The 55,015-nt window shown below is 64.2% G+C and carries 53 protein-coding genes, 4 tRNA genes and 1 pseudogene (2 of these 58 cut by a window edge); 40 read left to right on the forward strand and 18 right to left on the reverse strand.

Features of this window, described 5'->3' with window-relative positions:
- The 4 genes in view from L3V85_RS10985 to L3V85_RS11000 are tightly spaced (at most 53 nt apart) and all read left to right on the forward strand, a layout consistent with a single transcriptional unit that may run on beyond the window.
- Positions 1-532: the 3' portion of an SDR family NAD(P)-dependent oxidoreductase gene (locus L3V85_RS10985; RefSeq protein WP_237679325.1), read on the forward strand. It extends 215 nt beyond the left edge of the window; only the last 532 of its 747 coding nucleotides appear in the window; its start codon lies beyond the left edge, outside the window; its stop codon occupies positions 530-532.
- Positions 533-585: 53 nt separating this feature from the next.
- Positions 586-1,362 (forward strand): SDR family NAD(P)-dependent oxidoreductase, encoded by a 777-nt coding sequence (locus L3V85_RS10990; protein WP_237679326.1) that lies wholly within the window; start codon positions 586-588, stop codon positions 1,360-1,362.
- Complete coding sequence (locus L3V85_RS10995) at positions 1,359-1,889, forward strand: MarR family winged helix-turn-helix transcriptional regulator (protein WP_237679327.1); 531 nt, start codon at positions 1,359-1,361, stop codon at positions 1,887-1,889. Before L3V85_RS10990 ends, L3V85_RS10995 begins: the two co-directional genes overlap by 4 nt.
- A gap of 2 nt (positions 1,890-1,891) precedes the next feature.
- A complete protein-coding gene (locus L3V85_RS11000) occupies positions 1,892-2,326 on the forward strand; it encodes an acyl-CoA thioesterase (protein ID WP_237679328.1) in 435 nt (144 codons plus the stop codon).
- A gap of 6 nt (positions 2,327-2,332) precedes the next feature.
- Here the strand turns inward: L3V85_RS11000 and L3V85_RS11005 are convergent, their stop codons facing one another.
- Positions 2,333-2,728, reverse strand: coding sequence for a hypothetical protein (locus L3V85_RS11005; protein ID WP_237679329.1), 396 nt, complete (start codon positions 2,726-2,728; stop codon positions 2,333-2,335).
- A 153-nt stretch (positions 2,729-2,881) separates the two neighbouring features.
- Here L3V85_RS11005 and L3V85_RS11010 point away from each other — a divergent pair, with 153 nt between their 5' ends.
- The 5 genes from L3V85_RS11010 (at position 2,882) to L3V85_RS11030 (ending at position 4,513) form a co-directional block, all read left to right on the forward strand.
- The gene (locus L3V85_RS11010; RefSeq protein ID WP_237679330.1) at positions 2,882-3,085 is read left to right on the forward strand and encodes a hypothetical protein; all 204 of its coding nucleotides are present in this window, start codon (positions 2,882-2,884) and stop codon (positions 3,083-3,085) included.
- Positions 3,086-3,471: 386 nt separating this feature from the next.
- Positions 3,472-3,548: transfer RNA gene (locus L3V85_RS11015), tRNA-Arg, on the forward strand.
- Between the two features lie 37 nt (positions 3,549-3,585).
- Entirely contained in the window at positions 3,586-3,792 is a 207-nt protein-coding gene (locus tag L3V85_RS11020; protein ID WP_237679331.1) for a short-chain dehydrogenase, read from the forward strand.
- Between the two features lie 22 nt (positions 3,793-3,814).
- Positions 3,815-3,888 (forward strand) — tRNA-His (locus L3V85_RS11025).
- A 61-nt stretch (positions 3,889-3,949) separates the two neighbouring features.
- Positions 3,950-4,513 (forward strand): HNH endonuclease, encoded by a 564-nt coding sequence (locus tag L3V85_RS11030; RefSeq protein ID WP_237679332.1) that lies wholly within the window; start codon positions 3,950-3,952, stop codon positions 4,511-4,513.
- 91 nt (positions 4,514-4,604) lie between these two features.
- Here L3V85_RS11030 and L3V85_RS11035 read toward each other — a convergent pair whose 3' ends face one another.
- Positions 4,605-4,781, reverse strand: a complete 177-nt coding sequence (locus L3V85_RS11035; protein WP_237679333.1) for a hypothetical protein — start codon at positions 4,779-4,781, stop codon at positions 4,605-4,607.
- Positions 4,782-5,053: 272 nt separating this feature from the next.
- Here L3V85_RS11035 and L3V85_RS11040 point away from each other — a divergent pair, with 272 nt between their 5' ends.
- Entirely contained in the window at positions 5,054-5,491 is a 438-nt protein-coding gene (locus L3V85_RS11040; protein ID WP_237679334.1) for a hypothetical protein, read from the forward strand.
- On the opposite strand, the gene L3V85_RS11045 is transcribed toward L3V85_RS11040, so the two are convergent.
- On the reverse strand, positions 5,473-6,294 hold the full coding sequence (locus L3V85_RS11045) for a winged helix-turn-helix domain-containing protein (RefSeq protein ID WP_237679335.1): 822 nt from the start codon (positions 6,292-6,294) through the stop codon (positions 5,473-5,475). The two genes, L3V85_RS11040 and L3V85_RS11045, sit on opposite strands and share 19 nt — an antisense overlap.
- Positions 6,295-6,673: 379 nt before the next feature.
- Positions 6,674-6,749 (reverse strand) — tRNA-Lys (locus L3V85_RS11050).
- Positions 6,750-6,888: 139 nt separating this feature from the next.
- Here L3V85_RS11050 and L3V85_RS11055 point away from each other — a divergent pair.
- Positions 6,889-7,596 (forward strand): SDR family NAD(P)-dependent oxidoreductase, encoded by a 708-nt coding sequence (locus tag L3V85_RS11055; protein ID WP_237679336.1) that lies wholly within the window; start codon positions 6,889-6,891, stop codon positions 7,594-7,596.
- A gap of 54 nt (positions 7,597-7,650) precedes the next feature.
- Here the strand turns inward: L3V85_RS11055 and L3V85_RS11060 are convergent.
- A tRNA-Ala gene (locus L3V85_RS11060) sits at positions 7,651-7,726 on the reverse strand.
- 91 nt (positions 7,727-7,817) lie between these two features.
- Here L3V85_RS11060 and L3V85_RS11065 point away from each other — a divergent pair.
- On the forward strand, positions 7,818-8,684 hold the full coding sequence (locus L3V85_RS11065) for an alpha/beta hydrolase (RefSeq protein ID WP_237679337.1): 867 nt from the start codon (positions 7,818-7,820) through the stop codon (positions 8,682-8,684).
- A gap of 25 nt (positions 8,685-8,709) precedes the next feature.
- On the opposite strand, the gene L3V85_RS11070 is transcribed toward L3V85_RS11065, so the two are convergent.
- On the reverse strand, positions 8,710-9,687 hold the full coding sequence (locus L3V85_RS11070) for a GMP reductase (protein WP_237679338.1): 978 nt from the start codon (positions 9,685-9,687) through the stop codon (positions 8,710-8,712).
- Between the two features lie 206 nt (positions 9,688-9,893).
- Here L3V85_RS11070 and L3V85_RS11075 point away from each other — a divergent pair, with 206 nt between their 5' ends.
- From L3V85_RS11075 to L3V85_RS11085, 3 genes are all read left to right on the forward strand, one after another.
- Positions 9,894-12,335, forward strand: coding sequence for a UvrD-helicase domain-containing protein (locus tag L3V85_RS11075; protein ID WP_237679339.1), 2,442 nt, complete (start codon positions 9,894-9,896; stop codon positions 12,333-12,335).
- A gap of 106 nt (positions 12,336-12,441) precedes the next feature.
- The gene (locus tag L3V85_RS11080; protein WP_237679340.1) at positions 12,442-16,164 is read left to right on the forward strand and encodes a DUF2339 domain-containing protein; all 3,723 of its coding nucleotides are present in this window, start codon (positions 12,442-12,444) and stop codon (positions 16,162-16,164) included.
- Positions 16,161-17,693: a DUF3999 domain-containing protein gene (locus L3V85_RS11085; RefSeq protein ID WP_237679341.1), complete on the forward strand. Its 1,533-nt coding sequence runs from the start codon at positions 16,161-16,163 to the stop codon at positions 17,691-17,693. The genes L3V85_RS11080 and L3V85_RS11085 overlap by 4 nt, the downstream gene beginning before the upstream one ends.
- 28 nt (positions 17,694-17,721) lie before the next feature.
- On the opposite strand, the gene L3V85_RS11090 is transcribed toward L3V85_RS11085, so the two are convergent.
- From L3V85_RS11090 to L3V85_RS11100, 3 genes are read right to left on the reverse strand one after another with little or no spacing between them, the layout of a single operon-like run.
- Positions 17,722-18,552 (reverse strand): BPSS1780 family membrane protein, encoded by an 831-nt coding sequence (locus L3V85_RS11090; protein ID WP_237679342.1) that lies wholly within the window; start codon positions 18,550-18,552, stop codon positions 17,722-17,724.
- 9 nt (positions 18,553-18,561) lie between these two features.
- Positions 18,562-19,626: a homoserine kinase gene (locus tag L3V85_RS11095; protein WP_237679343.1), complete on the reverse strand. Its 1,065-nt coding sequence runs from the start codon at positions 19,624-19,626 to the stop codon at positions 18,562-18,564.
- A gap of 58 nt (positions 19,627-19,684) precedes the next feature.
- Entirely contained in the window at positions 19,685-20,062 is a 378-nt protein-coding gene (locus L3V85_RS11100; protein WP_237679344.1) for a hypothetical protein, read from the reverse strand.
- Positions 20,063-20,159: 97 nt separating this feature from the next.
- Between L3V85_RS11100 and polA the strand changes: the two genes are divergently transcribed.
- Genes polA through L3V85_RS11120 form a run of 4 tightly spaced genes read left to right on the forward strand, consistent with a single transcriptional unit; the run spans position 20,160 to position 26,054 of the window.
- Positions 20,160-22,976 (forward strand): DNA polymerase I, encoded by a 2,817-nt coding sequence (gene polA / locus L3V85_RS11105; RefSeq protein ID WP_237679345.1) that lies wholly within the window; start codon positions 20,160-20,162, stop codon positions 22,974-22,976.
- Positions 22,977-23,016: 40 nt separating this feature from the next.
- A complete protein-coding gene (locus L3V85_RS11110; protein WP_237679346.1) occupies positions 23,017-24,315 on the forward strand; it encodes a M20/M25/M40 family metallo-hydrolase in 1,299 nt (432 codons plus the stop codon).
- Positions 24,316-24,335: 20 nt separating this feature from the next.
- A complete protein-coding gene (locus tag L3V85_RS11115) occupies positions 24,336-25,238 on the forward strand; it encodes a LysR family transcriptional regulator (protein ID WP_237679347.1) in 903 nt (300 codons plus the stop codon).
- Positions 25,239-25,241: 3 nt separating this feature from the next.
- The gene (locus L3V85_RS11120; protein WP_237679348.1) at positions 25,242-26,054 is read left to right on the forward strand and encodes a nucleotidyltransferase domain-containing protein; all 813 of its coding nucleotides are present in this window, start codon (positions 25,242-25,244) and stop codon (positions 26,052-26,054) included.
- Here the strand turns inward: L3V85_RS11120 and L3V85_RS11125 are convergent.
- The 4 genes from L3V85_RS11125 to L3V85_RS11140 form a co-directional block, all read right to left on the reverse strand.
- Positions 26,002-27,213 (reverse strand): D-amino acid dehydrogenase, encoded by a 1,212-nt coding sequence (locus L3V85_RS11125; RefSeq protein ID WP_237679349.1) that lies wholly within the window; start codon positions 27,211-27,213, stop codon positions 26,002-26,004. The genes L3V85_RS11120 and L3V85_RS11125 overlap by 53 nt on opposite strands.
- Before the next feature lie 214 nt (positions 27,214-27,427).
- Entirely contained in the window at positions 27,428-28,675 is a 1,248-nt protein-coding gene (locus tag L3V85_RS11130; protein ID WP_171022444.1) for a TniQ family protein, read from the reverse strand.
- Between the two features lie 89 nt (positions 28,676-28,764).
- Positions 28,765-29,898, reverse strand: a complete 1,134-nt coding sequence (locus L3V85_RS11135) for an AAA family ATPase (protein WP_137860460.1) — start codon at positions 29,896-29,898, stop codon at positions 28,765-28,767.
- 17 nt (positions 29,899-29,915) lie between these two features.
- Positions 29,916-32,585, reverse strand: a complete 2,670-nt coding sequence (locus tag L3V85_RS11140; protein WP_137860461.1) for a DDE-type integrase/transposase/recombinase — start codon at positions 32,583-32,585, stop codon at positions 29,916-29,918.
- Between the two features lie 553 nt (positions 32,586-33,138).
- On the opposite strand from L3V85_RS11140, the gene L3V85_RS11145 reads away from it, so the two are divergent.
- The 9 genes from L3V85_RS11145 to L3V85_RS11185 all read left to right on the forward strand — a co-directional run bounded on the left by L3V85_RS11145 (position 33,139) and on the right by L3V85_RS11185 (position 39,411).
- Positions 33,139-33,762: a helix-turn-helix domain-containing protein gene (locus L3V85_RS11145; RefSeq protein WP_137860462.1), complete on the forward strand. Its 624-nt coding sequence runs from the start codon at positions 33,139-33,141 to the stop codon at positions 33,760-33,762.
- 353 nt (positions 33,763-34,115) lie between these two features.
- Positions 34,116-34,439 (forward strand): ArsR/SmtB family transcription factor, encoded by a 324-nt coding sequence (locus tag L3V85_RS11150; RefSeq protein ID WP_137860464.1) that lies wholly within the window; start codon positions 34,116-34,118, stop codon positions 34,437-34,439.
- 11 nt (positions 34,440-34,450) lie between these two features.
- Positions 34,451-34,930 carry an ArsI/CadI family heavy metal resistance metalloenzyme gene (locus tag L3V85_RS11155; RefSeq protein WP_137860465.1) on the forward strand — a complete coding sequence of 160 codons (480 nt, stop codon included), beginning with the start codon at positions 34,451-34,453 and terminating at the stop codon, positions 34,928-34,930.
- Between the two features lie 11 nt (positions 34,931-34,941).
- Positions 34,942-35,442 (forward strand): arsenic resistance N-acetyltransferase ArsN2, encoded by a 501-nt coding sequence (gene arsN2, locus L3V85_RS11160; RefSeq protein WP_137860466.1) that lies wholly within the window; start codon positions 34,942-34,944, stop codon positions 35,440-35,442.
- The gene (locus L3V85_RS11165; RefSeq protein WP_137860467.1) at positions 35,435-35,944 is read left to right on the forward strand and encodes an arsenate reductase ArsC; all 510 of its coding nucleotides are present in this window, start codon (positions 35,435-35,437) and stop codon (positions 35,942-35,944) included. The genes arsN2 and L3V85_RS11165 overlap by 8 nt, the downstream gene beginning before the upstream one ends.
- Positions 35,941-36,429: an arsenate reductase ArsC gene (locus tag L3V85_RS11170; protein ID WP_137860468.1), complete on the forward strand. Its 489-nt coding sequence runs from the start codon at positions 35,941-35,943 to the stop codon at positions 36,427-36,429. Before L3V85_RS11165 ends, L3V85_RS11170 begins: the two co-directional genes overlap by 4 nt.
- Positions 36,430-36,433: 4 nt before the next feature.
- A complete protein-coding gene (arsB, locus tag L3V85_RS11175; protein ID WP_137860469.1) occupies positions 36,434-37,492 on the forward strand; it encodes an ACR3 family arsenite efflux transporter in 1,059 nt (352 codons plus the stop codon).
- On the forward strand, positions 37,482-38,195 hold the full coding sequence (gene arsH, locus L3V85_RS11180; RefSeq protein ID WP_137860470.1) for an arsenical resistance protein ArsH: 714 nt from the start codon (positions 37,482-37,484) through the stop codon (positions 38,193-38,195). The genes arsB and arsH overlap by 11 nt, the downstream gene beginning before the upstream one ends.
- A gap of 43 nt (positions 38,196-38,238) precedes the next feature.
- Positions 38,239-39,411 carry an MFS transporter gene (locus tag L3V85_RS11185; RefSeq protein WP_137860537.1) on the forward strand — a complete coding sequence of 391 codons (1,173 nt, stop codon included), beginning with the start codon at positions 38,239-38,241 and terminating at the stop codon, positions 39,409-39,411.
- A gap of 138 nt (positions 39,412-39,549) precedes the next feature.
- Here L3V85_RS11185 and L3V85_RS11190 read toward each other — a convergent pair whose 3' ends face one another.
- A complete protein-coding gene (locus L3V85_RS11190) occupies positions 39,550-39,885 on the reverse strand; it encodes a YnfA family protein (RefSeq protein ID WP_137860471.1) in 336 nt (111 codons plus the stop codon).
- Between the two features lie 428 nt (positions 39,886-40,313).
- Here L3V85_RS11190 and L3V85_RS11195 point away from each other — a divergent pair, with 428 nt between their 5' ends.
- A complete protein-coding gene (locus tag L3V85_RS11195) occupies positions 40,314-40,679 on the forward strand; it encodes a hypothetical protein (protein ID WP_137860472.1) in 366 nt (121 codons plus the stop codon).
- Between the two features lie 13 nt (positions 40,680-40,692).
- Positions 40,693-41,154, forward strand: coding sequence for a MerR family transcriptional regulator (locus tag L3V85_RS11200; RefSeq protein WP_212744018.1), 462 nt, complete (start codon positions 40,693-40,695; stop codon positions 41,152-41,154).
- Between the two features lie 159 nt (positions 41,155-41,313).
- On the opposite strand, the gene merR is transcribed toward L3V85_RS11200, so the two are convergent.
- Complete coding sequence (gene merR / locus L3V85_RS11205) at positions 41,314-41,712, reverse strand: Hg(II)-responsive transcriptional regulator (RefSeq protein WP_137860473.1); 399 nt, start codon at positions 41,710-41,712, stop codon at positions 41,314-41,316.
- A gap of 68 nt (positions 41,713-41,780) precedes the next feature.
- Here merR and L3V85_RS11210 point away from each other — a divergent pair, with 68 nt between their 5' ends.
- The 3 genes from L3V85_RS11210 to L3V85_RS11220 are packed head-to-tail and all read left to right on the forward strand — an operon-like array spanning position 41,781 to position 42,638.
- A complete protein-coding gene (locus L3V85_RS11210) occupies positions 41,781-42,122 on the forward strand; it encodes a mercuric transporter MerT family protein (RefSeq protein WP_137860474.1) in 342 nt (113 codons plus the stop codon).
- A gap of 10 nt (positions 42,123-42,132) precedes the next feature.
- The gene (gene merP, locus L3V85_RS11215) at positions 42,133-42,411 is read left to right on the forward strand and encodes a mercury resistance system periplasmic binding protein MerP (protein WP_137860475.1); all 279 of its coding nucleotides are present in this window, start codon (positions 42,133-42,135) and stop codon (positions 42,409-42,411) included.
- Positions 42,408-42,638, forward strand: a complete 231-nt coding sequence (locus L3V85_RS11220; protein ID WP_137860476.1) for a GDCCVxC domain-containing (seleno)protein — start codon at positions 42,408-42,410, stop codon at positions 42,636-42,638. Before merP ends, L3V85_RS11220 begins: the two co-directional genes overlap by 4 nt.
- Before the next feature lie 165 nt (positions 42,639-42,803).
- Here the strand turns inward: L3V85_RS11220 and L3V85_RS11225 are convergent, their stop codons facing one another.
- A complete protein-coding gene (locus L3V85_RS11225; RefSeq protein WP_137860477.1) occupies positions 42,804-44,753 on the reverse strand; it encodes a cytochrome c/FTR1 family iron permease in 1,950 nt (649 codons plus the stop codon).
- Between the two features lie 129 nt (positions 44,754-44,882).
- Positions 44,883-47,813 (reverse strand): heavy metal translocating P-type ATPase, encoded by a 2,931-nt coding sequence (locus L3V85_RS11230; RefSeq protein WP_171022445.1) that lies wholly within the window; start codon positions 47,811-47,813, stop codon positions 44,883-44,885.
- A gap of 188 nt (positions 47,814-48,001) precedes the next feature.
- On the opposite strand from L3V85_RS11230, the gene cadR reads away from it, so the two are divergent.
- The 7 genes and pseudogenes from cadR to L3V85_RS11265 form a co-directional block, all read left to right on the forward strand.
- Entirely contained in the window at positions 48,002-48,406 is a 405-nt protein-coding gene (gene cadR, locus L3V85_RS11235; RefSeq protein ID WP_137860478.1) for a Cd(II)/Pb(II)-responsive transcriptional regulator, read from the forward strand.
- A 540-nt stretch (positions 48,407-48,946) separates the two neighbouring features.
- On the forward strand, positions 48,947-51,118 hold the full coding sequence (locus L3V85_RS11240) for a heavy metal translocating P-type ATPase (RefSeq protein WP_237679350.1): 2,172 nt from the start codon (positions 48,947-48,949) through the stop codon (positions 51,116-51,118).
- Positions 51,119-51,172: 54 nt separating this feature from the next.
- Positions 51,173-51,574 carry an IS66-like element accessory protein TnpA gene (tnpA, locus tag L3V85_RS11245; protein WP_237677820.1) on the forward strand — a complete coding sequence of 134 codons (402 nt, stop codon included), beginning with the start codon at positions 51,173-51,175 and terminating at the stop codon, positions 51,572-51,574.
- On the forward strand, positions 51,571-51,909 hold the full coding sequence (gene tnpB, locus L3V85_RS11250) for an IS66 family insertion sequence element accessory protein TnpB (RefSeq protein ID WP_237677819.1): 339 nt from the start codon (positions 51,571-51,573) through the stop codon (positions 51,907-51,909). Before tnpA ends, tnpB begins: the two co-directional genes overlap by 4 nt.
- A gap of 179 nt (positions 51,910-52,088) precedes the next feature.
- Complete coding sequence (gene tnpC, locus L3V85_RS11255; protein WP_237679351.1) at positions 52,089-53,717, forward strand: IS66 family transposase; 1,629 nt, start codon at positions 52,089-52,091, stop codon at positions 53,715-53,717.
- Complete coding sequence (locus L3V85_RS11260) at positions 53,714-54,217, forward strand: hypothetical protein (protein WP_237677815.1); 504 nt, start codon at positions 53,714-53,716, stop codon at positions 54,215-54,217. The genes tnpC and L3V85_RS11260 overlap by 4 nt, the downstream gene beginning before the upstream one ends.
- A gap of 42 nt (positions 54,218-54,259) precedes the next feature.
- A pseudogene (locus L3V85_RS11265) lies at positions 54,260-54,763 on the forward strand (HAD-IC family P-type ATPase); the annotation flags it as partial.
- 53 nt (positions 54,764-54,816) lie between these two features.
- Here the strand turns inward: L3V85_RS11265 and L3V85_RS11270 are convergent.
- Positions 54,817-55,015, reverse strand: the 3' portion of a protein-coding gene (locus L3V85_RS11270; RefSeq protein ID WP_137860480.1) for a hypothetical protein. The gene runs 41 nt beyond the window's last position; only the last 199 of its 240 coding nucleotides appear in the window; the start codon falls outside the window, past its right edge — the gene reads right to left on this strand; it ends in the stop codon at positions 54,817-54,819.

Below are 55,015 nucleotides of genomic sequence, written 5' to 3' on the forward strand. Positions count from 1 at the left end.
CTTCGACGAGGCCGTGGCGCACTTTGGCGCCGTCGACATCATGGTCAACAACGCGGCGCGCACGCCGACCACCTCGCTGTGGGAGATCACGCCCGAGGAGTGGGACGACGTGCTCGCCATCAACCTGCGCGGCAGCTTCTTCGGCTGCCGCATTGCCGGCCGGCACATGCGCGAGCGGGGTACAGGGCGCATCGTCAACCTGGCGTCGATGGCGGGGCAGCAGTCCAGCGCGGCGACCGGCGTGCACTACGCGGCGAGCAAGGCGGGGTTGCTGGCGCTGACGCGCTCGTTCGCGCAGGAACTGGCACCGCACGGCGTGACCGTGAACGCGCTGGCGCCAGCGGCGATCCGGAGCCCCCTGCTCGAGGCGCTGGACCCCGCGCGGCGGCAGACGCTGCAAGCGAGCATTCCGATCGGGCGCTTCGGTTTGCCGGAGGAAGTGGCAGCCGCGGTGGTTTATCTCGCGTCCCCGGCGGCGGCCTTCTTGACCGGCGCCACCCTGGATCTCAACGGCGGCCGTTTCATGCGGTGACAACCCGTGCTCGTCCGCACCGCTAAAATGATTCAGAACTAAAACATTCAGGTATGTACTCAAATTCATTGACTGGCCGCCATGCACTCGTCACGGGTGCCGCACGCGGCATTGGCGCCGAGATCGCCCGTACCCTTGCCGCCCAGGGGGCTCTTCTGACCCTGCTGGGGCGTGATCGCGAGGCACTGCAGCGGGTGGCCGACTCGCTGGAAGGCGACGGGCATGGCGTGGTTGCCGCGGATGTGGCGAACCAGGAGGCGGTACAGGCGGCCTTCGCCGAGGCGCGCGCCGTACGCGGGCCGGTCGCGATCCTCGTCAACAACGCGGGTGCGGCCGAGAGTGCGCCGTTCCTCAAGACTTCGTTTGATCTCTGGCAGCGGATGCTGTCGGTCAACCTCACGGGCAGCTTCCTGTGCGCGCAGGCGGCGCTACCCGACATGCTCGACGCCGGCTGGGGGCGCATCGTCAATATCGCCAGCACGGCGGGGCAGAAGGGCTATGCCTATGTGGCGGCCTACACGGCCGCCAAGCACGGCGTGGTCGGGCTCACGCGTTCGCTGGCGCTCGAAGTGGCGCGCAAGGGCATCACGGTGAATGCGGTGTGCCCCGGCTATACCGACACCGACATTTTGCGCAACAGCGTGGCCAATGTGGTCGGCAAGACAGGACGCAGCGAAGCCGATGCGCTGGCGGAGTTCTCGAGCGTCAACCCGCAGCGCCGCATCGTGCAGCCGGCAGAGGTGGCCGACACAGTGCGCTGGCTGTGCGGCGAAGGTGCTGCGTCGGTTACGGGGCAGTCGATCTCGGTTTCAGGAGGAGAAGTGACATGACACGCAACGATGCTTCTCATGCGGCGTTGAGCGACGCCGAAGAACTGGGCCACGAAGCGCGCGCCGGCCATGAAGACCACGCGATGCTCAAGCTGTGGCTGCGCATGCTGGCCAGTACCACGCAGATCGAGGCCGAGATCCGGCGCCGGCTGCGGGAGCGCTTCGGTATCTCGCTGGCACGCTTCGACTACATGGCGCAGCTCTACCGCTACAAGGACGGGCTGAAGATGCGCGTGCTGTCGCGCTATCTGATGGTGACGGGCGGCAACGTCACGGGCCTGACGGACGAACTCGAACGCGAAGGCATGGTGGCGCGCGCACCCAGCCCGGACGACCGCCGTGCGTGGATCGTGAGTCTCACGCCCACCGGGCGCCGCACTTTTGAGACCATGGCGAGCGAGCACGAGCAATGGATCCTCGAAATGTTCTCGGGGCTCGACATGAAGACGGTGAAGCAACTGCATACGCAGCTTGGCCTGCTGCGTGTGCACGTGATGCGCGGCGAGCCTTCGGGCGAGGAGGGGTGAGCATGGGCGAGAGCAGCGAGTTTTGCCGGCCGAGGCTGATCCGCTTCTCGGACTGCGATCCGGCGGGAATCGTCTTCTATCCGCAGTACTTCGTGATGCTCAACGGCCTCGTCGAAGACTGGGTGAACGAAGGCCTCGGGCTCAGCTATCACGGGCTGGTGGCGCAGCGGCGAATCGGCCTGCCGACCGTGAAGCTCGAAGCCGACTTCCGCGCGGTGAGCCGCATGGGCGATCAGGTGATGCTCGGACTGGCCGTCGAGCGACTGGGTTCGCGTTCGATGACCTTGCGCGTGCGCTGCTTCGATCCCGTCGATGGTGAGGTGCGCATGCAGATGCAGCAGGTGCTGGTGACCACGTCGCTCGAAACGCATCGCGCGGTTGCCATTCCGGATGACATGCGCGCGGCCATCGTGCGCAACGCGCCCGAATTGGGCTGAGCTTCTTCAGGCAGCGGGCTCGCTGCCGGCCGTAGCGTCCTGAGCGCGCTTCTTCAGCCAGCCGGTGAGTTCCTTCTTTCCCTTGGCATTGGCGGCACGCCACGCCTCGCGTGCCGCCGCGATGAAGCGCTCTTCCGCCGCATCGGGCACTTCGCTGGGACGGTCTTCCTTGTCGAGCCAGCCGGTTTCCACGTTGCAGTGCCGTTCGATCTGTCGCGCCAGGTTGTCGCCGATGGGCCGCGAACTCTTGATCTGGCTCCACATGCTGGGAGATATTTCGATCTTCTTCGCGAACGCCTGGTCCAGGCCCTTGGCAGGCAGGCCCGCGGCAACGGCCTCTTCGAGAAAACGGCGATGAAGCGCGAGGGCATTGCGGCGACGCGCGACGGTGATATTGGGCACTGTTCAAAAACAACAACAAGACAAAAAAAGATTGTCCCGGTTGTTGACGTCGCCGTAAACACTATTTACAGTTGTCTTCATTCGCGGCCCAAGCCGTACCTTTTTTCCAACCCCTAACAGCCGACAGCGGCAATTTTTGACTCAGGAACCATCGTGAACATCGCATTGACCCTCGCCAGCATTCGACCCGCCTCGGGCCGATCGCTCGTGCGCGTCTGGGCGTGCGGTGGTTTCGGCGGCATGCCGTCGACCCGACTGAATCAGCACCAGAGCCACGTGTATTCCACGAAAGCCGCAGCCAGCCTGCGCGTTGGAAAAGTCGAGGATCAGGTGCTACCGGGTGGAGGTTGCGCGTAGGCGCATACCTTCCAAGCTCTCTCTTGCAGAGGCCCGGACACCGAAAGGTTCCGGGCCTTTTTGTTTTGCTTGTTTGTTTGTTGTCGGCCGTGCTTGGCCATTCCGGGTGTGCCTTCACCACACCGCCAGAGCCCACCGCGTAGACGGTCTGGCGGGATGTGCAGGAATTGATCACTCCTGTGCAGCGACGTCGTACGGGACAGCGCCCAGCGTGCTGTTCGTCGCGTGAGGACACAACCGGAATGGAAAGCGAGCGGGCTACCGCTTTCACCACCGAACCCGAGCGGGACCGGGCCATGCAGATGGCCCTCCCGCGGAAACCGGCCGCAAAGATTGGGCGGCGCCGGAACTCGTAACCGGACACTTTTTCGATTCTTGTTTTTCGACCCGCGTTAGCTCAATGGATCAGAGCACTTGCCTACGAAGCAAGGGGTTGCACGTTCGAGTCGTGCACGTGGGGCCATTTTTCTGTTTGCTGTCACACCAACCAAGGAGCCGTCATGCGCAAGCGCAATACCCCGATCCGGATGATCACCGTGCGTCCCGCACAGCCGCGCAAGCGCATGGTGCTGGCCTTGGCCCAACGCTTCGGCATCGTGACCGATGCACGGCGTGCCTCGGAAAGCGGCGACGCACCGCCCGGTCGCGAGCTTCAGCTCGAAGGCCTCGATCTCGACCAGCGCGTGCGCGCGGTCGGCGAGTGGTAGAGCCGACCGATCATGTTTCATGGTGCGCGTAGCTCAATGGCAGAGCCGCGGGTTGTGGTCCCGCTGACGACGGTTCGATCCCGTTCGTGCACCCCATCGTTTTCTGGATTTCACTCAACGTCGTCACGACGACCATCGCCGCGAAAGGAGGCGAGACATGCATCCTCACGTCCTGCAACTCGATATTCAGGGCACGCCGCAAGCCTGGATCTCGCTGGAGCAGGCGGTGTTGCACTACGCCACCGGCTCCGTGGCCTGGGAAGACGGCGACCTGCCGCTGGCGACGCTGCGCGGCGGTTTCAACGTAGCGCGCGGTGTGCAGTCGCGCGTCGAGGTGGCGCCGATCATCGCGCTGCGCGGTGCTTCGAAGATCAATCTCTTCGACGTGGTCCCGAGCGTCACCAAGACCAAGCTGCTTCGCCGCGACCGCCACACCTGCGCCTACTGCGCAGGCGTGTTCCAGGAGCGCGATCTGCAGTGCGAGCATGTGATGCCCGAGTCGCGCGGCGGCCCGTGGACATGGACCAACCTCGTGAGCGCGTGTGCGGTCTGCAACAACCGCAAGGCCGCGCGCACGCCGGAGGAAGCAGGCATGCCGCTGGTGTACCTGCCTTATGTGCCGAGCCGCTTCGAGAACTTTCTGCTCGAAGGTCGCAACATCCGTGCGGACGTGCACGAGTGGCTCGCGAAGCGGCTGCCCAAGGGTTCGCGGCTCCAGTAGGGGCTTGGCGGTGATGTTCGTTCTCGCCGGTGCCTATGAAAAAAGCCCGCTGTCCTGGAGGCAGCGGGCTTTGTCGTTTGAGGCGTGCGGATCAGCGTCCGACGCCGAAGAAGCGGTAGGCGATCACCCCCGCAGCTGCAAGTCCTCCCACGATGACAGCGATCACTTTGGTGGCGCGGCCGGTGCCGCGTCGCGGGCGAGGCCAATGGTCCGGCCCGATCAAGTCGATGGGTACCGTGGGTTTGCCTATGTCGGAAGCCTTTTCCATGGCAAGAAATATAGCCTACGCCCAGAATCACATGCCGCTACCGGCCCGCACCTTGGTTGTCAGGTATCGCTGCGGGCACCGGCGATAGACGGGCAAAAAAATACCCGCAGGAGCGGGTCTGAACGAGCTTTTGAGCTTCGAGTTTGTGTCCCTGTCGTAATGTTCTTGTGATGCGTGACAGCCATTGCAAGATGCCACGCCGTACCGGGGGCTTTTGTAGGTTGCGTCTGGGTAAGACGCAAGTGGTCGATAAAAATGTGAAATATTGCCGTATGGACAAGAAAATCATTCTCGAAAGTTTGACGAGAGCACTGGAGAGCTGGGTTCGCAACGCTCCGGCGGCGCAACTCTGGCAGGTGCATCAATCGGGTGGCCTAGGTGCGTCCATCGATATGGATGAAGACATCGTGCGGGTCCGCGTTACGCTGGGCGGGCCGCGCAACGCGCTGTCGGATGTCGGCAAGACAGACGGGCGTTTGCCGGTGACGGAGGCTTTTCTGGGTGGCGGCAATGCGGTCTGGGGCGCGCCGCCGCTTCAGGGCAGCCTTGCGCGCGAGCAGTGGTTCCTGTCGAGCGAACTCGCACAGGAGCATGCGCGTCAGTACTTGATTGCCGAACTGGGTGAGCAGCGGGAGGCGCTGGTACGCTTTCTTGACGACTGGGTTGCCAGGCAGAGCGCCTCCGGTGCTATTCATATCGCAGGAATGTGAATCTCCTCGACACGCAGGCTCGCGAAAGATCCCATTCTCCGTGCTGCATGCGAAGGCGGCGAAACCCGCCCCAGTTCGTAGCCGCGCCCGTACACCGTGTGCAGGATGAAGCCGTTCTCCCTCGACAAGGCGAGCTTGCGGCGAATGCCAGACATGCAGACATCGAGCACGCGGCTGTCCTTGCGCGCCACCTCGGCGCCCCAGAGCAGCGAGAGTATCCAGTCCCGCTCCAGCAGTCGCCCGCTGTTGCGAAAAAGCAGTAGCGCAAGTTCGAATTCGCGCGGCTTCAGCCGCACCTCCCGGTCGTCGTGCACCACCACGCGGTTGGGACCGAGAAAGCGATAGCCGTCGAACACGAGGTCGACGGTGCGTGCAGGCGGTGCAGGCGGGGCGGACGATACGTCGATGCGGCGGGCAAGAGTGCGTATCCGCCAGTCGAGGTCGAGATCGCTGCTGATTGGCCAGACGATGAAGTCGATGGCGTGATTCTTAGAAGTTTCTTCGCGCATCGTGACCAGTTCAGCGATTGGCATATGACGCTGTGCTTCGCTGATGATCAGGAGTGCCGGGATATGCAGCACCTTGCACATGGCCACGAGACCCGTCCATCCTTCCTCGCCCTGCAGCGTCAGCAGGAGCAGGCCGAACTTCTTGCCGCTCCCCAGTGCCACCAGGAAATCGGCACCGCTGTCGAATGTCATGGATGTGTGCCCCATGGACCGAAGCTTTTCGGTCAACAGCACTGCCTGTACTCTGTCGCAACCCACGAGCGCGATGGGTTTCAGTTCCGCCAACTGGTTCATTGCCAGTTCCCCCTGTTAAGAAATTGTCGATCGAGCCATGACGGCGCGCGGTTGGCAGCGCCGGATTCTTCGACGGTCCCTGAAGGGATCGCCGATGGCTTGAATCTCCACTTTTCAATGCATCGAGAAAAGGTTGGAACGAGACAGCTATGGGTTCTGTTCGGTCAAACGCTCAGACTTGTTCAACTAGGTCTGCACGTTTGTGAAGAAAGTCCCGCCTGACAGGATGGCTCTGCGCGGCCATCGAGAGCGCAAAAAGAAAAACCTCGCCAGCTTGCGCTGGGAGGTTTTGCATTTGCGAAAGTGCGTTCGCGAGTCCCGTAGTGGGAAAAGTCCAGACGAAAAAATAGCGCGGAGACCGCGCTATTTTTAGTGTTGGTGGTGGGCCCTGAGTGACTCGAACACTCGACCTACGGATTAAGAGTCCGCTGCTCTACCAACTGAGCTAAGAGCCCTTGCTTTGAAAACGTTTAGTGTTTTCTGGCAAGACCACGAGTATATCCCAGATTTTGATCTTGTCCAAAAAATTTGTGAGTCGCAGCGTTAGGATTCGCCACACCCGATGGGCAAGCCCCTTCAACCAGGAGAATTTCGATGAGCGATGCAAGCATCACGTCCCATGTATTGATCACAGGCGCCGCTGGCGCACTGGGCCGCGCCGTGGCTCAGCACTTCCTCGAGCAGGGCGCGCGCCTTGCATTGGTCGACCATCACGCGGGCCGGCTCGCCGAGGTCTTTCCGGGCCTCGACAACTCCCGGCACCTGCTGCTCGCGGGCGATGTGACCTCGGCGCCCGGCATGGCCGGTCTCGCCGAGCAGGTGCTCAAGTCCTTCGGCCAGATCGACGCGCTCGTGCACATCGCGGGTGGTTTTGAAATGGGCGAGGCCACGCATGCACTCTCTCGCGAGAGCTGGGACCGGATGATGAATCTCAACGCGTGGTCGTTCGTCGCGGTGACTCAAGCAGTGCTGCCTTCGATGATCGAGCGCGGCGCGGGCAGCGTCGTGGCCGTGACGGCGAAGGTCGCCGCACGCGGCCTGCCGGCGATGGCGGCCTACATCGCGTCGAAGAGTGCGCTGCAGCGACTGGTGGAAGCCATGGCCGCCGAGGCCGCGCCGCACGGCGTCAACGTGAACAGCGTGGCACCGAGCGTGCTCGACACGCCCGCGAACCGCCAGGCCATGCCCGACGCCAACCCGGCCGAATGGGTGTCGACCTCGGTCGCCGCGCAGACCATCGGCTTTCTTGCGTCGCCGGCGGCCGCCGCGCTGCATGGCCAGCACTTGACGCTCGACACCTGAGCCGCAAAATGAAAAGGCCTTGGCAACAAATGCCAAGGCCTCTTCGGTGTCGGTTGGTGGAGAGGATGAGGATCGAACTCACGACCTCCGCATTGCGAACGCGGCGCTCTCCCAGCTGAGCTACCCCCCCAACGCAGGGCAAATTTTAACCAGAACTCCGGTTTTGGAACATGCCGCCGTGCCAAGATTCGCGCCTTTCGAAGCACGGAGAAAAGAACCGCATGGCCTCGTACGAACCCGCCTGGCTGGAAGGCATGTACAACAACCTCGCGCGGGTGAAAGACCACCCCGAGTACTTCCAGCGCTGGGCCCGCGACTCCGCCGCCGCGCGCGACGCCTTGCCTGCCCGGATCGACGTGCCCTACGGCAGCGGCACGAACGAAACCCTCGACATCTTCCCGGCACCCGTGCCCGACGCGCCCGTGCTGGTCTTCATCCACGGTGGCTACTGGCGCGCCATGGACAAGAAAGACCACTCCTTCATCGCCCCGGCGTTCAATGACCGCGGCGTGTGCGTGGTCCAGCCCAACTACGCGCTGTGTCCCGGTACGCCGGAACAGCCGGTCACGGTGCCCGGCATCGTGATGCAGATGGTGCGCGCCCTCGAATGGACCTGGCGGCACGTCGCCAACTACGGCGGTGACCCCTCGCGCATCACCGTTGCGGGCCATTCGGTCGGCGGCCACATGGCGGCGGCACTCCTCTCGTGCGACTGGAAGGCGGTCGCCCCCGATCTGCCCGCGCAACTGGTGCGCAATGCGCTGTCGGTCTCCGGCCTCTACGACCTGCGACCGCTGCAGCACACGCCGTTCCTGGTGAACACGCTGAAGCTGACCGATGCCGACGCATTGCGCGCCAGCCCCGCGCTGTGGCCCGCGCCAAAGCGCGGCCAGCTCTATGCATTGGCCGGCGGCGAGGAGAGCGAGGAGTTCATCCGCCACAACGCGATGATCCGCGAGGCGTGGGGCCGCAACACCGTGCCGGTGTGCGAGGTGCTGCCGGGCCTCAACCACTTCGGCGTGGTCGATGCGCTCGCCGATCCGGCCCATGCGTTGCACCGCCACGCGGTGCATCTGCTCGAAGCCTGATCGGCGCGGCGGCAGGGCAGGGCGCTTACATCAGCAGGTGTTCGCCCGCGTTGTCGCCGCCCAGCGTGACGTAGTTGACCTTGCGGATGTCCATCAGTGTGCGGCCGCCCGCGTAGCTGATCGAGCTCTGCACGTCCTGTTCCATCTCGACCAGCGTGTCGGCCAGCTTGCCCTTGATCGGCTCGAGGATGCGCTTGCCTTCGACGTGCTTGTACTCGCCCTTGTTGAAGTCGCTGGCGGAGCCGTAGTATTCCTTGAACAGCGTGCCGTCGACATCGACCGTCTTGCCCGGCGACTCTTCATGGCCCGCGAACAGCGAGCCGATCATCACCATCGACGCGCCGAAGCGCACGCTCTTGGCAATGTCGCCGTGGTCGCGGATGCCGCCGTCGGCAATGATCGGCTTGGTCGCCACGCGGGCGCACCACTTGAGCGCCGACAGCTGCCAGCCGCCCGTGCCGAAGCCGGTCTTGAGCTTGGTGATGCAGACCTTGCCCGGGCCGATGCCGACCTTGGTCGCGTCCGCGCCCCAGTTCTCGAGGTCGATCACGGCTTCGGGCGTGCCGACGTTGCCGGCAATCACGAAGGCCTTCGGCAGCTTCTGCTTGAGGTAGCCGATCATGTTCTTCACGCTGTCGGCATGGCCATGGGCGATGTCGATGGTGATGTACTCGGGCGTCAGGCCCTCGGCCACCAACTGGTCGACGGTGTCGTAGTCGGGCTTCTTCACGCCGAGCGAGATCGAGGCGAACACGCCCTTGCCCTGCATGTCCTTGACGAACTTGACGTTGTCGAGGTCGAAGCGGTGCATCACGTAGAAGTAGCCGTTCTGCGCCAGCCACAGGCAGATCGACTCGTCGACCACCGTCTTCATGTTGGCGGGCACCACCGGCAGGCGGAAGCTGCGTTCGCCCAGCGTGACGCTGGTGTCGCACTCGGAACGGCTCTCGACGCGGCACTTGCGCGGGAGCAGAAGAATGTTGTCGTAGTCGAAGATTTGCATGGCCAGGCTCCAGAAAGGAATCGTTGAAGGGAACGAAAGAGCGCTTGGTCCGGCCGGTTTTCGCGGTGCGTTCAGCAAAGAAAACGCCCACAAAAAACCGGGCGCAAGAAACTTGGGCCCGGTGATTGATTTTACGCGGTCTTGCGAAGCCGGGTCTTCCGCTTCTTCGTATAACCCGCATACGCAGTGGTTTCTACAATCGCAGGATGTTGTTTAACGATCCCGCGGCTGACGCCCCCTTCCCGAATCCTTCGGACCTGCCGCTGCTCAAGAACCTGAACGCGGAGCAACTGGCAGCGGTCACGTTGCCCGCAGGCAACGCGCTGATCCTCGCGGGTGCCGGCTCCGGCAAGACCCGCGTGCTGACCACCCGCATTGCATGGCTGCTCCAGACGGGCCAGGTGTCGGCCGGCGGCATCCTCGCCGTGACCTTCACGAACAAGGCCGCCAAGGAAATGATGACGCGGCTGACGGCGATCCTGCCCGTCAACGTGCGCGGCATGTGGATCGGCACCTTCCACGGCCTGTGCAACCGCCTGCTGCGCGCGCACTGGAAGCTCGCCAACCTGCCGTCCACCTTCCAGATCCTCGACACGCAAGACCAGCTCTCGGCCATCAAGCGGCTGATGAAGCAGTTCAACGTCGACGACGAGCGCTTCCCCGCCAAGCAGACCCAGTGGTTCATCGCCGGCGCCAAGGAAGACGGCCTGCGCCCCGGCGACATCGAGGTGCGCAGCGACGACGACCGCAAGAAGGTCGAGCTCTACCAGCTCTACGAAGAGCAGTGCCAGCGCGAAGGCGTGGTCGACTTCGGCGAACTCATGCTGCGCAGCTACGAACTGCTGCGCGACAACGCACCGGTGCGCGAGCACTACCAGCGGCGCTTTCGCCACATCCTGATCGACGAGTTCCAGGACACCAACCGCCTGCAGTACGCGTGGATCAAGATGCTCGCTGGCAACACCGTCGGCGGCCAGTTCGAGCCCGGCCGCGACAACAGCGTGATCGCCGTGGGCGACGATGACCAGAGCATCTACGCGTTCCGCGGCGCGCGCGTCGGCAACATGACCGACTTCGTGCGCGAGTTCGACGTGCGCCACCAGATCAAGCTGGAGCAGAACTACCGCAGCTACAGCAACATCCTCGACTCGGCCAACGAGCTCATCAGCCACAACAAGAAGCGCCTGGGCAAGAACCTGCGCACCGACCAGGGGCCCGGCGAGCCGGTGCGTGTGTACGAATCGACCACCGACCTGGCCGAGGCGCAGTGGATGGTCGAGGAAATGCGCCAGCTCGCGCGCGACGGCTTCGACCGCAAGGAGATGGCCGTGCTCTACCGCAGCAATGCGCAGAGCCGGGTGATCGAAACCGCGCTCTTCAATGCGTCGGTGCCCTACCGCGTGTACGGCGGCCTGCGCTTCTTCGAGCGCGCCGAAATCAAGCATGCGCTGGCCTACCTGCGCCTGCTGGAGAACAAGGACGACGACACCAGCTTCCTGCGCGTCGTGAACTTCCCGCCGCGCGGCATCGGCGCGCGCACGCTCGAAACCCTGCAGGACGCGGCCCGCGCGGCCGGCCGTTCGCTGCACGACGCGGTGAGCGTGGTCGGCGGCAAGGCGGGCGCCAACCTCACCGGCTTCGTCGCCAAGATCGACGTGCTGCGCGAGCAGACGCAGGGCGTGAGCCTGCGCGAGATCATCGAGCTGGTGCTCGACCACAGCGGCCTCGTCGAGCACTACAAGGCCGACCGCGAAGGCGCCGACCGCATCGAGAACTTGGACGAACTGGTGAACGCGGCCGAGAGCTTCGTCACGCAGGAAGGCTTTGGCCGCGACGCCGTGGCGCTGCCGGTCGACGAACTGCGCCAGTCGCCCGCCAGTCAGGGCATCGACCTGACGCGCCCGGTGATCGACGAACCTCTCGCGCCCGACGCGGAGACCGGCGAAACGTTGAGCCCGCTGGCCGCGTTCCTCACGCACGCGGCGCTCGAGTCGGGCGACAACCAGGCGCAGGCCGGGCAGGACGCGGTGCAACTGATGACCGTGCACGCCGCCAAGGGCCTGGAGTTCGACTGCGTGTTCATCACCGGCATGGAAGAGGGCTTGTTCCCGCACGAGAACTCGATGAGCGATTTCGAGAGCCTCGAGGAAGAGCGCCGCCTGATGTACGTGGCGATCACCCGCGCCCGCAAGCGCCTGTACCTGAGCCATTCGCAGACGCGCATGCTGCACGGCCAGACCCGCTACAACGTGAAGAGCCGCTTCTTCGAAGAACTGCCGCAGGGTGCGCTCAAGTGGCTCACGCCCAAGAACCAGGGCTTCGGCGGCGGCACGTCGGCCTTCGGCTACGGCGGCGGCTATGGCAGCACGCGCGGCGGGGCAGGGGGCGGTGGCGGCTACGGTGGTGGCAGCAGCTACGGCGGCGGCAGCCGCGACAAGGACACCTTCGCCAGCCCGCCGGTGCCCCCGCAGAAGACGGCGCCTTCGCACGGTTTGCGCTCGGGCATGCAGGTCTTCCACAACAAGTTCGGCGAAGGCACGGTGACGGCCCTCGAAGGCACCGGGGACGACGCGCGTGCGCAGGTCAAGTTCGCGCGGCATGGCGTGAAGTGGCTGGCCTTGTCGGTGGCCAAGCTCACGCCGATCTGAGTTGCTACTAAAACTATAGCTAACAATCCAGACTGCTCGGGGCGCCGTGGCGCCTCGCGCCTTGAACCGCCGTAAACTCCGCACTCGCCAAACAAGGGGAGTCAGGATGTGGTTCATTGGCATCATTGCCGGCCTGTTCATCGGGGCGCTGTTCGAGTCGGTGCCCGTGGCGCTGGTGCTCGCGGTGGTCGGCGCCTTCGTGTTGCCGCAGCTGCTCGGCAAGAAGAAGGAGAAGGCCCCGCCGCATCGCACCGAGGCTGAACGCATTCCGGGCCAGGCCCCCGCCGATTCTGCGACCGTCGACGGCGGCATGATGAAGCTGCAGCGGCGCGTGATGGAGCTCGAACAGCGGGTCGCCACGCTCGAGCGTCGGCTGACGCAGGGCGCAGGCGAGGTGGCGGCGCCAACCGAGTTGCCCGCCGCGCCCGAAGCCATGCCGGCAGAGATCTCACCGCCGCCGGCAAAGCCTGTCGAAGTGGCGCGGCCCCAAGTCGCGGTCGTTCAGGTGCCGGAGCCGTCGCCTAAGCCCGAGCCGGTCGTCGCACCCGTCGTTCCGGTGCCCAAGCCACCGGTCGCCGCGCCCGCGCCGGTGCGCCGTCCACCGCCGCCGCCTTCGGTCCCGCTGCGAGACCGTCTCCCCGCGCCCATCGCCAACCTGATCTTCGGCGGCAACATGCTCGTCAAGCTCGGCGTGCTGATCCTGTTCCTCGGGCTGGCCTTCCTGCTGCGCTACACGGCCGAACGCGTGACCGTGCCGATCGAACTGCGTTATGCGGCGGTGGCGCTGGTCGGCGCCGGGCTGCTGGTGCTGGGATGGCTGCTGCGCAAGAAGCGCGCGGGCTATGCACTGATCCTGCAGGGCGCCGGCATCGGCGTCTTCTATCTCACCACGCTCGCGGCCATGAAGCTCAGCGGGCTGCTGCCGGCCAGCGTCGGCTTCGCTTTCCTGTTCGGCGTGGCGGTGCTGAGCGCCGCGCTCGCCGTGCTGCAGAACGCGCCGGTGCTGGCCATCGTCGCGGCGCTCGAGGGCTTCGCGGCGCCGGTGCTCGCATCCACCGGCTCCAATCAGCCGGTGGGGCTCTTCACCTATCTGCTGGTGCTCGATGTCGGCATCGTGCTGATCGCATGGTTCCGGGCCTGGCGCGTGCTCAACCTGATCGGCTTCGTCGGCACCTTCACGCTGGCGGCCGGCTGGGCGCACAAGTACTACACCGACGACCAGTACGCCACGGTGCAGCCGTTCCTGATTGTGTTCTTCCTGCTGTTCACCGCGATCGGCCTGCTGTTCGCGCGCCGCACGCTGTTCGACGCGCCGGTGCAGCCCGCGCAGCCGCTGGCCACCCGCGCGCTCGACACCCTGCGCCGCGCTGGCCGCGTCGACAGCTCGCTGGTGTTCGGCACGCCGATGGTCGCGTTCGGCATGCAGGTCCTGCTGATGCGTCCGTGGGAATACGGCGCCGCGTTCTCGGCGATGGCGCTCGCGGCTTTCTATCTCGTGCTGGGCCGGATGGTATTTGCCACGCAGCCCAGGGGGCTGGCGCTGCTCGCGGAGGCCTACGCCATCGTCGGCGTGATCTTCGGCACGCTCGCGATTCCGCTGGGTCTCGAAGGGCAATGGACCGGCGCGGCCTGGGCGGTCGAGGCCGCGGGCATGTACTGGCTGGGTGCACGGCAGCAGCGGGTGTATGCGCGCGCCTTCTCGTTCCTGGTGTTTGCCGGCGCCGTGCTGAAACTGCTGGAAGCCACCCGGCTCGACGCCGCGCCGGGCCATCCCCTGCTCGACGGTTCAGTGATCGGCCCGGTGCTCGTGGCCGTGAGCGCGTTCGCGATGTGGGCCATCCATCGGCGCGCCAAACTCGATGAGGGCAAGGGCGTGGAGGCCGTGGCCGGTGGCGCCCTGCCGTGGCTCGGCATGGCCGCGCTCACGCTGCTGCTGTGGCAGTGGTGGACGCCGCCGTGGGCGGCCGCCGCAACGGCCGTGCTCGCCTCGGTCACTTTCGCGGTGGCGATCCGCTTCGCGCTGCTACCGCTCGCGCAGGTGAGCTTCGGCATGCAGGCGCTGGCGGTGGCGGGCTTTATCGCGACGCTGCACCGCACCGGCGAGATCGTCGACGGACGCGTGCTCGAAAGCGGATGGCAGGGCGCCCTGGCGGCCACCGTCATCGCGCTCAGCGTGCTGGGCAGCGCCGCGTGGTCGATGCGGCAGGCGCACCGCGCCGCGCTGGCGCGTGGCGTGCAGCCGGTGTGGTCAACGGGCAATGTGGTCGGCGTGCTGGCCGGCGTGAGCCTTCTGCACCTGGCGATGCTGTTCCAGCTGAGCCTTGCGCAGGCCGCGCTGCTGTGGCCGCTGACCGCGACGGTGGTGCTGTGGGTCGGGCTGCGCATGGCACATTTCCCGCTCGCTGCGCTGGCCGGGGTGCCGCAGGTGATCAGCGCCGTCGCGTTTGGCGCGACACAGTCGGTGGAACTCGATGCCGCCAACGCACCGGCCTTCGCCAGCCTGCATTTCTGGACGCCCGTGGTGCTCGGCCTGGCCGCGCTGCTGGCCGGCGACTGGCTGCGCGACGAGGCAAGGCCGCGCGTGAGCGAGCCGGCCGGCACCGCCCGCAAGCGCTGGAGCAATGCATGGTGCGCCATTCCGGTGGTGCTGTGGGCGCCAGTGGTCTGGGGGCTCGGCTGGTGGCTGTTCGGCATGCTGGGCGAAAGCGTGCGCGTGCTCGATCGCCACGGGTTGTCGATCTACGTGCCGGCGGCCGCGATGGCCGTGGCGCTCGTCACCTCCGCGCTGGCGGCGCTGGTCGCGCATCGCCGCGATTGGCAGCAGCTAGGCAGGGCGACCATCGCCACCTTGCCGGGCTTCGGTCTGATCGCGGCTTACTGCGTCGTGGGCGGGCCAACGCTGTTCTATGTGCCGTCGAGCGCGCTGGGCTGGATCGCCTGGCCGCTCGCGCTCGTCTGGCACCTGCGCCTGCTGCGCGCGCAGAGGCAGTGGTTCGAGGCGTGGGTGCTGCAGCCTTTCCATGTCGCCGGCTTCTGGCTCTTCCTGCTGCTGGCTGCGCGCGAAGGCCAATGGCAGCTCGGCCGTGTCGGCGCCGAGTGGTCGAGTTGGCAACTGCTGGGCTGGGCGATCGTGCCGGCCCTGGTGCTGTGGGCGATGCGCTCGCGCGCGCTGCTGCGGCGCTGGCCGCTGGCCGAGTACCGCCCCGCCTACCTGGAACTGGCCGCGACACCGGTGGCCGCCTATCTGCTCGCCTGGGTGTGGGTGACCAACGCCTTCAGCCCCGGCGACGCGGCGCCGCTGCCTTATGTGCCGCTGCTGAACCCGCTCGAACTTGCGCAATGGCTGGTGCTGTTCGCGCTGGTGCTGTGGTGGCGCGCGCTGCCGCCGAGGTCGTTCGCGCGCGTGCAGCCGATGGTCGCCAAGGGCGCGGCCGGCCTCACCGGTCTCGCGCTGCTGACCGGCATGGTGCTGCGCACCTGTCACCACTACGCGGGTGTCGAATGGCGCTTCGATGCGCTCTACGCCTCCTGGCTCACGCAGGCGGCGCTGTCCATCACCTGGGCAATCTGCGGCGTGGTCGCGATGGTCCTCGGCCACTCGCGCCGGGTGCGCACGCTGTGGGTGGCGGGCGCGGCGCTGCTCGGCGTGGTGGTGCTGAAGCTGTTCTTCGTCGAGCTGGCGGAGCGGGGCGGGCTGTTCCGCATCGTGTCGTTCATCGCGGTGGGAGCCTTGCTCCTGCTGGTGGGGTACTTCGCGCCCGTGCCGCCGAAGCGGGAAGAGCAGCAAGAGCCGCCGGAGAAGGCGCCAGCGGAAGGCGGTGTGGCATGAACCGGCATCCTCCTGTTTCGATGCGCGCGCTTGGCGCGGGCGCCGCGCTCGTGGCAGTGATGGCGGGAAGCGCCTTCGCACAACCGGCGCCCACCGCGCCCATCGCGCTGCAGGGCGCGGGGCCGTACCACCGCCTGACGCTGCCGCTGACCATCTACAGCCGGGCGGCTTACGCCGACTTGCGCGACCTGCGGGTGCGCAACGCCGCCGGTCATGCCGTGCCCTATGCATGGCTGCGCAGCGAAGCCGCGACACCGCGAACCGCCTCGCGGAACGTGCCGATCTTCGCGCTGCCGGGCATCGACGCCAGCGCGGCGTCGGGCGATGCGGCACTCGCCTTCACGGTGCGCCCCGACGGCTCCCTGGCGCTGGACGGCAAGTCGGCCGCCGCGAGCCGGAAGACGACCGACGCGGCCCAGTGGCTCATCGACCTGAGCCAGGTCAAGGGCAGTCTGCTGCAGGCGCGTTTCGAGATCGCGCCTGATGCACGCGGGCTGTTTGCCTTCCGCCTCGAAGCCAGCGACGACCTGCGGCGCTGGCGCCCCGTGGGCGATGAGGAGCAGCTCGTGCGGCTGGCTCACGGCGGCCAGACCATCGAGCGCCTCGCGGTCGACCTGGGCAACCTGCGCACGCGCTTCCTGCGTTTGCGCTGGAGCGATCCGCAGCACGGCGTGGCGCTGACCGGCGTGGGCATCGACAGCGTGCAGGAGGTCGAGCCGGTCGCGCCGCTTGAATGGTCGGCTGCCCTGAAGCCCGAGCGCTGCGCCGCCGACTACTGCGACTACCTGCTGCCGCGCGGCCTGCCGGTGCGGAGCCTGCGCGTCGACCTAGCCGACATCAACACCCTGGCGCAGGTCGCGATTTCTGGCCTGTCCGGTCCCGCGCCCGCGTCGTCATCGGCCGTGCCGCCGCAGCCGGTGCCGCGCAACCCGCTCTATGCGCTGCGGCATCAGCAGCGCCAGCCGGTCCAGCGCCCGGCCCTGGCGGACGAAACACCGCTTGTCGACACCGTGGTGTACCGGCTCGCACAGGCCGGCGGCGAAGCGCGTTCGCCGGTGCTGGCGCTCGACGGGGCGGTGCACGCGCGGCTGCGGCTGCGCACCTCGGGCCCGGTGAGCGTGCTGGGTGCCACGCCGCCGAGCATCGCCGTGGGCGCGGTGCCGCGCACGCTGGTGTTCCTGGCGCAGGGCGCGGCGCCGTTCTCGCTGGCATGGCGTTCGGCGCCGGAGGCCGTGGGCACGTTGGAAGGCGCGGAACCCGGCGCGCCGCTGGCGCTGTCCACGCTGATCCCGGGTTATGCGGCGGACAAGCCCGTCAGCGCCGACGACGCATCGGTCGAGCTGCCGCTGATGAGCGTTGCCGCCGCCGTGGCGCCTGCGGCCCAGGTGCCAGCCGCTCCCGTGCAGGAGTCGTCGCGCAAATGGTGGCTGTGGGGAGCTTTGGGTGCCGGCCTGCTGCTGCTGGCCGGGATGGCGTGGTCGCTGTTCGCGAGCCTGCGCAAGGAGAAGGAGCGGGCTGCGGCCGACTGATGCTTGCGGCGGCCGCGGCGGACCGCCTTCAGTTCGGATCGAAAGTGTCGCGGAAGGTGAACCAGGTGGAGCTCAGCGACATCGCCGCGAGCACCAGCGCCGTGCCGATGATCAGGATGTTGCCCACCGCCATCGCGGCGCCGCCGGCGCCCAGCGCGCCCACGCCGACCAGCACCGTGGCCACCAGCCCCATGCCGATGCCGGCCATCAGGAACACGCCGAACCATGCGATGCCGAACAGCGCATAGGCGCCGAAGTTGCGGAACAGCGCGACGATGCTGAAGAAAATGCTCTTCACCGGCTCCACGCGGTGCCAGTGAATCAGCGCCGGCGCGTGCCACATGGCCAGCGACAGCGGCAGGTTCAGGCACATCAGCAGCATGCGCGAGAGCTGGAAGTCGCTGCTGGCGAAGACCTCGGGCGTCAGCGGGTCGTCGAGCAGGTAGGCCTTGGCGAGCTGGCCGCCGTCGACCAGCGTGGTCACGAGCACCGCCAGCACGAAGTAGATGGCGGAGATGATGCCCAGCACCAGCAGCGCGCGCCATTCGGCGCGCATGGCGGCGAACACCGCCACGAACATCGCCGACCCGGTGGGCCGGCGTGCATCGCCGGCGCGGCCGATGCCTTCGGCGTTGTCCGTGTAGGCCACCGACGTGGCCACCATCAGGCCCAGCGTCATGAACGGTACCAGCGCGGGCGCGATGATGCTGCCGATCACCGGCAGGATCGACACCGTCGACATCATCGCCATCAGCAGGAAGAACAGCGAGATGAAGGCCAGCGGCTGCCGCCAGAAGGTCTTGAGTCCGAGGCGGACCCATTCGGCGCCGGTTCGCGCCGGCACGAGGTTGAGTTTCATGGGTGAGGATCAGGCAGCCATCAGCGGCGCGAGCGCCTGGGCCATGGCATGCGGGTGGGTGGCGCGGTCGCGCAGCACGCGCTCGAAATGCGCGGGGTCGTGGGGCTTGAGCATGCTCGCCTCGCGCGGCAGGTGGAAGTCCCACAGGCGGGAAATCCAGAAGCGCAGCGCGGCGGCACGCAGCATCGCGGGCAGCAGCGCGCGCTCCGCCGCGTTCAGCGGGCGCACGGTTTCGTAGGCCGACAGCAGCGCTTCGGAACGCTCGGCGTCGTGGCGGCCGGTCGGCAGGTCGATGGCCCAGTCGTTCAGGCACACCGCCAGGTCGAATAGCCAGGTGTCGGTGCCGGCGAAGTAGAAGTCGAACACGCCGGTCAGGCGTGGCGCGGTGTCGTCAGGGCTGCCGCCGGTGGCGAACATCACGTTGTCGCGGAACATGTCGGCATGCACCGGCCCGCGCGGCAGCGCCGCATAGGCCGACGATTCGGCGACATGGTTCTGGTAGGCCAGCTCGGCGCGCAGCAGCGTCGCCTGCGATTCCTCGATGTACGGCAGCACCACCGGCACCGTCTCGTTCCACCAGGGGAGGCCGCGCAGGTTGGGCTGGATGCGGGGGTAGTCGCGGCCCGCAAGGTGCATGCGCGCGAGCATGGCGCCCAGCTCGGCGCAGTGCGCGGCGCCGGGCGCCAGTTCGCTGCGGCCGGAAAGCTTCTGCACCACCGCGGCGGGCTTGCCGGCCACGGTGTGCAGCAGGTCGCACTCGGTTTCGGTGGAAGGGGCCGCGGGGGCTTGCCCCTTCCTGGCCGCCTTCTCCGGCTCTGGCGGCCCGGCCACCGGCGCGGGCACCGGCAGGCCGGCGGTCGCCAGGTGCTTCATCAGGCAAAGGTAGTAGGGGAGCTGCTCGGCGCTCAGGCGCTCGAACAGCGTGAGCACGAACTCGCCGGACTCGGTGGTCGCGAAGTAGTTGGTGTTCTCGATGCCGCCCTCGATGCCGCGCAGCTCGCGCAGCGGGCCCAGGCCCAGGCGTTGGACGAGCGCGTCTGCCTCGCCGAATTCGACTTCGGTAAAAACTGCCATGGCGGTGCTCAGCGCCGCGTTGCGCTTGCTGCTGCGGAAACGAAGAAGCGCACGGTCATCAGAACTTCATCACGTTCCAGACGCGGGGGCCGTTGGCGCCCGTTTCCGTGGAGCCCTGGCGTCCGGTGGCCGCGTCGGCGGGGAGGACCTCGTAGCCGGGCATGTTCGACTTGGGCTTGACGTTGATGCTCTGCGTGCGGCCGCCGTAGCGGACTTCGTCGACGGTGGCGGCGCTGTCCTCGGTGTGCAGGTTCTCCACCTTCTGGTTGCGTCGGCCTTCGGCCGGCGTCTGCTCCTGATTTTGTAGCGGCTCGCCCGGCGGTGCGGCAGCAGGTGCGGGCGCGGGTTGCTGCGCGTGCACGGTGGCGGCCAACGGGGTTGCGAAAGCCAGCGCCAGCAGGATGCGGCGGGCGACCAGGAGTGTGGAGCTAGGCATACGCTGATTGTAGGCGTGCGCCTGCACGAGGGGTGTCGGTTTGCACCTCGTCGCGGTGTGGTTCCGCAGGCCAGTCCGGGCACGGCAAAATGCCTCGATGACCGACAAGAAAACGCTGCTGCTCGTGGATGGCTCGAGCTACCTCTACCGTGCCTTCCATGCCATGCCCGACCTGCGGGCCGTGCCCGGCGACCCGAAGAGCCCGGCCACCGGCGCCATCCGGGGAATGATCAACATGATGACCGCGCTGCGCCGCGAGGTGCGCGCCGATTACGCCGCCTGCATCTTCGACGCGCCCGGCAAGACTTTCCGCGACGACTGGTACCCCGAGTACAAGGCCAACCGCTCGCCGATGCCCGACGACCTGCGCAGCCAGATCGACCCCATCCATGAAGTGGTCAAGCTGCTCGGCTGGCCCGTGCTCAGCGTGCCCGACGTGGAGGCCGACGACGTGATCGGCACGCTCGCCAAGATCGCCGCGGCGCAGGGCGTCGAGGTGATCGTCTCCAGCGGCGACAAGGACCTGAGCCAGCTGGTCGACGAGCACATCACCATCATCGACACCATGAACGGCAAGAAACGCGACGTGGCCGGCGTGACGGCCGAGTTCGGCGTGCCGCCGCACCTGATGGTCGATTACCAGACGCTGGTGGGCGACTCCGTCGACAACGTGCCCGGCGTGCCCAAGGTTGGCCCCAAGACGGCCGCCAAGTGGCTGCTCGAATACGGCTCGCTCGATGCGCTGGTCGAACGCGCCGCCGAGGTGAAGGGCGCGGCCGGCGAGAACCTGCGCGGTGCGCTCGACAAGCTGCCGTTGAGCAAGCGCCTGGTGACGATCCGCACCGACTGCGAACTCGACGGCCACGTCACCGGCCTGCCGTCGCTCGAAGGCCTGCCCGTCGGCGCGCCGCGGACGGCCGAGCTCAAGCCCTTCTACGAGAAGTTCGGCTTCAAGAGCCTGGTGAAGACGCTCGAGGCGCAGGAAGTGCCGCCCGAGCTGATCGAGGAAAACATCAAGAAGAAGGCCGCCTCCAAAGCCGACAAGGACCAGGGTGGCCTGTTCGACGAGCCCGCCGACCTGTCGGCGCTGGAAGCCGCCGCCCCCGCGAGCAACCTCAAGTACGACACCGTCATGAGCTGGGAGCAGTTCGACACCTGGCTCGCCAGGCTCGAGGCCTCGGAGCTGGCCGCCATCGACACCGAGACCACCTCGCTCGACGAGATGGTCGCGCAGATCGTCGGCGTGAGCTTCAGCGTCACACCGGGCGAAGCCGCCTACATCCCGCTCGCGCACAACTACCCCGACGCGCCCGAGCAGCTGCCCATCGACGAAGTGCTCGCCAAACTCAAGCCATGGCTGGAGAACGGCGACAAGAAGAAGCTCGGCCAGCACATCAAGTACGACCGCCACGTGTTCGCCAACCACGGCATCGAAGTGCAGGGCTACGCGCACGACACCATGCTGCAGAGCTACGTGCTCGAAGTGCACAAGCCGCACGGCCTGTCGAGCCTGGCCGAGCGCCACCTGGGCCGCAGCGGCATCTCGTACGAAGACCTGTGCGGCAAGGGCGCGCACCAGATCCCGTTCAGCCAGGTCGACATCGCCAAGGCGGCCGAATACTCGTGCGAAGACAGCGACCAGACGCTCGACGTGCACAACACGCTCTGGCCCCAGCTGGAGCGCGACGAAAAGCTGCGCTTCATCTACCAGCTCGAAATGGATTCGAGCGAGGCGCTCTACCGCATCGAGCGCAACGGCGTGCTGATCGACGCGCCCACGCTGGCCTCGCAGAGCCACGAACTCGGCACGCGCATCATGGCGCTCGAGCAGGAGGCCTACGACATCGCCGGGCAGCCCTTCAACCTGGGTTCGCCCAAGCAGATCGGCGAGATCTTCTTCACCAAGCTGGGCCTGCCCGTGGTCAAGAAGACGCCCAGCGGCGCGCCCAGCACCGACGAGGAAGTGCTCGAGAAGCTCGCCGAGGACTACCCGCTGCCCGCCAAGATCCTCGAGCACCGCGGCCTGTCGAAGCTTAAGGGCACCTACACCGACAAGCTCGGCCAGCTCGCCAACCCGCGCACCGGCCGCGTGCACACGCACTATGCGCAGGCCGTGGCCGTCACGGGGCGCCTGAGCAGCAACGATCCCAACCTGCAGAACATCCCGATCCGCACACCCGAAGGCCGCCGCGTGCGCGAGGCCTTCGTGGCCCCGGCCGGCAGCGTGATCGCCAGCGCCGACTACTCGCAGATCGAGCTGCGCATCATGGCCCACATCAGCGGCGACGAGTCGCTGCTGCGCGCCTTCACCGACGGCATCGACGTGCACCGCGCCACCGCGGCCGAAGTGTTCGGCTCCACGCCCGACGAGGTTTCGAGCGAGCAGCGCCGCTACGCCAAGGTCATCAACTTCGGGCTGATCTACGGCATGAGCAGCTTCGGGCTGGCCAAGAACCTCGGCATCGAGACCAAGGCCGCGGCCTCGTACATCGAGCGCTACTTCGCGCGCTACCCGGGCGTGAAGGCCTACATGGACGAGACCAAGGCCCTCGCCAAGGAGCAGGGCTACGTGGAGACCGTGTTCGGCCGCCGCCTGTACCTGCCCGAGATCAACTCGCCCAACGGCCCGCGCCGCGGCGGCGCCGAGCGCGCGGCCATCAACGCGCCGATGCAGGGCACCGCCGCCGACCTCATCAAGCTCAGCATGGTGAAGGTACAGAACGTGCTTGACGAAGAAAAGCGCGGCACGAAGATGATCATGCAGGTGCACGACGAACTGGTGTTCGAAGTGCCCGAGGGCGAGGTCGAATGGGTGCGCACGGAAATCCCGCGCATCATGGCCGGCGTTGCCGCGCTGAAGGTGCCGCTGCTCGCCGAGATCGGCGTCGGTCCCAACTGGGACAAGGCCCACTGAAAAAACACTCACGAAAAAGACGAAAGAAAAACACCCTCCAATGAAATTCCCGCATCGCAAGTTCCTGCACACCGCCGTCTTTGCCGTCTGCGCCGCCACGCTCGGCACTGCCTTCGCCGCCCCCGATGCCCGCATCGCCGCGCTCGCCGCCAAGGAAAAGCCGGCGCTGCTCGAGACGCTGAAAGACCTGGTCTCCATCGAGTCGGGCAGCCGCGACCTCGACGGGCTCGAGAAAATCTCGAACCTCATCGCCGACAGGTTCAAGGCGCTGGGCGGCGAGGTCGAGCTGATCGACCCGAGCGCCGAGGCCTACCGCATGGAAGACACGCCCGAGAAGATGGGCCGCGTGGTGCGCGCCACCTTCAAGGGCACCGGCAAGAAGAAGATCCTGCTGATCGCGCACATGGACACGGTCTACACCATCGGCATGCTCAACAAGCAGCCGTTCCGCGTCGAAGGCGACAAGGCCTACGGCCTGGGCATCGCCGACGACAAGCAGGGCATTGCCGTCATCACGCACATCGTGTCGATGCTGCAGGCGATGAAGTTCAAGGAATACGGCACGCTCACCGTGCTGATCAACGGCGACGAGGAAATCAGCTCGCCCGGCGCGCGCGCGCTCATCACGCGCATGGGCGCGGAGCACGACGCCGTGATGTCCTTCGAGGGTGCCTACGTCAAGGAAGACAAGCTCTCGCTCGCCACGGCGGGCATTGCGTCGGTCACGCTGCATGTCGCGGGCAAGGCTTCGCATGCGGGCTCGGCGCCCGAGCTGGGCGTGAACGCGCTGTACGAGCTGTCGCACCAGATCCTGCAGATGCGCGACCTGTCCGATCCGGCCACGGGCCTGAAGATGAACTGGACCATCTCCAAGTCGGGCAGCAACCGCAACGTGATTCCGGCCAGCGCCACGGCCGGTGCCGACGTGCGCGTGCTCAAGGTCAGCGACTACGACCGCATCGAGCAGCAGGTGAACGAGCGCGTGAAGAAGCAGCTGATTCCCGAAGCCAAGGTCGATCTGAAGTTCGAGCGCCGCCGTCCGCCGCTGGAAGCCACCGACGCCTCGCGCGCGATGGCCCGCCATGCGCAGCAGATCTACAAGGACGAACTCGGCCTGCCGCTGGGCGCCGACGACAAGGCAGCCGGCGGCGGCACCGACGCGGCCTTCGCGGCGCTGAAGACCAAGGCGCCCGTCATCGAGCGTTTCGGCCTGCAGGGCTTCGGCGCGCACTCGGCAGACGCCGAATACGTGCTGGTCGATTCCATCGAACCGCGCCTTTATCTCGGCACCCGCATGGTGATGGACATCGCCCGCGGCAAGACGGCCAACGGCAACTGACGACCCAACCGCCGCCCGCGATGCGCCTGCGCCACATCGAGGTCTTCAACGCGATCATGCTCACCGGCAGCGTGAGCGCGGCGGCGCGGCTCATCAACATCACGCAGCCGGCGGTCAGCCGCACCTTGCAGCATGCGGAGCTGCAATTGGGCTTTCCGCTGTTCCAGCGCGCCAAGGGCCGGCTCACGCCGACCACCGAGGCGCTCACGCTGTACCCGCACATCGAGCGCCTGTTCGCGCAACTCGACGAGGTGCAGCGGCTGGCCGCCAACCTGCGCACCGCTGGCGATTCGGGCGAGCTGCGCATCCTGAGCGTGCTGGCACTGAGCTACGACATCCTGCCGCGCGCGCTCAAGGCCTTTCGCGAGAAGTACCCGGGCTACGCGATCACGGTGGAGTCGCTGCACTCGCCGCAGATCATGTCGGCGCTGCTGCTGCAGGAGGCCGACGTGGGCTTCGCGTTCAGCCCCGCGGTGCATCCCTCGCTCACGCAGGAGTCGCTGGCCGACAGCCGCATGGTGTGCGTCGCGCCCAAGGGCATGCTGCCGCGCGCGCTGGTGCGCAACGGCTCGGTGGCGCTGCATGACCTGGTCGACCGGCCGGTCATCGGCCTGGACAGCCGCGACCCCGTCGGCACCAGCCTGAGCCAGGCCTGCCGGCAGGCCGGCGTGGGCTTCCAGCAGGCGGTGGTGACGGTGCAGACCTACCACGCGGCGCTGGCCATGGCGCACCACGGCATCGGCGTGGCGCTGATCGACGGCTGCACCGCGCGCTCGGCCGACCGCGAGAAGGTCGACGTGCTCACGCTGGAGCCGCACATTCCGGTGCCGATCCGGGCGCTGCGCTTCGCGGGGCGGCCCGATTCGGTGGTCGTGCGCGGCATCACGCAGTGCATGCAGCAGGCGCTGCAGGACGCCATATAACGCATGGTCGACGCGCCGTTCATCGGCACCGTTCCGCGCGGCCCCATTCAGCCCGCCTACCTGGCGATCGTCGAAGAGGTGCGTGCCGTGCTGGGTCAGCGCCTGGGGCGGCGGCTCCACAGCCTTTATCTGTACGGCAGCGTGGCCACCAGCAAGGCTGTCTGGGGGCGGTCGGACCTCGACCTCACGCTGGTGCTCGCCAATGCACCGTCGCCGGAAGAAGCGCGCGAGATCGAAGCCACCCGCATCGGGCTGGAGCAGGCGCATCCCGGGATTCCGAAGATCGATTTCGATGTCGGCTGCCTGGCGGATGTTCTGGACCCGCTAAACCTTCACAGCTGGGGCTTCTGGCTGAAGCACAAGTGCCGATGCATCGGGGGCGAGGATCTGGCGTCGCGGTTTGCACCGTTCAGGCCTTCGCGGGCCATCGCGCTGGCCGTCAATGGCCACTTCGGTGAAGTGCTCGACGGCTATGCGAGCCGCATCGACGCGCAAGCCGATTCCGCCAATCTGCCGCGCCTCATGAAAGAGTCTGCCAGGAAGGCCATTCGCGCGACCAACGTCCTGCGGTCGAACGACGAAGCGGCCTGGCCAGAAACGCTGGAAGAGCATGCACAGGCATTCCGAAAGATCTGCCCGGAGCAGGCGGATGCGGTCGACTATTTCATGGCGCAGCAGCACGCGCCATCGGCGAGTGCAGCGGAGTTCTCCGGCAGGCTGCGCGCGTTTTCGATGTGGCTGCAGGCGCGCTGCAGCGAACTGCTCAAGACGGAAGCGCCCGCGCAATCCGCTGCGCCGAACCGAAGGCCAACGTGAACCCCAGCGCGCCGTGGCCCGTGTTGAACAGCATGTTGGGCGGCGCGCTCTCCAGCTGTCCGATGATCGGCAGCCCCTTCGGCGTGGCGGGCCGCATGCCCGTCCAAGGATGCAATTCCTCGAATCGGCTCGCATGCGGGAAGAGGGCACGCGTTGCGGCCTCGAGGGTCTCGATGCGTGCTGCCGGAATGCTCGCGTCGTGCCCGACCAGCTCCGCCATTCCGGCCACCCGCAGGCGCGAACCGATGCGCGCGAACACCACCTTGCGTGCGCTGTCCGTCACGTTCACGTGCGGCGCGGCGCCGGGCGCGGGGTCGACATCGACGGTGATGCTGTAGCCCTTGAGCGGATACACCGGCAGGTACGCGCCGAGTGCGCGGCCCAGCTTGTGCGAGGCCGTGCCCAGCGCCATCACGAAGGCCTCGGCCTCCACGTCGCCGCCGCTGGTGCGCACGGCGGCGATGCGTTTGTCGTCGCGGGCGAAGCCGTGCACGTCGGTGCCGAGCATGAAGCGCACGCCGCGTGCGCCGAGGGCGCGCATCAGCTCGGCGCACACCTTGAGGCAATCGGCGGCGCATTCGCTCGGCGTGTAGACCGCGCCCGCCATCTGCCCGCGATAGCCGGCCAGGGCGGGTTCGATGGCGATGCATTCGTCGGGCGTCACCAGTCGCTGTTCGCTGCCCATGGTGCGCTGCAGCTCCACTTGCGCGCGGGCACCTTCCAGCGATGCTGCGCTGGCATACAGCACCAGCTTGCCGGTGGCGGAGAAATCGCAGTCGGGCGAGATGTCTGCCTGCATCGACTCGAAGCCCGCGCGGCTTTCGGCCGCCAGCGCGAGCAGCCGCGCCGTGGTGTCGCGCGACGTCCGCGCGTTGCAGGCGGCCAGGAAGGCCATGCCCCAGCGCCACTGCAGCGGATCGAGCTGCGGCCGCAGCTTGAGCGGCGAAGTGGGCGAGAGCAGCAGCTTGGGCAGTTGCTTCCAGATCGACGGATCGGCCAGCGGCTGCACGTACGAATAGCTGAGTTGCGCGCCGTTGCCGCCGCTGGCACCGGCTCCTGGCGTCGCGCGGTCGATCACCGTGACCTGGTGGCCCTGGCGTTCGAGTTGCCAGGCGGTGGCCAGGCCCACGATGCCGGCGCCGAGCACACACACATGCATGGGGGCAACTTTCCGGGAGTGAAGACAAGGAAAAAAGAAGACGCGCAATGCGGACTTTAGAGGCACGCGTGCCGGCGACCCCATAAGATGGCACAGAATGCCACCTTATGGGTTATAGGATGATCATGTCATCTTATGGGTTAATCCCCGCCGCATCGTTCGAGTCAGGGGCTTTTCATTCCCTCAGTGCCCATCCGCATGGGTCTGAGCGCGCCTAGCTTCCCACGCCCAACTGTTCGCTCCCCGGAGCTTTCCGTTTTGCGCGCGGTGGAACAACGTCCGAAACTTTGACCATCCCCGACTCCTTCAGGTTTCGAACTGAAGGTGTCAAGTTCCTATCCGCGAGCTCGATCCGCGCGCTGCGAACACGCTCGATGCGTGCAGCCCTGGTCAATCCCTTCCGGCACTCGGCAGCTTCTTTCCGTTTTTTGGAAAATGCTTCAAAGAGGTCGCTGAAGTTTCGTTGAAAAGTCTGGTAGCAAATGTCGAACCGCTTAAGAATTCCGAAAATGGTGTCGCGCCGAAACGTCCAGACATCGATCGGGGAATTCAATAGTTGAGTGAATGCGGCTCTTGCTTCTTCGAGTTTTTTCTTAGGAAGATGCCTATGGTGCTTGTCTAGCCGAAAAGTGGGGTTGCAGTTGAATTTCGTGGGATCGAAAAACACAGCACTCTGACCTGCAATTTGTGCAGGCGGCACATTCAAGCGGTGTGAGACATCCATAAAATTTGACCAAGTTGGAGCTGATGAGGCTAATTGCCAATTTCGAAGACAGCATGGCTTGATGCCGGTCATTCTTGCGAAGCGGCTAATTTTCCCCGTGCCATGTATGTTTATCGCCTTGCTAAGGTGCGAAGAAAAATTCTCCCGACTCAAAATAATTTCGTTTTGGCTTTTAATCAATTCAAGTGCGCCACGGGCAAACCACATTCTTTCATCCAGCTGCTGCGAATCGCACAACAGTTCGCCTGCACGCGCGAGATCTGCACCGCAGTATTCGCAGAAGTCTAGAAACGGGAACTTTGGTAAATGCCTCTGGGTCTTGGTACATGTGGGGCAGGTCTTTTGAAGGCAGGTTTTATGTATGACACATACCGTTGTTGTAGAGGGAGCCCAATAGAGCGGGTCCCAAGCAGGGATGTTGGCGAGCCGCGCGTCCAAATAGCATCGCGGACACCAATGCCGAATCTTATGCAAAAAATGTTTGGCTTTCTTGTCGCAAAGATTAGATAAAAATAAAAAAGTCATCTCTGCAGGGTTTGAGATGTCTGATTCTTTTTTCAAAGCTTCCGATGCTCTTATTGCGGTATGTCCGAGGCTATTGATTAATTGAGATTCCGCGCTTCGAATCTTAGTGAGAGTTGCTTTCTCCTTGTCCCAGTTCTCTCCTGCAAGCGCGCCATACAGTCGATGGGGTGCGCAGCAGTGTTCGAATGCAAGCCGACACAATAAGCTCGTCAAGGACTCGATGCCAGCCTCATCGCTCCTCCTGGGTTCGTGGCCCGTGAACCGCCGCAGGGTTGAGTCCGTTGGATAAATCCTAGCGATGGTCATGGACCGACTGTCTCGCGACGCAGTGCAGCTTGAAATGGCTTGTTTACGACTGCGGGCGCAACCGATTTTTCTGCTTCAGTTCCACTGCTAAAAAATATCTTGCGTTTTTCCTTGAGGCTTTCATCCAGTTCTTTCATTACTCTCATGAACTGAATCGTATCATTCAGGATGCCCTCGAGTTGCGATGTGTGCAATCGCGCTCGAACCATGTCGTTCCAAGTCAAATAGTCCAAACCTCGATCAAGCGCGGTGATAAGCGCCCGGTCGAATTGCTCGTGGGAGAGACCCATGTAGCCGAGCGCGTCATTAAACAATTCAATCTTTTTTGCCTCGATAGAAAATTTAAGTTTGATCGGGAGCTTCTTCTCAATCGCCAGTAGCGATCGCATAAATTGATCTATCTCTTTTAAAGAGTAGGGGGCAAGCCAGATGGGATAGACCCGCTTGGAGATTTGACCACTTTGCTTGAAAATATCTGTAAGCAGAACCGTTCCGAAAAGTACAAAATGTGACGGGCTTGCATTGCTACGGCTTTTTAGAGAGTCGTAGCTTTGAAATATCCCAGAGTCCGATGTAGGGCGACGCAGGTGATCGGCCTCGTCCATAAGCACGCCAATCACTTTGGCACGAGCAAGACCCGCAAAGAATAGGTTTCGAAGTTGTGGAATATTGAGTTTCTGGGTGGCGAATGCCGGATGGCAATCGCCACTTCGAAATCTTTCAATTATTTTTTCGACATCGATCTTCGTGTTGATGCACGGTTCGTTCAATGCCGAGAGACCTGGGAGGTACAGGTCGTCTTTCCATTTGAAGACCCCGGCTTCAGGCGCGGCCAATTCCATGGCCAGCAATCGGGTGCGCTCTTCCTCTGGAATAGCCGCTGCGGCCTCGACGAATTCGTGGCAGATTTCATCCACAAGCGCAGTCTTCCCCGCAGACGTGGGTCCTATGACTGCAGTCATCGACTGCTGATCGCCATATTGGATTCGTTCCGCCACCTCGTCCATGGCGTTGTTGAAATTGAGGTGAAGGATCTTCTCCTTCCTGAACTTTTCGACAGCGGGATGGACTTCACGGCCGCGTACCGCGAGTCGTTGGAGGGGCGTTTGCTTGGTGCTGCTAGACGACATAGAACTCCTTGAAAAAGTCAGTGACTTCGCCGAGAGATGGGGAACGGCTCCAGCGGCGCCGCGGGCGCGGCGCTGGATGTGGCTGCGGCTGGTTCTGCATTGGAGGTGGAGTCGGCGGCGCGTGCGCCGGGGTCGGTGGGTTCGTCCGCGGGGTCTTCAGGCTCTTCGCCTTGCGCGTGCTGTTCGCGCTCTCTTTCCGCGTCGATGTAGCTTTGACCCAGTTCCTTCAGGAAGGCGTGCGTGTCGTCGCGCGAGGTGCTGGGGCGGCTCAGATAGATTTGTTCGCTCAAGTAGTACTTGCGATGAGCTTCTGGAGGCAGGCGGCGCAACTGGGAATCGATCAGGGCGCACCGTTCCCATTTACGGTTGATTCGTGCCGAGATGTAGGTCGGATCCTCCGGGTCGTAGAAAGGCACGTCCTCCATCTTTTTGTGGGTCCATGCAGCGATCTCCGATGCGTAATAGTTGTGCCCATTCAGTCGAATCCCGTCTCGTTGGCGCATCAGCCCGCCGTGCTTGTGAGCCCTCGCCAGGGTGTTCCGAATGAACACGTCATCAAAGGGCGTGGGCCTGCCCCAGGATGTTCCCTGCGTGATCGATGCGGAACAAAGAATCTTGTTCGGGGTGCTGCCCAGGACTCCATGGGGCATGTCCGGGTACAAACGGAACATGAGGTCTTCCGCTTTTTCTGCCAGTCCCGGGACAGTGAGATAGGCTAGGTCTCGCGGGTCATGAGTGCTTGAACTCATCCTGGGCTTTTTCAAGACCTCGTTGCTTCCCAGTAGCACGGTCGTCAGGTGATGATCGATCGTCAGATTCATACGCTCGACCGGATTGCCGTACCGCGGCTCTGAATTGGGACGCAGCGCATGCTCGCAGTGGTAGAGCGCGAGCATCTGCTGGATGAGCTTGGCTTGGAATTCCCGTCCGCCATCCGTGATGACCATCATCGGGAGTTTTCCGTGGCGTCGAACGATGTCGCGCAAGACCATCATCACCGATGCGTGCGAGGGTTCCAGCATCGAGGTCCACAGGCCGAGCACGAGACGGGTGAATGCATCAATGGCGATCGAGAACCAGGGCTTGCCGATCAGGTCGACGCCGTTGAGCCGTCGGCAGAACATGTCGCTTTGCCGATGATCGATATGCACGCGCGCGAACGGGCTATCTCCCTCGACCGGACCTTGGTTGACGTGGGCGCCACCGCTCATGCGCGGTGGCATCTGGACTTGCGCAGCGCGTTTGCCCTCGCGATCTTCCGTGACTTGGTGAATGTCCTGGCGCTTCCATTTTCGATAAAACTTGTCCTGTGATCGAGGTTCGATGTGTTCCTCTTCACACAATGCGATGTAGTACGCATAGCCGGCACTGACGTCTCGTGGCAAGGGAGCCTTGAGGAACTTGAAGGCCTTGGCCATCAGCTCCTGTTCTTTTGTTTCCGTGCGCGGTGTCCGGTTGCCCTTCAAATGGTCCTGCGTGATCAATCCGAGAAACCCATTTCCATAGCGTGCTTCGAACTCGCGGTACTTTGCCTTCCATCGCATGACTGTGCGCCACTTCGCGCCGAGGTCGGACGCGGAGCTTTCGCTGCTGCAGTTCTCCAGGGTTTTGAGCTTCTCGACCGCTTCGATGATTGATTCGGGCGACGCGCGCCTCAGAAGCTCGAAGCCTTCGCTTGTCGAAATCGGCACCGGCGCATTGACCAGAATTTCTTGCGCTTGAACAAGACGCCGGAACTCTTTGCAGCTCAGTTGGGCCAGTGGTGCATCCGGCGTCTGCAAAAAGACGAACGCTGCGGTGCGATTCAGCATGACAAACGCTTTGTGCCCCCAGGTCACGGTGCTGCCCGGCAGGATGGCGTCTGGATCGATGGTGAAACGCCGCGGATCGCGGCAGCGCTCAGCCGCCTTGTAGAAGGTGAAGGTCTGGCCGTCGGCATAGACCCACGCGCAGTCGATGTTTGCCAGTGGCTCGCTGAGGAGTTCCAAATGCCAGTAACGCCGGAAATGTCCCTCGTAGATCACGTCGGCGTCGCCAACCAATGAGATGGCTTCGCTCAGCAGCACGCGTTGCGCCGCTTGGAGCTTGGCGCTCAGCAAGCTCCTGCTTTCCAATGGAACGTCAGTGCTGCGAAGCATGCGGGGTCGCAGAAAGTCGATGTTCCGCGCGAGGGTGTGCGGTACGTCGCGGTCTGTGAGAAGGTAGTAGCCCAGCCCGAGCTTTGCGCATGCGTCGCGTGCAGGTGGTTGGTCCCATGAATCGGGTCCGGTCTGGACCCATCGGTACGGCTTGTCGACGCAGAGCTTCATGAGCTCCGAGGATGTTTTGAAGTCGACGCCTGCGGCGCCCGTTCCATCGAGTTTGAGGAAGTCGATCCATGTGCGGTCGCCCGCTCGTTTGCCGTTGGGCAACGTGTAGTTGAGCTTGACCTGCAAGCACTGGTCCCAGACCTCCAGGGTGTCAGCGTCGTATTCCCAGAGCAGCACGCACGCTCGCTCGCCGGTCATGCTTTCCCATTGAATGACTTTGCCGAGCTTCTCGCTTGGGAACCCACCGCAGTAGTTGCCCGAAGTGTTCTTGACGCGGCGACCGGGCTCGCTGTTTCTCAGACGGTCGACCAGGGCGGTTGTTCCAGGCGCTAGGCCCTTAGCGGCTGCCCAAGCGAGGAACTCGTCCGGGCTCAGCATGCCGCTTGAACCTGATGCGCCTTTGCCTCGCTCCTGCCTGAGCCGGGCAGCGCGCGGTACAGTTTCCGCCTTCCTGCGCTAAGGCCTCCCCAGGCGGCTCGGGCGCCCATCCGTAGCAGGCGAGGAAAAGAACGACGTCGCATGGCAGGACCCCCACGGTTCGAAGTAAGCCGGGCTGTGCTCGAAGCTTTTTCGAAGTGGCGCTGCCCAGAACGACGGGGCAGCACTTCCCCATTGCGGCCCGGCTTGACGCACGGGAACGCGGAGCAGATACTGAACTCCTACTAAGCGCAGGTATCCACTGACACGGCCCGGGGTGCCCGCCCCGGGCCGTTTTCTTTGGCGAAAAGGATCTGTTGATCGACGAAATGAACAGGGGCGCGCGTGCCTGCGTGAAGTTTGGCAATATCAACGTTCACAGAAGCGCAGCAACGGGTTAACCTCCTGCATCAAGGATTAGTTCGCGCCAGTACCCTGTTACGGAGTAAATCGATGGAAGTTTCGCGTTGGCGAAAATTGTTCTCCCCTGAGTACTGCGCAGCAGTGTAAACCTATGTCTCTTTCAGCGCCAGAAGAAAGTGCGGGCGTGGAAATGGCTCGCCGCGTGCGCATCTTGCTTGCCGAGATGGACATGAATCAGGGCGAGCTTGCGCGCCGGCTCGGACTCAGTCCTGGCTATGTCAGCGAGATCGCCCGAGGCGTCAAGCGACCTGGCGCAGACTTTTTCATGGGTGTGCACCGCGAACTCAACGTCTCGGTGGACTGGTTGATCAGCGGCATCGGCGCCATGTTCTTCGATGAAGGAAACCGAGCCGACCTGTTGCACGCCATTTGGGTGGTCGTCGCTACCGCCCGTTCAGCGATCATCGAGCGCGACACCCTGGCTGCTGAGATCCTGCAGGTCATGGGTGACGGTCGATTCGAGCAAGTGGCTCAAGAGCCAAGATTCGCCGCCTTTATCGAATCGTTGCAACTCGAACACCGCGATCTGGGGCTTACCGCCGCCCTCTACAACGGACATCTCACAGGGGCAGATACTCAGCGAAGACGGCGTCAACTCGTCTCTGCTGCGGCCACCCATTTCCGGATGCAGTCGTCCATTGGCCTGAGCGCCTTGACGACACCGCCGATGCCAACGACCGAAAGCGCTTCAGTGATGGAGAAAACAGTCAGCTGATACGAAAGATGCCTGTGTGAGGGCCGGCAGTCGGTGGGTGGCTCTGCCTGTGCCCTGTGCCTGTGGCTCGTAGCGTGGTCGGGGCGATATAGGACAAGGTTTGGCCCTTCGACGCGGAAACGCTGCACCGCTACGATCCATCGGATAGCAAGCCGTCGAACCAGCGCCGGCTGCGCGAGTTTGCCGAGCGTCTATCTGCACACCGAGGACGATGCCCGTCACGATGCCACGGCGGCTGGGTACCGGGTTTGCTAGCGCACGCCGTAAAGCTCCGGTCGCTTCGAACTCCGGTACGCAATCTCCAACATTCAAAATTCGTTGAAAGATTTCCATAATTCAACTATTATCGAATAATGGAAGAAAAAGCCGTCGTTCAAGCCTTGGCCGCGCTGGCGCAGCCCGTTCGCCTGCAAGTATTTCGAGCGCTTGTCGTCGCCGGTCCGACTGGGCGCACGCCAGGCGTGCTCGCCGAGCAGCTCGGTGTCCCGTCTACCAGCCTCTCGTTCCACCTCAAGGAGCTGACGCACGCCAACCTGGTCAGCCAAGAGCGTGACGGCCGAAATCTGATCTATCGCGCGGTGTTCGAGCAGATGAATGCATTGCTCGGCTATCTCACGGAGAACTGCTGTCAGGGCGAGGCGTGCCTCACCGACAGTTCCACTGCCTGCGAATGCTGAAGGAGTGACCCATGAAGCGTTTTCACGTCCACCTGCATGTCGATGACCTGACCAAGAGCATCGCTTTCTATTCCAACCTGTTCGCATCGCCGCCGGCGCGTGTCGAGGCCGACTATGCGAAATGGATGCTCGACGATCCGCGCATCAACTTCGCGATTTCGACGCTCGGGCAAGGCAAAGGCATCGACCACCTCGGCATCCAGGCCGAGGATGAAGCAGAACTGACCGAGCTGAAGGCTCGCGGCCAGGCAGCCGACCAGACCCTGCTCGACGAGGGCGAGACCGTGTGCTGTTACGCGCGCAGCGAGAAGCACTGGGTCACCGATCCGCAGGGGATCGCGTGGGAGCACTTCCAGACCTTGGACGGCGCCGTGCCGGTCTACGGTCAGCCCAAGTCCGTCGCCAAGACCGAGTCCGCCTGCTGCACGCCCGGTGCTGCCCGACGCATTCCGGTCAACGTGTCTGTCAAGAGCACGGGCGCCTGCTGCTGAGGGGCTGCACCATGCCCCAAGAACCCTCTGAATCGCTGGTCAGATCGCTGTTCGTTCGTGCAGAGGCCGCGTCTCTGTCGCCAGTGCGCTCCCTTCTCCGGGATGCCGGTCTTCCCGAATCGGATCTTCGGGAAGAGCACATGGAAGCCTTCTTCGTGAGCCGCGCGGGGGACGAAGGGATTCTTGCCTGCGTCGGTTTGGAGCGATTCGGCGACACCGCATTGCTCCGCTCCCTCGCTGTTCGTGCCGATGCGCGCGGCCATGGCGTGGGCGATCAGGCCTTGCAGACCATGGAGGCCTTCGCCGCATCGAAGGGTGTAAATCGCCTCTGCATCCTCACCACCACGGCAGAGCCATTCTTCGAGGGCCGAGGCTTCGAGCGCTGTGACCGCACGGCGCTGCCGGCATCCGTGCAGGCCAGCACCGAATTCAAGAGCCTGTGTCCGGCCTCGGCCGTTTGCATGTTCAAAGAGATCACTCCGACTTCCACCGAGAAACATCGTCATGGCTGAAAAAACCTACAACGTGCTGTTCATCTGCACGGGCAATTCCGCACGCTCCATCCTGGCCGAGGGCCTACTCAACGAGCTGGGCAAAGGGCGATTCAAAGCCTACTCCGCTGGCAGCCACCCCGCTGGCAAGGTCAACGCCTACGCATTGCTCACCCTGGACAAGATGCACCTTCCCACCACCGGCTATCGCAGCAAGAACTGGGACGAGTTCGCGAAGCCGGATGCGCCGGCGATGGACTTCGTTCTCACCGTCTGCGACAAGGCCGCGGGCGAGGTGTGCCCAGTGTGGCCTGGCCAGCCGATGACCGCGCACTGGGGCGTGGCAGACCCGGCAGCATTCGCGGGACCGGAAGAAGCTACCGAGCGCCAGTTCATGGACACGGCCCTCACGCTCAAGCGCCGGATCGAGCTGATGCTGGCGCTGCCTCTGGCCCGGCTCGATTCGATGGCCATTCAGCGCGAGATTCGCGACATCGGCAAGGTTCAGAAAGCTGCGCAATGACGCTCAACGTACTCATCCTCTGCACCCACAATTCGGCCCGCAGCGTGCTGGCCGAGGGCATGCTCAACCACTGGGCCCAGAAGCTCGGCAAGGACGTGAAGGCGTTCAGCGCCGGCAGCGCGCCCAGCGGAAGAATCAACCCGTTCGCCATCGAGGTGCTGCAGGTGGCCGGCGTGAACACCGAGGGCTTTCGCAGCAAGAGCTGGGATGAATTCACCACGCCGGTCATGCATGTGGTCATCACCGTCTGCGACAGCGCGGCACAGGAGGCCTGCCCCTACTGGCCAGGCACGCGCGTCAAGGTGCACTGGGGCTATCCGGACCCGTCGAATACCGAGGGCGGCGATGACGCCAAGCGCCAGGCCTTCGAGTTGACGCGCCAGGCAATCTCCTATCGCATGCTGCAACTGCTCGCGCTGGACAACCCGGAAGCCATGAGCGATGCCGAGCTGCAAGAGCGGCTGAAGCGCATTTCGGCGAACTGACACCATGAGCGCAGTCATCGAAAGCCCGCGCGCCAGCGCGGCGCCCATGAGCGTGTTCGAGCGCTATCTGACGGTGTGGGTGTTCCTCTGCATCGTCGTCGGCATCGCGTTGGGGCAATTGTTCCCGGCGGCATTCCAGGCGGTGGGCCGCCTCGAGGTCGCCAAGGTCAACATCCCCGTGGGCGTGTTGATCTGGGTGATGATCATCCCGATGCTGCTGCGGGTCGATTTCGCAGCCCTCGCGCAGATGAAGAACCATTGGCGCGGCATCGGCGTGACGCTGTTCATCAACTGGGCCGTGAAGCCGTTCTCCATGGCGTTCCTGGCGTGGCTCTTCGTGCGCCAGGTGTTCGCCGGTTCACTGCCGGCCGACCAGCTCGACAGCTACGTCGCCGGCTTGATCCTGCTCGCCGCCGCGCCCTGCACCGCGATGGTCTTTGTCTGGAGCCGATTGACCGGTGGCGATCCGGTCTTCACGCTGTCGCAGGTCGCATTGAACGACGCCATCATGGTGTTCGCCTTCGCGCCCATCGTCGGTCTGTTGCTGGGCCTCTCGGCCATCACTGTGCCGTGGGACACGCTGATCACCTCCGTGGCGCTCTACATCGTGCTGCCGGTGATCTTCGCGCAGCTGCTGCGCAAGCAGTTGCTGAAGGCCGGGCCGGCCGCTTTCGAACGCGCCATGCATCGCATCGGCCCGTGGTCGATCGCGGCGCTCCTGCTGACGCTCGTGCTCCTGTTCGCATTCCAGGGCGAAGCCATCATCAAGCAGCCGCTGGTGATCGCAATGCTTGCGGTGCCGATCCTGATCCAGGTGGTGCTGAATTCCGGTCTGGCTTACTGGCTCAACCGAAAGCTCGGCGAGAAGCACAACATCGCGTGCCCATCCGCGTTGATCGGTGCGTCCAACTTTTTCGAGCTGGCCGTGGCGGCAGCGATCAGTCTGTTCGGCTTCCACTCTGGCGCTGCGCTGGCCACCGTGGTCGGCGTGCTGATCGAGGTGCCGATCATGCTGGTGGTGGTGAAAGTCGTGAATTCGTCGCGAGGCTGGTATGAGTCGTGAGCTTCCGAACGTCGACCCCGCGCTCTTCGAGAAGGCCGACCTGAATCTGTTGCTGCCGGCGCAGCGCTCGACGCATGCGCCGCGCATCTTGCTGCTGTACGGCTCCGTTCGCGAGCGCTCCTACAGCCGATTGCTCACGGAAGAAGCGGCGCGACTGCTTCGGGCACTGGGTGCGGAGACGCGGATTTTCGACCCCCGTGGATTGCCACTCCCGGACTCCGAACCCGATGACCATCCCAAGGTGAAGGAACTGCGCGGCCTCGCCCAATGGGCCGAGGGCATGGTGTGGACATCGCCCGAGCGCCACGGCGCGATGACCGGCATCATGAAGGCGCAGATCGACTGGATTCCTCTGACGATGGGCTCGGTGCGTCCCACGCAGGGCAAGACGCTGGCCGTCATGGAAGTGTCGGGCGGCTCGCAGTCCTTCAACGCGGTGAACCAGCTGCGCGTGCTCGGCCGCTGGATGCGCATGATCACGATCCCCAACCAGTCGTCGGTCGCCAAGGCCTTCCTCGAGTTCGACGACGACGGCCGCATGAAGCCCTCGCCCTACTACGAGCGCGTGGTCGACGTCATGGAAGAGCTGGTGAAGTTCACGCTGCTCACGCGCGACTGCGCGGCGCATCTGGTGGACCGCTACAGCGAGCGGCGCGAAAGTGCCGAGGCGTTGTCGAAGCGGGTCAACCTGCGCAGCATCTGAGCGAGGCGAACCCAGGGTGCAGAGCAAGACCACGACGACGGTGATGCTGGGTTTGGCTCAGACCCTGGCATGGGCCTCGTCGTACTACCTCCCCGCGGTGCTGGCCGGTGCCATCGGCAAGGACATCGGCATTTCCATGTCCACGGTCTTCGGTGCTTTCTCGGTGGCACTGCTCGTCGCGGCCGGCATCGGCCCCTTCGCGGGCCGGCTCATCGACCGCTTGGGCGGGCGCCCGATTCTTATTGCCAGCAATCTGGTGTTTGCGGCAGGGCTGGCCGCACTGAGCCAGGCCAGCTCTACAGTCCACGTCTTCGCCGCCTGGGCTTTGATGGGCCTTGCCATGGGCAGCGGACTCTACGAGGCTGCGTTTGCCACCGTGGTACGCCTGCATGGCCAGGATGCGCGACGAGCCATCACCGGCATCACGCTGTTCGCAGGCTTCGCGAGCACCGTGGGGTGGCCGCTGTCCGCGTATCTGGAAAGCTCCGTGGGCTGGCGCGGGGCGTGCCTTGCGTGGGCAGCATTGCACCTGGTGATCGGTCTCCCACTCAATGTGCTGTTGCCACGGGCATCTCGTACCGATCAGGCGTCGAAGGATGCAACCGTCGTCGAGAAGGAGGTTGGCTCTGGACTTGCACCAGCGCAGCAGCGCCGCGCCGCCTTCCTGATGGCCTACGTCTTTGCCGTGACCTGGTTCATCAGCACGGCGATGGCCGCGCACCTGCCGGAACTGTTGCTCGCCAGTGGTGCCACGCTGGCTGCGGCAGTTGGCATCGCCGCCTTGGTCGGCCCAGCTCAGGTGGTGGGGCGGGTGATCGAGTTCACTTTTCTCAAGCGCGCGCATCCGCTGCTGTCGGCCCGGTTGGCCACGCTGGCCCACCCGCTGGGCGCTCTCTGCCTCGGCCTGCTCGGCACTTCGGCCGCCGCTGCTTTCGCGGTGTTGCACGGCTTGGGAAACGGCATCCTGACCATCGCCATCGGGACGCTTCCTTTGATGATCTTCGGTGCCAAGGGCTACGGGCAGCGCCAGGGATTTCTCGTGGTGCCGGCGCGTATCGTGCAAGCGGGCGCACCGTTCTTGTTCGGTATGGCCGTGGAACGGTGGGGAGATGGTGCATTGTGGTTCTCCGCCCTCCTGGGTTTGTCTGCCTGCTTCGCACTGGTGGTCATGACCATGGACATGAGAAAAGCACCGCGTGCTGTCGAGGCGCATTGAAGTTCGAGCTTGCCGCAGAGCGGTCGAATCGGGAGGGTATCGAGTGCCGAGCGAAGTTTTTCACCGAGCGCGCGGTTCTCGACGCGCTCGCGAAGGCCGCGATGCCGCACCGCCGGCAGCGGCGTCCGGCTTGCCGGGCTAGGCGGTGGGCCGCGGGCCGAACATGATGATCGCCATGCCGGCGAGACTCACAGCAACGCCTATCCAATCGGTCGTGGTCGGCCGGATGCCGTCCACCGACCAAAGCCACAGGATGGCCACGCCGATGTAGACGCCACCGTAGGCGGCATAGACACGGCCGGCCGCCGCAGGGTGTAACGAAAGCAGCCAGGCAAAGAGCGCCAACGCTATCCCGGCAGGCACCAGCAGCCAAGCCGAGCGATCTTGCTTCAGCCAGAGGTAGGGTAGATAGCAGCCGACAATTTCCGCCAGTGCCGTCACGACAAAAAGAGAGAGGGTCTTGAGCACTTCCATTTGACGATTGTCCTTGAGCGGCAGATCGGGCCGCGCGGCAAACCGTTCGTCGAAAAGGTCAAAGATTTCTCTTGCCCCTCAAGTTACTTGAGGTCCTATGGTGCGCATGTGGGCGACACGTCCCACATCACATCACAGACCTATGACGACGAAAAAATGGCAGGTTGTACTTGGATTGGGCGCTGCGTGCGCCGTTTGTTGCGCGGCGCCCATTGCGGCCGGCGTAGCGGCCCTCTTCGCTGGCGGCGCAGGTGCCTGGCTGGCCTACGCTGGTGGCGTTGTTCCGCTAGTGTTGGTCGCCGTTGGCGTTTTGACCGGGCTCGCGATCTGGCAATGGCGGCGGCGCGCGCGACGGGCGGCCAGCGCTTGCGGATGCGCACCGGCCCTGCCGTCCAGCCCATCGAAGGTCGACAGCAAGGAGACAAGGCATGCAAACCTCTGAAGCTTCGCCGATTGCCTGCGCTCTGGATTTTCAGGACATGGCCGCGAGGCTGGATCGGATACGTCGGTTGACACGGAACAGCCTGCTGGGGCACCGGTTTGAAGGCAACACGCTGTATCTGACCTATCGAGCTGATGCCAGCAACGAAGTCCGGTCAATCGTTGAGCTGGAACGGGTGTGCTGCGCGTTTCTAGAGTTTGGTGTTACTCAGAGCGACGGCGGGCTTACTCTGAGCATTCGAGCGCCAGAAGAGTCGGGCGAGGCCTCTCGGTTGCTTTTTGCGAACTTCATCCCGGAAGATTCAACCGCGCTGACCACACCCGCGCCACGTTGCTGCGGCTCGTGCGGCTGACTAGGATAGGGTCATGAATGCGGTGAATCACCTTTCCATCGGCACCGTCGCCAAACAGACGGGTTGCACAGTCCCGACCATCCGGTACTACGAGGAGATCGGACTTCTGCCACTTGCAGATCGAAGCGACAGTGGCCAGCGCCTATATGGCGGGGCTGCGGCACGGCGATTGACTTTCATTCGTCGATGCCGGGATTTTGGGTTCTCTATCGAACAGGTCCGTGAACTGGTCAGCTTGGTCGACGAGCCGGACCGGCCTTGCATAGAGGTGCGGGACATTGCCGCCATGCACCTCGGGGAAGTCCGAAAAAAGCTGAATGCGCTTCGTGAACTTGAAGCAAGCCTTGCTGGCTTCGTGACTAGCTGCAATGCTGCCTGCGCCGGTGGTGCGTCGGTCGACTGCACCATTCTTGAGGACCTCACCCTGCCAAAGCACAAGGCTGAGATCCCCCTGCGCAAGTGCTGTTCCGCCTGAGTTGAATCGAAACTAGAGTTAAACGCTGCGGAGCGCGTTCTAAGTTCATAGCGGTCGACGTCGACCACGGTCGTTGTTGACCGGACTTGCGATCAGGTCATCGGACTGCTTTAGTGCGGGAAGCACCCGGCGATCACACCTTGGCCTGCCGTTGATCAGTCAATCCATCGCTAGTGCATGGATGATCGGACAGGCCTTCTTCACGGTGCCCGTGTCGCACTCACGCAGCAGTGCGGTCAATGCCTTGTGCATCGCCTTCAGGTCCGCGAGCTTGCTCTCGATGACTTCAAGCTTGTGGGCGGCGAGTCCGCGGGTTTCGACACAGGCATGCGCCTCGTCGAGTTCCAGCAGGCTGCCGATCTCTTCCAGCGTGAACCCCAGCACCTGGGCCCGCTTGATGAACCGCACACGCTTGACCGCATCGACGGCGTAGCGCCGTTGCCCGTTCATCGGCCTGTCCGGCTCCGTCATCAGTCCCCGTCGCTGGTAGTAGCGGATAGTCTCGACGTTCACGCCGGCCTCGGTGGCCAGCCGCCCTATCGTCAGGTCAGTCATCACAGTTCCTCTTGACTCCGTACCATGGTACAGACTCTAGACTGTCTGCCATCGAACAAGTTCAACCACTTATGGCAACGTTCAACGTCAAGGGCTCTCTCTTCGCCGGTGTGTTGGCTGCAATCGGCGCTTCGGTGTGCTGCGTCGGCCCGCTCGTGCTGCTGATGCTCGGCGTCGGGGGGGCCTGGGTCGCCAACCTCACAGCGCTGGAGCCGCTGCGCCCCTGGCTCATCGGTGTGACCTTGCTGTTCCTCGGCCTGGCGTTCCGCCGCCTGTACTTGCAGCCGCAGGTCTGTGAGCCCGGCGCGGCGTGCGCCGAGCTGCTCAGGCGTCAGCGATGGATCTTCTGGATCGTGGTGCTCGCGCTTCTGGCCTTGTTGTCGGTGCCCTGGCTGGCGCCGTACTTTCTCTGAAGGAATCCCCATGCGCAACTCGTTTGCCACCCTGTTGGTCGCCTTGATGCCGTTCGCCGCGCTGGCGGCCACGCCGCAGACCACTGTGCTCGACGTGCAGAACATGACCTGCAGCCTGTGCCCCGTCACCGTCAAGAAGTCGCTGGAGCACGTGTCCGGTGTGAGCCAGGCGCGGATCGACTTCGAGAAGAAGACGGCCACGGTTACGTTCGACGCCGACAAGACCACCGCCGCGGTGCTGGTCAAGGCCACGACCGACGCGGGCTTCCCCTCGACGGTGCGCAAATGACGGACGCGATCGCTCCCGTGCTGGACTCCGTCCTGACGTGCCCCCAGTGCGGGCACGCCAAGCGTGAGCGCATGCCCACCGACGCGTGCCAGTTCTTCTACGAGTGCGAGCAGTGCGAGACGATGCTGCGCCCGAAGGCCGGGGACTGTTGCGTGTTCTGTTCGTATGGCTCGGTCAAGTGCCCGCCGGTGCAGATGCAGCGCGGCTGCTCAAGCTGCGGTGGCTGATGCCTGCCAGTGCTTAAGGCTTTAGCCGATGGCCCAGGCTGTGACGGACCCGTCGAGCACCTTCTGGCGCTGTGCCGTAAACACAGGTGCAAGGCATCAGCCACCTGCACGAGCGCGCCTGGCGGATGTCCCTGCGCTCGCCCGCCCCGGTGACGCCCAGCTACGTCACGTCATCCGAGGCTGCCGGGCCTTCATCGAGTTCAGGGCGAAGCCCGCCAGAGCGATGACCAGGACCACAGCTTGCGCGATGGTGGTCTCCGCAGACGGATACACCCCGAGTACCTCGATGCGTAGCCAATGAATCGGACTGGCGCTCAACCAACCTGCTTCCTGGAGACCCGCAACGCCCTTGCCGGCGAGTACGACAGCAAGCACCGCCACCAGGATCGAACTGAGGCTGAAGAATTTGCCGATGGGCATCCGAGCGCTGGTACGCAGCATCAGCCACGCAATGACGGCCAGGATCGCAATGCCGCCCACCAATCCACCCAGCAACGCACCGTTGTTGCCATCGCCAGCGAGGGCCGAATAGAACAAGACCGTCTCAAAGACCTCGCGATAGACCGCGATGAAAGACAGGGCGAACAAGGCCCATGCCGAGCGGCGCGTCATGGCAGCCGAGAGCTTCTCTTTCAGATAGGCTTGCCACTTTCCAGCAGTGCTTTTCTGGTGCATCCACAGGCCAACACTGAGCAACACGATGGCTGCGAACAGTGACGAAACCCCCTCGGTGACCTCTCGACTGGCGCCGCTGATGCTCACGAAATAGGTGGCCGCTGCCCAAGTCAGTCCACCACAAACGAGCGCGACGATCCAACCGCCGTGCACATAGGGCAGGACATCGCGGCGTTCCGCTTTCTTCAAAAAGGCCACCATGCCGACGACGATCAGCAGCGCTTCAACGCCTTCGCGAAGCAGGATCGTGAGCGACGCGATGAACGTGGTGAGCGGGTCGGCCTTGTCTGCCCCCAATTCACCATCGACCTGCGCAAACAGGTAGTCGAGCTTCTGTGCAGTGGCGTCGGCTTGTTCCAATTTCCCGCTCGCGAGCGCGCCACGATATGCCAGCATGGCGTTTTCCACTTCCGTGAGAAGCGCCTGGTTGCGAGCGCGTAGCGCGGGCTCGAGCGGCTCAAAACCATCCAGGTAGGCTGATAGGCCCAGCCGTGTTGCATTGGCTTGATCCCCCGCGCGCGCGGCAGCGAGGCTTTCCTGAAGGCGCGTGCGAGCCAAGCTCAGCCCACCAGTCCCACTTGAGGCAACAGTCGCCTCCGGATGGCTTCGAACATAGGCGGTGAGGTCGCGTGCCGCGTCTGGAGACATCTGCTCGGACAACGCGGCCTCGGTCAATGTGGCTGCGGCCGCAAGGTCGGGAAAGACGGCCTTGGCGGAGACGTCTTTGCCCCAGGACTGCTCGCCGCGCGTGCGCATTGCATCGTCGTGCGACAAGGTGCCGGCGAAAAATGCCAGTGCCCACCTGTCCTCGTCGGAGAGCGTCGCGAAACTGGGCATTGACGTGCCCGAAACGCCTTGAGAAACGACCTGATAGAGCGCAAGCACACTGCGCGAACGGGCCCGGTCACGGTCTGTGAACGCAATCGGTGGCGGCTCCAGCTTTGCTCCAAGCGGGCCATCGCCGCGGCCGGTTGCTCCGTGGCACGCGGCGCAGTTGGCTTCAAACAGCACCTTGGCACGCGCTAGATCTGGTGGTTTCGATGGCGAGAGCGGAAACGGATATGCCTTGACCAGAGCGGCAGCCAACGAATGGGCACTGTCTGCCACAGACTTTGCATCCGCCTTCGCCGCGATGAGTTCATTCAGCGCCTTCGCCCGTTGTTGCAGGTCGGGCAGTGCCGGCGTGCTCGGCAGTGCTCCGAGTTGCTGCGCGGCGGTCGCGGCGAACTCTTTCATCTCTTCGTATTCGCTGGCACTCTGGACCTTGCCGTCGTGCACGGCGCCGCCGTAATCGACTGCGAGGTAGTCCAGCAACTGCCAAGTCTGCTTGGCCTGGTCGCTCGCAGCGGAGTCCGCCGCCCAGGCAAGAGAGGAAGACCACAGCGCGAGCAGCGCCGCCATTGCCAGGAAGTACCTGGCACAGAGTGAGAGCATTTTCATGTTGTAGTGGTGCTATTGATTCTCATTTTATCGACGGCTCGCACCAGCAGGTCGGGGTGTTGATGTCAGTGACTCCGACGCTGCCGTGCAAGCACAGGGGACGGGCCCGGCGGACCGTCCCTGCTCAATTCAGCGCTTGTCGACCTGGGGCGCCGTGGGCGCGCGCAGCAGGCGCAAGCCGTTGAAGACGACGGCAAGGCTGGCGCCCATGTCGGCCAGGATCGCGAGCCACAAACTCGCATGGCCGGTGAACGCGAGAACCATAAAGATGGCTTTGGTGCCCAGGGCGAACACGATGTTGGCGGTCAAGATTCCGCCCACGCGTTGCGACAGCCTGACAAATTCAGGCAACTTGCGCAGGTCGTCCTGCATCAGCGCGACGTCTGCAGTTTCGATGGCCGTGTCGGTACCTGCGGCACCCATCGCAAAGCCTATGCTCGACCTCGCCAGCGCCGGTGCATCGTTGACGCCATCGCCCACCATGCCGACAGGACCGCGCGTGAGCAACTCCTCGATGGCTTGCAGCTTGTCTTGTGGAAGCAGCTCGCCTTTCGCACTGGTGATTCCGACCTGGGTTGCGACGGCTTGCGCGGTTTTCTTGTTGTCGCCTGTCAGCATCACGGGCTCAATGCCCAGCGATTTCAGGTCCTCGATGGCCTGGCGGCTGGTTTCGCGCACGGTGTCGGCGACGCCCAGCACCGCCAGGACCTCCCTATCGGTGGCCAGTACCACCGCTGTTTTTGCCTGGAGCTCCAGCGCATCGAGCTGGGCTTCCAACTCAGGCGAGCAGATGCCAAGTTCCTCGATGAGCCGGTGGTTGCCGACGTAGTAGGTGCGCCCGTCCACATCGCCTTTGACGCCACGTCCGGGGATAGCTTCAAACCGCTCGACAGAAGCAAGTGCTCCATCACCATGTCCGGCAACGATTGCCGTGGCCACAGGGTGCTCCGACAGCACATCGATGCTCGCCGCGAGACGCAATGCCTCGCCTTTTGTCAGGGTGCCCTGCGCAATGACGTCCGTGAGGGCAGGACGACCATGGGTCAACGTCCCGGTCTTGTCCAATGCCACCGATTTCAGGTGCCGTCCCTGCTCAAGATAAAGGCCGCCCTTGACCAGGATGCCACGGCGCGCCGCAGCAGCCAGACCGCTTACCACGGTGACCGGCGTGGAAATCACCAGCGCGCATGGGCAGGCGATGACCAACATGACCAGTGCCTTGTAGACCCACTCGAACCAGGGTTGGCCGAAGGCCAGTGGAGGAATGACTGCAACGGCAAGCGCGACCGCGAACACCGCAGGCGTATAGATGCTGGCAAACCTGTCGACGAAGCGTTGTGTGGGCGCACGCTGGCCCTGCGCCTCCTGGACGGATCGTGCGATTCGGTCGAGCGTGGTCTCGCCCGTGCGCGAAGTGACGCGAAACTCCAGCGTGCCGCGTTCGTTGATGGTGCCGGCAAAGACCGTGGCGCCAACTGCCTTCTCGACAGGCATGCTTTCGCCGGTGATCGGCGCCTGATTCACCGAGGACTGGCCGGCGACCACTTCGCCATCGAGAGCGATTCGTTCTCCCGGCCGCACGCGTACTACGCCTCCAACAGGCACAGCATCCGCTTTGACCTCGATCCACTGCCCATCGGGTTGACGCACCAAGGCACTTTCGGGTGCGAGGTCCATCAGTTTGCGAATCGCATTGCGGGCCCGGTCCAGGCTCAGCGCCTCGATCATCTCCGCAATGCCGAAAAGCCAAATGACCACCGCCGCCTCGGGCCACTGACCGATCAGCGCCGCGCCGATGACGGCGACCGTCATCAGTAGGTTCATGTTCAGTGATCGCGTCTTCAGCGCGATCCAGCCCTTCTTGAGCGTTTCGATGCCGCCCAGACCAATTGCAGCAAGACTGGCAAGAATGACAGGCCAGGAGGCTTCTGGCGTCCCCGCGAAAACCATGGCCTCCGCACCGAGCGCCAACACGCCGGAGATGGCCATGCGAAGCCATTGCCCGCGCGAAATGCCGGAGCCGAACTCGCGCGGAGCGGAAGGCGTCGGTTCACTGGCACTTTGCAGGACAGGCGCCATCCCGAGCCGCTCGATTGCTGCGGTCACGGGAGCGAGGTCCGCAAGCTCGTGGCTCACGGTCAGCGTGCGGCCCATCAAGTTGAAGCTCAAGGCGTTCACACCAGGCATGCCTTCAAGCGCTTTGCGAAGAAGTCCTTCCTCGGTCGGGCAGTCCATCTTCTCGATGAGATACACGGCCCGCCCCTGAGATTCGGCTCCGCCAACTTGCTCGACACTGGCCTTCATGCCCACGTCGTTCAAGGCTTTGAGGATCGGGGCGTGATCCGGCAGATGATGCTGGATATCGAGCCGACGATTCATGAGGTCGAAATCCAGTTGCTCGATGCCGTCGATCGTGCCAAGGCGCTTGCGGATCGTTGCCTCTTCCGTCGGGCAATCCATGTTGGAAATGAAAAAGCGCGTGGCGCCTCCTATCGCGGGCGCTGCCACAGAGGAGAGCGGCGCCGCAGCGGCGATTGAGGCAGGTGAAGGTGCATCGCCTCCCGTCTTCGCGACGGGCTTCATGCCCAAGCCTTCGATGGTTCGGGCAATCGAGGTCGTATCGCTGAGCGTATGCGACACCGTCAGTGTGTGGGCCTTCAAGTCGAATTCCACGGCTCGAACGCCAGCCAACGGCTCCAGCACTGAGCGCAACTGACGCTCTTCGTTGGGGCAGTCCATCTGCTCAATGAAGTAAACGACCTGCCGCGGCCCCTTCGTATCCACGACAGCTTGCATGCCGATGTCGTGCAGGGCGCGCAGAATTGCGTTTTGACCGGCAGAAGCATGAGTCACCTCCAGGCGACGCCCGGCCAGTTCGAAAGTCATCCCCTGGATGCCATCGAGTTGTCCCAAGCGCTTGCGGATCTGGGCCTCCTCGCTAGGACAGTCCATGTTGGCGATGGCAAAGCCAGTAACAACTGGCTCCGCTGTTGGCGTCTTCACATCGCCCGTGGAGCACCCGCAGCTCGAGCCGCACGAAGTTTGCGTCATTGCATTCATTGATCAGTGGTCCTCAAATTCCCGGGCTTCAAGGGGTTGCAGTACGCGCGTTCGCCCTTGGCGCCAATGTGTTCACGAGCGTGCTATCGCAAGCGCTTGATCGAAAAGCCCAGCCAAGGCATGATTAAGAACCCTAAAGTAGGTTGAGAGTCAAGAGCAAGCCCGCAGCGGACACCCGGAAATGCAACATGAAAATTGGTGAACTGGCCAGCGCGACGGGGATGCAGATTCCCACAATCCGCTTCTACGAGCAGGAGGCATTGTTGTCGCCGCCTGCGCGGACGGCGGGCAACTACCGGCGTTACGACGAATCTCATGTTCAGCGCCTGGCCTTTGTTCGGCATTGCCGCTCACTCGACATGAGTCTTGAGGACATCCGGGTGCTGCTGAAGTTCAAGGACCATCAAAACGAGCCTTGTGACGAGGTCAACGAACTGTTGGACAAACACATTCTTCAGCTCGCCAAGCGCATTGAGGAGTTGCGGTCACTGGAGGGGCTGCTGATGACGCTCAGGGCTCAATGCTGCTCGGGTCAGGTCGCCGAGCGGTGCGGAATACTCGACGGCCTGACGGCGGCCTCTCAAAAGCAGTAGTGGCCGACTGCGCCAGATTCGGCGCGATCATTGCCAGCACAACTTTGCAGGTCAGGATTCAGCTCCGTGGCTTAGAGCGCGGAGGGTGATGCGACCATGTCGCAGTGCGACGACACGTGCTGGCGCCGAAAACCCGTCGAGCGATGCTTGCTCTGGCACCGCGCACGAATGATTGCAACGCTAGCCCGGCCAGGGCAGGAAGGCAAATGGCGGCCCCCGGCCCCAAACGTAGTCGAGGCTCCGAGCTGCTTCCAAAACAATCTGCAAACATGCAGCCACAAGCACGGCCGCATTCGCCGGCATTGGGAGCAGCCAGGCTGCGGTCTTCAACGGATTGCGGCTTCCGAGGGCATCGAGGGCATCAAGGTAACGCTGGTTGAGCGCGACTTTGCCACTTCCCGCAGTGCGCATAGCAACTTGGGGTGTTGTCGCACATCGAGAGACCAAAAATTAATCGAAAGTCCTGCTGCGCGATGAGGTGCGAATCAACTCATGCCAGCGCTGCATGCGGTATTCACTTTTCAATAGAAGGCAACATCCATGACTGACTCGAGCAAGCTCCGTTTGGATCTACCCCTGATCCTTCCAGACGTGGACGACGTCGAGGATCACTGCGTACAACGGCTGACAGAAGCGCTCGAGGGACGCCCTGGCATCTCCGAGGCTCACATCGTTCGAGATGCCAATGGACAGCCGCAGCTGTGCCTGCACTACGACCAGTCCGTCGTCTCCATAACCCGCTTGCGCGAGCTGGTCGGCTCGGTTGGCGCACAGTTGAGCGAGCGGTTCTCTCACCTGACGATCAGAGCTGATGGCTCGCTTCATGCACGTGCGGCGCGCAGCGTTGCCGCCGACCTGCGAAGTGTTCCTGGCGTCTTGGAAGCAGATGTGTCGGGCTCCGGCTCCGTCCGTATTGAATACGACCGGCAACTGGTGTCAGCGGAGACCTTGAGGGCAAAGGCCGCAGCGCTTGGGATCCACACGACGGCCGCCAACGCACCGCGAACAGACGCCGCACCGGAGACTCCACCCCGGCCTTCCCGCTCCGACGATGAACCCATCGACCATGCCAATCACGACCACGCGGGCCACAAGCACAGCGGGCCTGACCACAGCGACCACGCGGATCATGCAGGCCATGATCACGGCAAGAAAGGTGCTGGCGGTCATGCGGGTCATGACCACTCCGAGGGCGGCCTCCTGGGAGAGAAGAGCGAACTGATCTTTGCCGCGCTCGCCGGCGTACTGTTGACCGCAGGATGGCTGATCGAGCGCAGCGCCGCCGGACCCGCTTGGCTCCCCACGGCAACCTACATCGCTGCATATTTCTTCGGCGGCTTCTATACAGTCAAGGAAGCCTTTGAGAACCTGAAGGCACGCCGTTTCGAGATCGATACGCTGATGCTGGTGGCGGCGCTGGGTGCCGCGGCGCTCGGCAAGTGGGCGGAAGGCGCCCTGCTGCTGTTCCTTTTTAGCCTGGGTCACTCGCTCGAGCACTACGCGATGGGACGCGCCCGCAAGGCCATCGAAGCACTTGCCAAGCTCGCACCCGAGACGGCTACTGTGCGACGTGACAGTGGTACCGAAGAAGTCGCTGTCGAACAACTGAAGGTCGGTGACGTGGTCGTCGTGCGGCCCAACGAGCGACTGCCGGCCGATGGTGTCGTTGTGGTTGGGACGTCCAGCGTGAACCAGGCGCCAGTCACTGGCGAGAGCGTACCGGTCGACAAGCGGCCAGTCGACGACATCAAAGCGGCGCTCGCAGCCTTTGATCGCGTTGCGCCGGAGCATCGCGTTTTCGCGGGCACGATCAACGGGTCGGGTGCCATCGAGGTGACCGTTGCTCGCCGTGCTGAACAATCCACGATGGCCCGCGTGGTCAAAATGGTGACCGAGGCGGAGGCACAACGCTCGCCGACGCAGCAATTCACCGAGCGCTTCGAGCGCATCTTCGTCCCTGCTGTCCTGGCCTTGGTTGTCCTGCTGCTGTTCGCCGGCTTCGTGATCGATGAGCCGTTCTCTGACACCTTCTATCGGGCGATGGCCGTTCTGGTCGCAGCAAGTCCGTGCGCATTGGCCATCTCCGTCCCTAGCGCCGTTCTCAGCGGCGTGGCACGCGCCGGCAGAGGCGGCGTCCTGGTCAAGGGAGGCGGCCCTCTGGAGAATCTCGGCACGCTGACTTCCATCGCTTTCGACAAGACTGGAACGCTGACCGAAGGCAAGCCCAAACTGACCGATGCGGTTGCAATGCAGGGAGTCACAGATGATGAACTGCTGGCCGTGGCGCTGGCCGTTGAAGAGCACAGCGACCATCCCCTGGCGACCGCCATCGTGTCCGGCGCGCGCGAACGCCTCGGTGATCACGCGAAGACGGTTACTGCCTCGGACGTCAAAAGCATCACCGGACGCGGCGTCCGGGCACAAGTCGACGGCGAGCTCGTTTACATCGGCAAGCCGATCCTGTTTTCCGAGCTGCCAGGCTCTTCACTGCCTCAGGACGTGAAGGAGACGAACGACAAGCTGGTCGCTTCCGGTCGGACAACCATGGTCGTGCGCAAAGGTGAGCGTTACCTAGGGGTGATTGCCGTGATGGATACCCCGCGCCCCGTGGCAGCGCAAGTTATGGCCGAACTCCGAGCGCTTGGCATCGAGCGGCTCATCATGATCTCCGGAGACAACCAACAAGGTGAGCGTCCAGTCCAACCATCTTGAAAGCCTGCTCGGAGCATAGGAGCCTAGTCCCCATCAACAACTCTTGGTGGACACGTGAGCACTATCCCCGATCAGCAAGCCGGCACACGCCGGCGACGTCGCATTCACAGCGACGAATTCAAGGCAAACGCTGTGGCCAGCTGCATGCAGCCGGGCATGTCGATGGCGGCGGTGGCAATGGCCCACGGCGTCAACGCGAATCTGCTGCGCCGATGGGTTCGCGACGCAGAGATGAACTCGGCAACCACCGTCGTCAGCGCGACCACCGTCGAGGGCCCCAAGGCGCAAGAAGCCAAGACAGTGTTCGTCCCGGTCAGCTTGCCGCCACCAGTGCAGCCGGCTCATAGCCCGGACGTTCGCATCGAGCTGCGACGTGGGCCGATCGCGGTCACCGTGACCTGGCCGGCGAGCGCCGCAAGCGAGTGCGCGGCCTGGATGCGCGAGTTGCTTCGATGATCCGCATCGACGCGATGTGGCTGGCCGCAGACCCTATCGACATGCGCGCCGGCGCCGAGCGCCTGTTGGCGCGCGTTGTGCAAGTCTTCGGCGCAGCGCAGGCGCACCATGGCTACCTGTTCGCGAACGCCCGCGGCACGCGTGTCAAGCTGCTGGTGCACGACGGCTTCGGCGTGTGGTGCGCGGCGCGCCGGCTCAACGCGGGGCGCTTCGTCTGGCCCAGCACGACCGATGCGACGCCTTTGCTGTCGCTCACACCTGCGCAGTTCGACGCCTTGGTCCTGGGCCTGCCCTGGCAGCGGCTTCCCGAGCTGAGCGTCATCACGCGAGCCTGAGGAGCCGGCGCCAACGCCAACGCCACCTGCCCCAAGCGTTGACGGGGGATGTGCCGATGTTGGCATCGGCGTGCACTGGCATCATTCAACGCATGCTTGGTGCGCGTGATCTTCCTGTAGCGAATCCTTCGGGACTGTCCGCCGAGACAGCTGCGCTGGTTGCTCAGCTGCTCCAGCGGGTGCAAGACCAGCAGCAGCAACTGGCCGAGCATGGCCGTGTCCTTGCGCAGCGCGACCAGGCGCTCGCCGAGCGCGACGCGCTGCTGCAGCGCAAGGACCGCGAGATCGCCCTGCGCGAGGCCAAGATCGAGAAGATCACCTTCGAGCTGGCCAGGCTCAAGCGCTGGAAGTTCGGCGCCAAGTCCGAGGCCATGAACGCCGAGCAGCGCCGCCTGTTCGAGGAGACGCTGGCCGAGGACGAGGCGGGCCTGCGCGAGCAGCTCGAGCGGCTTCGGCGTGAAGCCGCCGCGGCTGCGGCCGCCGCAGCAGCCTCGGACACAACGACCAAGGCGCCCTCGCGCCGGCCGCGCCGCAACCCGTTCCCCGATCACTTGCGCCGTGTCGAACACCACCACGAGCCCGAGCGCACCGACTGCCTGGAGCCCGGCTGCGGGCGCCCGATGACGCGCATCGGCCAGGAGGTCAGCGAGCGCCTGGACATCGTGCCGGCCGAGTTCTTCGTGCACCGCCACATCTATGGCAAGTGGGCCTGCCGCTGCTGCCAGGTGCTGCGCCAGGCGCCCAGCGTGGCAGAGGTCATCGAAGGCGGTATCGCTGCCAGCGGCTTCGTCGCGCACACGCTGATCAGCCGCTTCGTGGACCACATGCCGTACTACCGGCAAACGACCATCAACGCCCGCAGCGGCGTGCACACACCGCGCTCCACGCTGGCGTCCATCACCGGCCAGGCCGGCGCGGCGCTGCAGCCGCTGCACGAGGCGCACAGGCGCTTCATCCTCAGCTGTGCGGTGCTGCACGCCGATGAGACACCCGTGTCCCTGCTGGACCCAGGCGCGGGCAAGACGCGAAGAGCCTACGTCTGGGCCTACGCCAGAAGCTGGCACGACAAGGTGCCTGGGGTGATCTACGAGTTCTGCCCGGGACGCGGGGCGCAGTACCCGCTGGCCTTCCTGGGAGGCCGAGAGAGACACGGCAGACGATGGTCGGGCACGCTGCTGAGTGACCGCTACAGCGCCTACGAGACTGTGGTCGATCCCCGGCTGTATCCGGACCGCCTGGGCGCCGCCTGCGCCGCGCACGCGCGCCGCAACTTCGAAGAGTTGACGCACGACGGCACCAGCGTGGTGGGCCTGGAGGCGGTGCGTCGCTTCGCGCGCATCTATGGCGTCGAGGCGCAGCTCCAAGACCTCAGCGACGATGATCGCCGGGCACAACGCCAGCAGCTCGCCAGGCCGCTGTGGGAAGAGCTCAAGCACTGGCTGCAACTGGAGCGCAGGCTGGTGGCCGACGGCGGCCCGACGGCCAAGGCCATCGACTACACGCTGGGGCACTGGACCGCGCTGACGCGCCACCTGAACGACGGCGCGGTCGCCATCGACAACAACCACCTGGAGCGCCAAATCAAACCGTGGGCGATGGGTCGCCGGGCATGGATGTTCGTGGGCAGCGAACTGGCCGGCCAGCGAGCGGCCATCGTGATGAGCCTGGTGCAGTCGGCGCGCCTGAACGGCCACGACCCCTGGGCCTACCTGCGCGACGTGCTGCAGCGCCTGCCGACGCAGCGCGCCAGCCAGATCGAGGACTTGCTGCCGCACCGATGGCAGCCCGCGTGCGACGCAGCACCATGACCTTGCTCACGCAGACCGTGATGGTCCGGGCGAACATCGACGTCGACCGCATGAGCGCGCAGCAGAAGGTTGATCTGGCTGACGAAATCCACGTCCAGCAGCCCAACCTGCTGGCCTCCATCCTTGTGTTGCCTCGCTACGGGGTCGACATGCTGCAGCTTGAAGTGCCCATCCACGTTCTGCTGGTCGCCTTCCAGGCCATGAAGCACTGCGGGCACGCCGTGCCGACGATCTCTGAAGACGTCCAGGAAACCTCCTTGCGGCGGCTGACGGCGACGATGGAGTTCACCGAAGGCGTGCCGCCAGCCCTCGTCGAGCAGATGATCACGAAGTCCTGCGTCGACCACCCTGAGCGCTACCTGCTTGCGTTCGTGTACGGCTATCTCGGCGAGCACGATCTGTTGCGCGTGAGAACTGACGCCGAGAAGTTCTTGCTGCTGGCCGCCCTCAGCCTCGTGGAGTGTGTGGCCTACGTCGGAGCACAGCTGCAGTCCAAGTGACCCGCGTGCGGCCGGTCAAGATGGTCGGACTGGACGCTCACCCAACAAGTCGCCGATGCGGTAGCCAAGAGTGTCGGCCTGACCGAGGCACGGGGCGATCTCATGCCGGAGCAGAAGGTCGATGCCATCAAGGCACTTCGCAAGGAGCATGGCAAGGTCGCCATGGTTGGCGACGGCGTCAACGATGCGCCTGCGATGGCCAACTCGACGGTTGGTATCGCCATGGGTGCGGCGGGCTCCGACGTCGCGCTTGAAACCGCCGACGTCGCCCTGATGGCCGATGACCTGACCCAGTTGCCGTTCGCGGTAGGGTTGTCGCGCAGCACGAGTCGCATCATCAAGCAGAACCTCTACGTGAGCCTGGGCGTGGTTGCTGTGCTGATTCCCGCGACGATCTTTGGCCTGAACATTGGCACCGCCGTTCTGTTTCACGAAGGCTCGACCTTGCTGGTCGTCGTGAACGCGCTGCGTCTGCTGGCATACAAGAAAGGCACCTTTCAGGCGCCGCAAATTGCGACAGCGGTCCCGGCAGGCGCAACCTCCTAAAGCAACACTGACGTTCCTAGCTCAGAAGTTCATCTATCAACGAACGCCGAGCGCTATCTCTTGTGATTTTTGTGGCTCTTGCGAGCCGGCATGCTTTTCTTTTTGGCGTCGCGTCCCGAAAGTCGATCGAGCAGACTTTTTGCGTAGGGGCGGCGATGCGCCGCAGGAAAGTCGCGGCGCTCTTTCCACCATCGAACAAGAAGAAATATCACGGCTCCGATGGCGAGGATGCTGATGTACAGGCCCAGCATC

The organism is Variovorax paradoxus (assembly GCF_022009635.1).
Lineage (GTDB): Bacteria > Pseudomonadota > Gammaproteobacteria > Burkholderiales > Burkholderiaceae_C > Variovorax.

Bases quoted from the DNA above. Each gene is read 5' to 3' on its own strand.
- L3V85_RS10990 (WP_237679326.1), top strand. From the start codon at position 586: ATGTACTCAAATTCATTGACTGGCCGCCATGCACTCGTCACGGGTGCC.
- L3V85_RS10995 (WP_237679327.1), top strand. From the start codon at position 1,359: ATGACACGCAACGATGCTTCTCATGCGGCGTTGAGCGACGCCGAAGAA.
- L3V85_RS11000 (WP_237679328.1), top strand. From the start codon at position 1,892: ATGGGCGAGAGCAGCGAGTTTTGCCGGCCGAGGCTGATCCGCTTCTCG.
- L3V85_RS11020 (WP_237679331.1), top strand. From the start codon at position 3,586: ATGCGCAAGCGCAATACCCCGATCCGGATGATCACCGTGCGTCCCGCA.
- L3V85_RS11030 (WP_237679332.1), top strand. From the start codon at position 3,950: ATGCATCCTCACGTCCTGCAACTCGATATTCAGGGCACGCCGCAAGCC.
- L3V85_RS11035 (WP_237679333.1), bottom strand. From the start codon at position 4,781: ATGGAAAAGGCTTCCGACATAGGCAAACCCACGGTACCCATCGACTTG.
- L3V85_RS11040 (WP_237679334.1), top strand. From the start codon at position 5,054: ATGGACAAGAAAATCATTCTCGAAAGTTTGACGAGAGCACTGGAGAGC.
- L3V85_RS11045 (WP_237679335.1), bottom strand. From the start codon at position 6,294: ATGAACCAGTTGGCGGAACTGAAACCCATCGCGCTCGTGGGTTGCGAC.
- L3V85_RS11055 (WP_237679336.1), top strand. From the start codon at position 6,889: ATGAGCGATGCAAGCATCACGTCCCATGTATTGATCACAGGCGCCGCT.
- L3V85_RS11065 (WP_237679337.1), top strand. From the start codon at position 7,818: ATGGCCTCGTACGAACCCGCCTGGCTGGAAGGCATGTACAACAACCTC.
- L3V85_RS11070 (WP_237679338.1), bottom strand. From the start codon at position 9,687: ATGCAAATCTTCGACTACGACAACATTCTTCTGCTCCCGCGCAAGTGC.
- L3V85_RS11075 (WP_237679339.1), top strand. From the start codon at position 9,894: ATGTTGTTTAACGATCCCGCGGCTGACGCCCCCTTCCCGAATCCTTCG.
- L3V85_RS11080 (WP_237679340.1), top strand. From the start codon at position 12,442: ATGTGGTTCATTGGCATCATTGCCGGCCTGTTCATCGGGGCGCTGTTC.
- L3V85_RS11085 (WP_237679341.1), top strand. From the start codon at position 16,161: ATGAACCGGCATCCTCCTGTTTCGATGCGCGCGCTTGGCGCGGGCGCC.
- L3V85_RS11090 (WP_237679342.1), bottom strand. From the start codon at position 18,552: ATGAAACTCAACCTCGTGCCGGCGCGAACCGGCGCCGAATGGGTCCGC.
- L3V85_RS11095 (WP_237679343.1), bottom strand. From the start codon at position 19,626: ATGGCAGTTTTTACCGAAGTCGAATTCGGCGAGGCAGACGCGCTCGTC.
- L3V85_RS11100 (WP_237679344.1), bottom strand. From the start codon at position 20,062: ATGCCTAGCTCCACACTCCTGGTCGCCCGCCGCATCCTGCTGGCGCTG.
- polA (WP_237679345.1), top strand. From the start codon at position 20,160: ATGACCGACAAGAAAACGCTGCTGCTCGTGGATGGCTCGAGCTACCTC.
- L3V85_RS11110 (WP_237679346.1), top strand. From the start codon at position 23,017: ATGAAATTCCCGCATCGCAAGTTCCTGCACACCGCCGTCTTTGCCGTC.
- L3V85_RS11115 (WP_237679347.1), top strand. From the start codon at position 24,336: ATGCGCCTGCGCCACATCGAGGTCTTCAACGCGATCATGCTCACCGGC.
- L3V85_RS11120 (WP_237679348.1), top strand. From the start codon at position 25,242: ATGGTCGACGCGCCGTTCATCGGCACCGTTCCGCGCGGCCCCATTCAG.
- L3V85_RS11125 (WP_237679349.1), bottom strand. From the start codon at position 27,213: ATGCATGTGTGTGTGCTCGGCGCCGGCATCGTGGGCCTGGCCACCGCC.
- L3V85_RS11135 (WP_137860460.1), bottom strand. From the start codon at position 29,898: ATGTCGTCTAGCAGCACCAAGCAAACGCCCCTCCAACGACTCGCGGTA.
- L3V85_RS11140 (WP_137860461.1), bottom strand. From the start codon at position 32,585: ATGCTGAGCCCGGACGAGTTCCTCGCTTGGGCAGCCGCTAAGGGCCTA.
- L3V85_RS11145 (WP_137860462.1), top strand. From the start codon at position 33,139: ATGTCTCTTTCAGCGCCAGAAGAAAGTGCGGGCGTGGAAATGGCTCGC.
- L3V85_RS11150 (WP_137860464.1), top strand. From the start codon at position 34,116: ATGGAAGAAAAAGCCGTCGTTCAAGCCTTGGCCGCGCTGGCGCAGCCC.
- L3V85_RS11155 (WP_137860465.1), top strand. From the start codon at position 34,451: ATGAAGCGTTTTCACGTCCACCTGCATGTCGATGACCTGACCAAGAGC.
- arsN2 (WP_137860466.1), top strand. From the start codon at position 34,942: ATGCCCCAAGAACCCTCTGAATCGCTGGTCAGATCGCTGTTCGTTCGT.
- L3V85_RS11165 (WP_137860467.1), top strand. From the start codon at position 35,435: ATGGCTGAAAAAACCTACAACGTGCTGTTCATCTGCACGGGCAATTCC.
- L3V85_RS11170 (WP_137860468.1), top strand. From the start codon at position 35,941: ATGACGCTCAACGTACTCATCCTCTGCACCCACAATTCGGCCCGCAGC.
- arsB (WP_137860469.1), top strand. From the start codon at position 36,434: ATGAGCGCAGTCATCGAAAGCCCGCGCGCCAGCGCGGCGCCCATGAGC.
- arsH (WP_137860470.1), top strand. From the start codon at position 37,482: ATGAGTCGTGAGCTTCCGAACGTCGACCCCGCGCTCTTCGAGAAGGCC.
- L3V85_RS11185 (WP_137860537.1), top strand. From the start codon at position 38,239: ATGCTGGGTTTGGCTCAGACCCTGGCATGGGCCTCGTCGTACTACCTC.
- L3V85_RS11190 (WP_137860471.1), bottom strand. From the start codon at position 39,885: ATGGAAGTGCTCAAGACCCTCTCTCTTTTTGTCGTGACGGCACTGGCG.
- L3V85_RS11195 (WP_137860472.1), top strand. From the start codon at position 40,314: ATGCAAACCTCTGAAGCTTCGCCGATTGCCTGCGCTCTGGATTTTCAG.
- L3V85_RS11200 (WP_212744018.1), top strand. From the start codon at position 40,693: ATGAATGCGGTGAATCACCTTTCCATCGGCACCGTCGCCAAACAGACG.
- L3V85_RS11210 (WP_137860474.1), top strand. From the start codon at position 41,781: ATGGCAACGTTCAACGTCAAGGGCTCTCTCTTCGCCGGTGTGTTGGCT.
- merP (WP_137860475.1), top strand. From the start codon at position 42,133: ATGCGCAACTCGTTTGCCACCCTGTTGGTCGCCTTGATGCCGTTCGCC.
- L3V85_RS11220 (WP_137860476.1), top strand. From the start codon at position 42,408: ATGACGGACGCGATCGCTCCCGTGCTGGACTCCGTCCTGACGTGCCCC.
- L3V85_RS11225 (WP_137860477.1), bottom strand. From the start codon at position 44,753: ATGAAAATGCTCTCACTCTGTGCCAGGTACTTCCTGGCAATGGCGGCG.
- L3V85_RS11230 (WP_171022445.1), bottom strand. From the start codon at position 47,813: ATGAATGCAATGACGCAAACTTCGTGCGGCTCGAGCTGCGGGTGCTCC.
- cadR (WP_137860478.1), top strand. From the start codon at position 48,002: ATGAAAATTGGTGAACTGGCCAGCGCGACGGGGATGCAGATTCCCACA.
- L3V85_RS11240 (WP_237679350.1), top strand. From the start codon at position 48,947: ATGACTGACTCGAGCAAGCTCCGTTTGGATCTACCCCTGATCCTTCCA.
- tnpB (WP_237677819.1), top strand. From the start codon at position 51,571: ATGATCCGCATCGACGCGATGTGGCTGGCCGCAGACCCTATCGACATG.
- L3V85_RS11260 (WP_237677815.1), top strand. From the start codon at position 53,714: ATGACCTTGCTCACGCAGACCGTGATGGTCCGGGCGAACATCGACGTC.